The 57,671-nt window shown below is 41.4% G+C and carries 41 protein-coding genes and 1 riboswitch (1 of these 42 running past the window's edge); of the genes, 22 read left to right on the top strand and 19 right to left on the bottom strand.

The genetic code is table 11. The features are described from left to right. The first annotated feature begins 386 nt into the window (after positions 1–386). The 5 genes from RYH73_RS19560 to RYH73_RS19580 all read left to right on the top strand — a co-directional run bounded on the left by RYH73_RS19560 (position 387) and on the right by RYH73_RS19580 (position 6,627). Positions 387–2,615: an NADP-dependent isocitrate dehydrogenase gene (locus RYH73_RS19560; RefSeq protein WP_335315166.1), complete on the top strand. Its 2,229-nt coding sequence runs from the start codon at positions 387–389 to the stop codon at positions 2,613–2,615. A 178-nt stretch (positions 2,616–2,793) separates the two neighbouring features. After that, positions 2,794–3,636, top strand: coding sequence for a universal stress protein (locus tag RYH73_RS19565; protein WP_335315167.1), 843 nt, complete (start codon positions 2,794–2,796; stop codon positions 3,634–3,636). Between the two features lie 144 nt (positions 3,637–3,780). Continuing rightward, positions 3,781–4,041, top strand: coding sequence for a hypothetical protein (locus tag RYH73_RS19570; protein WP_335315168.1), 261 nt, complete (start codon positions 3,781–3,783; stop codon positions 4,039–4,041). A 132-nt stretch (positions 4,042–4,173) separates the two neighbouring features. Further along, on the top strand, positions 4,174–5,475 hold the full coding sequence (gene der / locus RYH73_RS19575; protein WP_335315169.1) for a ribosome biogenesis GTPase Der: 1,302 nt from the start codon (positions 4,174–4,176) through the stop codon (positions 5,473–5,475). Positions 5,476–5,613: 138 nt separating this feature from the next. Then, a complete protein-coding gene (locus tag RYH73_RS19580) occupies positions 5,614–6,627 on the top strand; it encodes a LacI family DNA-binding transcriptional regulator (RefSeq protein WP_335315170.1) in 1,014 nt (337 codons plus the stop codon). Positions 6,628–6,655: 28 nt separating this feature from the next. Here RYH73_RS19580 and RYH73_RS19585 read toward each other — a convergent pair whose 3' ends face one another. The 6 genes from RYH73_RS19585 to RYH73_RS19610 all read right to left on the bottom strand — a co-directional run bounded on the left by RYH73_RS19585 (position 6,656) and on the right by RYH73_RS19610 (position 17,321). Then, positions 6,656–7,393 (bottom strand): glucosamine-6-phosphate deaminase, encoded by a 738-nt coding sequence (locus RYH73_RS19585; protein WP_335315171.1) that lies wholly within the window; start codon positions 7,391–7,393, stop codon positions 6,656–6,658. Between the two features lie 42 nt (positions 7,394–7,435). After that, complete coding sequence (locus tag RYH73_RS19590) at positions 7,436–8,884, bottom strand: Gfo/Idh/MocA family protein (RefSeq protein WP_335315172.1); 1,449 nt, start codon at positions 8,882–8,884, stop codon at positions 7,436–7,438. A 17-nt stretch (positions 8,885–8,901) separates the two neighbouring features. Beyond that, positions 8,902–10,878 carry a dienelactone hydrolase family protein gene (locus RYH73_RS19595; protein WP_335315173.1) on the bottom strand — a complete coding sequence of 659 codons (1,977 nt, stop codon included), beginning with the start codon at positions 10,876–10,878 and terminating at the stop codon, positions 8,902–8,904. A 23-nt stretch (positions 10,879–10,901) separates the two neighbouring features. After that, complete coding sequence (locus tag RYH73_RS19600) at positions 10,902–12,449, bottom strand: SusD/RagB family nutrient-binding outer membrane lipoprotein (protein WP_335315175.1); 1,548 nt, start codon at positions 12,447–12,449, stop codon at positions 10,902–10,904. A gap of 51 nt (positions 12,450–12,500) precedes the next feature. Beyond that, positions 12,501–15,578 (bottom strand): SusC/RagA family TonB-linked outer membrane protein, encoded by a 3,078-nt coding sequence (locus tag RYH73_RS19605; RefSeq protein ID WP_335315176.1) that lies wholly within the window; start codon positions 15,576–15,578, stop codon positions 12,501–12,503. Positions 15,579–15,701: 123 nt separating this feature from the next. Further along, positions 15,702–17,321, bottom strand: a complete 1,620-nt coding sequence (locus RYH73_RS19610; protein ID WP_335315177.1) for a S41 family peptidase — start codon at positions 17,319–17,321, stop codon at positions 15,702–15,704. A 299-nt stretch (positions 17,322–17,620) separates the two neighbouring features. On the opposite strand from RYH73_RS19610, the gene RYH73_RS19615 reads away from it, so the two are divergent. Further along, positions 17,621–18,187, top strand: coding sequence for a hypothetical protein (locus tag RYH73_RS19615; protein WP_335315178.1), 567 nt, complete (start codon positions 17,621–17,623; stop codon positions 18,185–18,187). Between the two features lie 236 nt (positions 18,188–18,423). Continuing rightward, on the top strand, positions 18,424–18,984 hold the full coding sequence (locus RYH73_RS19620) for a DUF4833 domain-containing protein (protein ID WP_335315179.1): 561 nt from the start codon (positions 18,424–18,426) through the stop codon (positions 18,982–18,984). Positions 18,985–19,020: 36 nt separating this feature from the next. Here the strand turns inward: RYH73_RS19620 and RYH73_RS19625 are convergent, their stop codons facing one another. The 8 genes from RYH73_RS19625 to RYH73_RS19660 form a co-directional block, all read right to left on the bottom strand. Then, positions 19,021–20,106 carry a formylglycine-generating enzyme family protein gene (locus tag RYH73_RS19625; RefSeq protein ID WP_335315180.1) on the bottom strand — a complete coding sequence of 362 codons (1,086 nt, stop codon included), beginning with the start codon at positions 20,104–20,106 and terminating at the stop codon, positions 19,021–19,023. An 80-nt stretch (positions 20,107–20,186) separates the two neighbouring features. After that, positions 20,187–21,503 carry a YeiH family protein gene (locus RYH73_RS19630; RefSeq protein ID WP_335315181.1) on the bottom strand — a complete coding sequence of 439 codons (1,317 nt, stop codon included), beginning with the start codon at positions 21,501–21,503 and terminating at the stop codon, positions 20,187–20,189. Positions 21,504–21,596: 93 nt separating this feature from the next. Beyond that, on the bottom strand, positions 21,597–22,553 hold the full coding sequence (locus RYH73_RS19635) for a sterol desaturase family protein (protein ID WP_335315182.1): 957 nt from the start codon (positions 22,551–22,553) through the stop codon (positions 21,597–21,599). 360 nt (positions 22,554–22,913) lie between these two features. Further along, a complete protein-coding gene (locus tag RYH73_RS19640; protein WP_335315183.1) occupies positions 22,914–23,612 on the bottom strand; it encodes a thioredoxin domain-containing protein in 699 nt (232 codons plus the stop codon). Between the two features lie 60 nt (positions 23,613–23,672). Next, positions 23,673–25,505, bottom strand: a complete 1,833-nt coding sequence (locus tag RYH73_RS19645; protein WP_335315184.1) for an arylsulfatase — start codon at positions 25,503–25,505, stop codon at positions 23,673–23,675. Between the two features lie 144 nt (positions 25,506–25,649). Further along, a complete protein-coding gene (locus RYH73_RS19650; protein ID WP_335315185.1) occupies positions 25,650–27,215 on the bottom strand; it encodes a RagB/SusD family nutrient uptake outer membrane protein in 1,566 nt (521 codons plus the stop codon). Positions 27,216–27,230: 15 nt separating this feature from the next. Then, positions 27,231–30,347 (bottom strand): SusC/RagA family TonB-linked outer membrane protein, encoded by a 3,117-nt coding sequence (locus tag RYH73_RS19655; RefSeq protein ID WP_335315186.1) that lies wholly within the window; start codon positions 30,345–30,347, stop codon positions 27,231–27,233. A gap of 460 nt (positions 30,348–30,807) precedes the next feature. After that, a complete protein-coding gene (locus RYH73_RS19660; protein ID WP_335315187.1) occupies positions 30,808–32,247 on the bottom strand; it encodes a phytoene desaturase family protein in 1,440 nt (479 codons plus the stop codon). Positions 32,248–32,479: 232 nt separating this feature from the next. Further along, a riboswitch (SAM riboswitch) is annotated at positions 32,480–32,581 on the top strand. A gap of 98 nt (positions 32,582–32,679) precedes the next feature. Here RYH73_RS19660 and metH point away from each other — a divergent pair. The 3 genes from metH (at position 32,680) to metF (ending at position 37,833) form a co-directional block, all read left to right on the top strand. Then, positions 32,680–36,372 (top strand): methionine synthase, encoded by a 3,693-nt coding sequence (gene metH, locus RYH73_RS19665; RefSeq protein ID WP_335315188.1) that lies wholly within the window; start codon positions 32,680–32,682, stop codon positions 36,370–36,372. 74 nt (positions 36,373–36,446) lie between these two features. After that, entirely contained in the window at positions 36,447–36,830 is a 384-nt protein-coding gene (locus RYH73_RS19670; protein WP_335315189.1) for a four helix bundle protein, read from the top strand. 46 nt (positions 36,831–36,876) lie between these two features. Continuing rightward, positions 36,877–37,833, top strand: a complete 957-nt coding sequence (gene metF / locus RYH73_RS19675) for a methylenetetrahydrofolate reductase [NAD(P)H] (RefSeq protein WP_335315191.1) — start codon at positions 36,877–36,879, stop codon at positions 37,831–37,833. 4 nt (positions 37,834–37,837) lie between these two features. Here metF and RYH73_RS19680 read toward each other — a convergent pair whose 3' ends face one another. Further along, positions 37,838–38,365: a hypothetical protein gene (locus RYH73_RS19680; protein ID WP_335315192.1), complete on the bottom strand. Its 528-nt coding sequence runs from the start codon at positions 38,363–38,365 to the stop codon at positions 37,838–37,840. Positions 38,366–38,559: 194 nt separating this feature from the next. Between RYH73_RS19680 and RYH73_RS19685 the strand changes: the two genes are divergently transcribed. The 3 genes from RYH73_RS19685 (at position 38,560) to RYH73_RS19695 (ending at position 44,303) form a co-directional block, all read left to right on the top strand. After that, the gene (locus RYH73_RS19685) at positions 38,560–38,973 is read left to right on the top strand and encodes an OsmC family peroxiredoxin (RefSeq protein ID WP_335315193.1); all 414 of its coding nucleotides are present in this window, start codon (positions 38,560–38,562) and stop codon (positions 38,971–38,973) included. A 600-nt stretch (positions 38,974–39,573) separates the two neighbouring features. Beyond that, complete coding sequence (locus RYH73_RS19690) at positions 39,574–42,642, top strand: SusC/RagA family TonB-linked outer membrane protein (RefSeq protein WP_335315194.1); 3,069 nt, start codon at positions 39,574–39,576, stop codon at positions 42,640–42,642. Then, positions 42,642–44,303: a RagB/SusD family nutrient uptake outer membrane protein gene (locus tag RYH73_RS19695; protein WP_335315195.1), complete on the top strand. Its 1,662-nt coding sequence runs from the start codon at positions 42,642–42,644 to the stop codon at positions 44,301–44,303. The genes RYH73_RS19690 and RYH73_RS19695 overlap by 1 nt, the downstream gene beginning before the upstream one ends. A gap of 53 nt (positions 44,304–44,356) precedes the next feature. Here the strand turns inward: RYH73_RS19695 and RYH73_RS19700 are convergent, their stop codons facing one another. Further along, on the bottom strand, positions 44,357–45,094 hold the full coding sequence (locus RYH73_RS19700) for a thioredoxin domain-containing protein (protein ID WP_335315196.1): 738 nt from the start codon (positions 45,092–45,094) through the stop codon (positions 44,357–44,359). 147 nt (positions 45,095–45,241) lie between these two features. On the opposite strand from RYH73_RS19700, the gene porD reads away from it, so the two are divergent. From porD to RYH73_RS19720, 4 genes are all read left to right on the top strand, one after another. Continuing rightward, complete coding sequence (gene porD, locus RYH73_RS19705; RefSeq protein WP_335315197.1) at positions 45,242–46,144, top strand: type IX secretion system protein PorD; 903 nt, start codon at positions 45,242–45,244, stop codon at positions 46,142–46,144. A 19-nt stretch (positions 46,145–46,163) separates the two neighbouring features. Next, on the top strand, positions 46,164–47,822 hold the full coding sequence (gene recN / locus RYH73_RS19710; RefSeq protein ID WP_335315198.1) for a DNA repair protein RecN: 1,659 nt from the start codon (positions 46,164–46,166) through the stop codon (positions 47,820–47,822). Between the two features lie 45 nt (positions 47,823–47,867). Then, positions 47,868–48,686, top strand: coding sequence for an enoyl-ACP reductase FabI (locus RYH73_RS19715; protein ID WP_013663709.1), 819 nt, complete (start codon positions 47,868–47,870; stop codon positions 48,684–48,686). Positions 48,687–48,919: 233 nt separating this feature from the next. After that, positions 48,920–50,128 carry an ATP-binding protein gene (locus tag RYH73_RS19720; RefSeq protein ID WP_335315199.1) on the top strand — a complete coding sequence of 403 codons (1,209 nt, stop codon included), beginning with the start codon at positions 48,920–48,922 and terminating at the stop codon, positions 50,126–50,128. Between the two features lie 19 nt (positions 50,129–50,147). Here the strand turns inward: RYH73_RS19720 and RYH73_RS19725 are convergent, their stop codons facing one another. Beyond that, positions 50,148–50,540 carry a helix-turn-helix domain-containing protein gene (locus RYH73_RS19725; protein ID WP_335315200.1) on the bottom strand — a complete coding sequence of 131 codons (393 nt, stop codon included), beginning with the start codon at positions 50,538–50,540 and terminating at the stop codon, positions 50,148–50,150. Between the two features lie 400 nt (positions 50,541–50,940). On the opposite strand from RYH73_RS19725, the gene RYH73_RS19730 reads away from it, so the two are divergent. The 5 genes from RYH73_RS19730 (at position 50,941) to RYH73_RS19750 (ending at position 56,454) form a co-directional block, all read left to right on the top strand. Then, positions 50,941–51,594 carry a GIN domain-containing protein gene (locus RYH73_RS19730; protein WP_335315201.1) on the top strand — a complete coding sequence of 218 codons (654 nt, stop codon included), beginning with the start codon at positions 50,941–50,943 and terminating at the stop codon, positions 51,592–51,594. Between the two features lie 8 nt (positions 51,595–51,602). Beyond that, positions 51,603–52,856 (top strand): hypothetical protein, encoded by a 1,254-nt coding sequence (locus RYH73_RS19735; protein ID WP_335315202.1) that lies wholly within the window; start codon positions 51,603–51,605, stop codon positions 52,854–52,856. 370 nt (positions 52,857–53,226) lie between these two features. Then, positions 53,227–54,135 (top strand): hypothetical protein, encoded by a 909-nt coding sequence (locus RYH73_RS19740; protein ID WP_335315203.1) that lies wholly within the window; start codon positions 53,227–53,229, stop codon positions 54,133–54,135. Between the two features lie 233 nt (positions 54,136–54,368). Then, a complete protein-coding gene (locus RYH73_RS19745) occupies positions 54,369–55,763 on the top strand; it encodes a hypothetical protein (protein ID WP_335315204.1) in 1,395 nt (464 codons plus the stop codon). A 4-nt stretch (positions 55,764–55,767) separates the two neighbouring features. Further along, positions 55,768–56,454 carry a hypothetical protein gene (locus RYH73_RS19750; protein WP_335315205.1) on the top strand — a complete coding sequence of 229 codons (687 nt, stop codon included), beginning with the start codon at positions 55,768–55,770 and terminating at the stop codon, positions 56,452–56,454. A gap of 49 nt (positions 56,455–56,503) precedes the next feature. On the opposite strand, the gene RYH73_RS19755 is transcribed toward RYH73_RS19750, so the two are convergent. Together RYH73_RS19755 and RYH73_RS19760 are read right to left on the bottom strand one after the other, a co-directional pair. Further along, positions 56,504–56,926 (bottom strand): hypothetical protein, encoded by a 423-nt coding sequence (locus tag RYH73_RS19755; protein ID WP_335315206.1) that lies wholly within the window; start codon positions 56,924–56,926, stop codon positions 56,504–56,506. A 636-nt stretch (positions 56,927–57,562) separates the two neighbouring features. After that, positions 57,563–57,671: the final stretch of an ATP-dependent Clp protease ATP-binding subunit gene (locus tag RYH73_RS19760; protein WP_335315207.1), read on the bottom strand. Its footprint extends 2,474 nt past the window's final position; the window shows 109 of its 2,583 coding nt (coding positions 2,475–2,583); the start codon falls outside the window, past its right edge; it ends in the stop codon at positions 57,563–57,565.

Here is a 57,671-nt window from a genome sequence, read left to right on the forward strand (position 1 = left end):
ATTTACAAATAGCACCGGGAGGCACGATCCGTTCCTGTAAATTTTGAAGCGGCGATTTTATTCACTACTTCATTATTTTCAAAGGTGTTCATGGATTCCCTACGCTCGGCTCTTTGCTTCTTTATTTCGCAGACCTTCCCCTTAGGGAAAGCTTGAATGCCTTAAAAAACGAAAACTTAATAAAAAGAAAGTAAGAAGTTAAAATATTCGTTCTTTTTTAAGTCAAAACCGACCAACGGAGCTCCCAATTAATCCCACTTATCTTTAGGTATTATTCCCGATCGTCATATTGCATAATAAAAGCAATTTATATAAGTTTGTGCACCGCATACGTGTAAGCATAACACGTGCACGCTATACTTTCAAAACGTAAAATTTAAACACATATGTCAAGTACATCCAAGATCATCTACACAAAGACCGATGAAGCACCTGCTTTGGCGACTTATTCATTGTTACCCATCGTTAAAGCCTTCACCGCATCATCTGGTATTGATGTAGAAACCAGGGACATTTCCTTAGCCGGCCGGATTTTGGCCGTCCTTCCCGAATTTTTAACAGAAGAGCAAAAAGTTTCTGATGCTTTGACAGAGCTGGGGGAATTGGCAACTAAGCCAGAGGCCAATATCATTAAACTTCCTAATATCAGCGCCTCAATTCCTCAATTAAGAACGGCAATAAAAGAACTTCAGGCAAGAGGCTATAAATTACCTGATTATCCTGAAGAACCAAAGAACGACCAGGAAAAGGATATTAAAGCAAAATATGATAAAGTAAAGGGTAGTGCCGTTAATCCCGTGCTGCGTGAAGGTAACTCGGATCGCCGCGCACCGAAGGCGGTAAAGAACTATGCTAAAAAACATCCTCATAGCATGGGGGCTTGGCGCGCTGACTCACAATCACATGTTGCAACCATGCATAGTGGTGATTTCCGTCATAATGAAAAATCATTAACGATCCAAGACGAGACGGACGTGAAAATAGTTTTTACGGACAACCAAGGAAATCAAACCATACTTAAAGAAAAAACACATTTGTTGGCAGGTGAAATCATCGATGCGACCATCATGAGCAAAAAAGCACTTTTGTCTTTCCTAGACACACAAATTGCTGAAGCGAAAGATACAGGGATCTTATTCTCACTGCACATGAAAGCCACGATGATGAAGGTGTCAGACCCAATTATTTTTGGCCACGCTGTGAAAGCTTTCTTTAAAGATGTCTTCGCACAATACGGCGAAGACCTTAAAGCGGTAGGTGCTAATCCAAACAGTGGCTTGGGTGATGTATTAAGTGCGATCGAGAAACTTGCAAGTGACAAGAAAGAGGCCATCAATAAAGCGATACAAAATACATTGGCTGATGGCCCTGCACTCGCCATGGTGAATTCCGACAAAGGAATAACCAATCTTCATGTCCCCAGTGATGTGATTGTAGATGCTTCAATGCCTGCGATGATAAGAAGCTCAGGTCAAATGTGGAACGCTGCCGGAAAGTTGCAAGACACCAAAGCCGTTATCCCGGATAGCAGTTATGCAGGCGTTTACGAAGCAACGATCGAGTTTTGTAAGAAAAATGGCGCGTTCGATCCGGCAACGATGGGAACGGTACCCAATGTGGGTTTAATGGCTCAAAAAGCCGAAGAATACGGTTCGCACGACAAAACCTTCGAAATTGCCGCCGATGGTAAAGTTGAAGTCATTGATGCAAAAGGGGCGGTTTTATTAAGTCACGATGTTGAAGCGGGTGACATTTGGCGAATGTGCCAGGTCAAAGATGCACCAGTTCGCGATTGGGTTAAACTAACCGTTACGCGTGCGCGTGCATCGGAAACTCCGGCTGTATTTTGGCTGGATGAGGAACGTCCTCATGATGCCGAACTGATCAAAAAAGTAAAAGCTTATTTACCTGAGCACGATACAACAGGTCTTGAAATCCATATATTATCACCTGTCAAAGCGACTGAATTTACATTGGCTCGCGTTAAAGCGGGTCAAGATACGATTTCTGTCACAGGAAATGTACTTCGTGATTATCTGACCGATCTATTTCCAATCCTTGAACTTGGAACGAGTGCCAAAATGCTATCGATTGTGCCTCTCATGAACGGTGGCGGGCTCTTTGAAACGGGGGCCGGTGGATCTGCTCCAAAGCACGTTGAACAATTTTTGGAAGAGGGACATCTACGTTGGGATTCGCTGGGAGAGTTTTTAGCACTTGCAGTTTCTTTAGAACATCTTGGAACTAATTACAACAATCCAAAAGCATTAATACTTGCAGACACGTTAGATCAGGCAACCGGTAAGTTGTTAGACAACCAAAAATCACCTTCCAGAAAAGTGGGAGAACTTGATAACCGTGGAAGCCATTTCTATTTAGCTTTGTATTGGGCAGAGGCCTTAGCATCGCAAGATAAAGATGCAACGCTAAAAACGCAGTTTTCCGAACTAGCAAAAAAGCTAACAGCAAATGAGGCCAAGATTAATGAAGAATTAAATGCTGCACAGGGTAAGAAAGTAGATATCGGGGGGTACTATGCTCCAGACGATTCCCTAGCATCAAAAGCAATGCGTCCGAGCGTAACGCTTAACGAGACCATTGACACGTTAGTCTAATATTTATTCTTTATTATCAAATAAAAAAGGAGGTTTTAGACCTCCTTTTTTATTTGATAATGCCTTAGTCACTACCCTAGATCAGTCTTCTAATTTTCAAAAAAACTATTGCCCTAAATTCGATTATCATTTCTCCCTTTTTTTCCGTAACTTTAACATACACCAATGCTATGGTATTATGAAATCAATCATTATAGCAACGGACTTTTCAAATGCTGCGCATACTGCCGCATATTACGCTGCCCATCTGAGCACTGATCTCCACGTTGATACCCTTGTTATTTATCATTCTTACAACAACGAATTGTATATAACAACAGATGTTCCCATTCCAAATCAACAGCAGCTTCAATTACAGCGAACAAAATCATTGGTTGCGCTCGAAGAGCTCCAAACAGCTTTAGGAAATATCATACCAAAATCAACAAATATCAGATTAGAAACAAACGACCAAACATTACTTTCGGGTATTGAAACACTTATTGCAAAGTACCCAACAGAAATGGTGGTGATCGGCACAACCGGCAAAAGTAATCTGGAACATGTCCTAATGGGAAGTAATGCCATGAGTCTCGCCAAAGGCATTAACATTCCGTTGTTGCTCGTACCGGCAAACCATTCATTCAGTTATCCAAAACAGGCCGTTCTCGCTTGTGATTTAAAACAGACAGAAGAAACGCTCCCCATTGAGTACATCCATCACTTCGTTCATGTTCTAAATTTAAAACTCCACATATTAAACATTCAAGCACACAATTCGGAAACAATTGCTGATACCATCCCCGAACAATATAAACTTCATGAGTTACTTGATGATTTAGACCCTATTTATCATTATATCGATAATGAAGATGCGGCGCGCTCTATTATACGTTTTGCAAGCGAACAACATATTGACTTAATTATTTCCATAAAGAAAAATTACAGCTTCTTTAAAGATTTGTTTCATAAAAGCATTACACAAAAACTTGCTTTCAAAACTACTTTACCCTTGCTTCTTTTAGGCAAGACGATTACCTAATGTCCAACAGCCAGGTAATGAAATACAAAGATTAAATCGCATCAGCTATAGCGAGAAAATATGATCTGAAATTGTGTGAAAAAACTACCGGAACTTATATTCTTTTATTGATCAATATTTGTATTTTAGCGACACGGATAGATTATGGAAAGCAATCACACAGAGGATATATTAAACAATAAGGGTCAACTCTTTAGAATCACCTACCAGCACCACGATTATTATTTTCGAGTAATAAAACCGGCGAAAATTACAGCATCCACGAACGAAATTGAAATTCTATTGGATGAAAAAACTTATGTAATTGAGCGCGAAGGCCGCACCTGGGTATTTAAAGGTACGGGCTTAGACAGTGATTTTGCCAATGCAATCGGACGCTTAATCTGCCTTCGTTATCGACTTTAGCAATCTCCCGCATACAATTCATCAATCACAGCCTAACAATGTCAATCCTTATCCTTAACTTTGCCGCTTTATAAAGCCTTTCTCAATAAACAGAAGAGGTAAGAAACAAACTTAAGGGATAAAAGGAGCAAAATGTCTAATATCATTGCCATAGTCGGCCGACCAAACGTTGGCAAGTCAACATTGTATAATCGTTTAACAGAAAGTAGAAAAGCAATCGTGGATGACTTCAGCGGGGTAACTCGCGACAGGCATTATGGTCAAGCTGAATGGACGGGAAAAACATTTACCGTAATTGATACGGGAGGCTATGTGCATGGGTCCGAAGACGTATTTGAAGCAGCTATTCGAGAGCAGGTGTTGATCGCTATTGAAGAAGCTTCGGTTATCTTATTTATGGTAGATGTTACCGTTGGAATTACCGATTTAGACGACGATATTGCCCATCTGCTGCGCCGGTCAAATAAACCCGTCTTTGTTGTTGTTAACAAAGTTGATCATCATCAGTTGCACACAGATGCGGCCATATTCTACAGTTTAGGACTAGGAGAGCTATATAATATTTCATCTATGACCGGCTCAGGTACAGGTGAGCTGCTGGATGAAGTGATCAAACATTTTGATGAAATCCCCGAAGAAGAAAACAGCTTACCTAAATTTGCAATCGTCGGAAGACCGAATGTCGGCAAATCGTCACTTATCAATGCTTTAATTGGTAGAGAACGTAATATTGTAACGCCCATTGCGGGTACAACACGTGATTCGATACAAATTCATTATAATCAATTCGGACATGAGTTCATGTTAATAGACACTGCTGGCTTACGTCGAAAGACAAAAGTAAAGGAAAACATTGAATTCTATTCGGTCATGCGTACCATTAAGGCATTGGAAGAGGCAGATGTCGTTATTCTGATGATTGATGCGATCGAAGGCATAGAATCGCAAGATGTGAATATTTTCCATTTAGCAGAAAAAAACAAAAAAGGGGTCGTCCTACTTGTAAATAAGTGGGATTTGGTCGAAAAAGATCATAAAACCGTTAAAAAATTCGAAGAGGAAGTAAGAAGTAGAACAGCGCCATTTACAGATTTTCCTATTATCTTTACATCAGTTATTGAAAAACAGCGGATCTTTAAAGCAATAGAGGCGGCGGTAAAAGTTTACGAGAATAAATACAAGAAAATTGCTACTTCAAAGTTGAATGATGTCATGCTCCCCATCATTGAAAATTATCCACCACCTGCCACCAAAGGAAAGTACATTAAGATCAAATATATTACTCAAATCACCGGAAGATCGCCTATGTTTGCCTTTTTCTGTAACCTCCCGCAGTATATTAAAGATCCTTATAAACGCTTTATCGAAAATAAACTCCGAGAACATTTCGACTTTAACGGTGTGCCCATTCAAATTTTTTTCCGACAAAAATAAGCCTATCCGTTCATTTTATTGGCACATCAACATATTATCGCTATCTTTATCGAGCAGACCAATAGAGATTAACACTGAGGCTATGTGTCGGTAGCGTTGGTATTTTCCTCGAAAACCGAAAGCTTATTTTTTATTAACATGTCTAATCTCGTAACGATAAAGGATATAGCTCGTGCGTTAAACATATCTGTTTCAACGGTCTCAAGAGCACTACGTGACACACACGATGTGAGTCAGGAAACAAAAAACAAGGTAGAAGCGATGGCGAGCGCGCTCCATTATAAACCGAATTTCAATGCAATGGGTTTAGCAAATGGAAAGTCTCACAATATCGGCATTGTTTTACCTTTTATTACAAATTATTATTTTTCGACCGTCATAACCGGTATACAAGAAGCAGCCTATAACAACGGATATAATATCGTACTCTACGTAACGAATGATTCACCGGAGAGAGAATTTGCAATTATTAACAATCTTTCCATTGCAAATTTAGATGGTTTACTGATTTCCACCTGTTGTAAAACCGGCGATCATCTTCAACCTTTGCTGAACAACCGGATACCCATTGTCTTTTTTGATAGAATAATAGAAAACTTAGAAACCTCAAAAGTTGTGCAAGACGATTATAACGGTGCATTTCAAGCAACAAGCCATTTGATTGAGCAAGGTTATACCAAAATCGCACATATTGCAGGGCCCAGAAACCTTCCTTTAACGGAAAAGCGATTGGCAGGTTATATGGATGCCTTAAAAAAACATTGTCTACCATTTCGGAACGAATGGATCATTTCTTCTGGATTCTCTCAGGAATGTGGTGAATATGACACGGTACAACTATTAGCCTTGTCAAAAAATGTAAGACCAAATGCCATTTTTGCTGTAAACGACAGAAAGGCCGTTGGCGCTGCCATCGCGGTCAAAAAGCGTGGTATACTTATTGGAAAAGAGATTGGAATCATCGGCTTCACAAATGACCCAATCTCTTCATTGGTTACGCCAAGTATCAGCACTATTGCCGAACCTGCTTTTGATATCGGTTTCATCAGCTGCGAACTCCTTCTTAAACACCTAACCAAAAAGCAAACCCCTTTCCAGGAAATCATATTACCGGCATCGTTAATAGTGAGACAATCTACCCAGAGAACATGACATTAATCTGAACGCGGTTAGTGGCTTTCTACGAATTAGCTAATAAACCTGCAGACGCCTCATCTAAATAAAGAGAGCAAGCGCTATGTTTTTGTAAAATACTGGCGGGATAATGATTGCTAACTACCTGTTCTACACTATCTTTGACTGCTTGTGCTTTTCTCGCGTCGGGTACGGAACAAATAATATGTTTTGATTTGCAAATCTGCTTCACAGACATACTGATTGCGCTGGTCGGGACTTCATCCAAGGATTTAAACCAACCTTCGCCCAATTGCTGCATACGACACTGATGATCTAAATTCACGGCCAGATAGGGTTCTTCTGTATCGAAATCCGCAGGGGGATCGTTAAATGCCAAATGACCGTTTTCACCTATTCCTACCAACGCAACATCTATAGGATGCGCACTGATTAAATCACCTAATTTCTTTCGTTCTACGTCCGGATCAGACTCACCATCGATTAAATAAGCGGCCTTCAAGGAGGGGACATGCATTAAAAATCTTTCTTTTAGATATTTTCTGAAACTGGCAGGATGACTAATCGATAGATCAATATACTCATCCAAGTGAAACATCGTTACCTTGGACCAGTCGATATCTTCTTTGATTAGCTGGTTAATCGTTTCGAATTGACTGGTCCCTGTAGCCAGAATAATATTGGCCGATCCTTTTTCGCTGATCGCTTCATTAATCAGTTTAGCAGCCTCTTTGCCTGCCGCCTGTCCCAATTCTTTTGGGTTCTTTGATATAAAAATATTCATAGTCTTTATGTTCTACCTAAATGATTATATACATTACCGATACTAAACCCGTGTACCTGTTGTTGCTCCTTTTTCCAGCGATAGATCTAATGGTTTATTTTCCTTCCATTTTCCCGATGTGAAATCCGGTATACGAATGGGTTTACTTCCATTGGCTACCGACCATTCGCTTAACGGACCGATAGCACTCCAACTTGCCGCATCGTAAACATCCATATCCAGTGGTAAACCATTACGGAGGCAATCGATCAGACGCCAGTCCATCATAAAGTCCATTCCACCATGACCACCAACTTTCTTCGCCAGCTCACCTATTTTTCGCACAATAGCCGGTGTATACTTATCTTCCAACGCTTTCATTTCTTTTTCTTCCAACCAACCTTCGTGGCTCGTAGCAATCTTACCTGGTAAGGGGTATTTTTGCGCGGTGGCTTTCGTACCACTCAACAAATGGATACGCGAATAAGGTCTCGGCGATGACACGTCATGTTGCAACATGATGGTGCGTCCTCTTCCCGTCCGGATAGTGCTTGTATTGATATTTCCTCTGAAAGGACTATCAACAAATTCTTTAAAGCTCGGGTCTTCTTTTGCCTTCTCCTCCGCTAAAGGCTTCAATAGAAAATCATTGGATGACATCGAGACCATATAGTCTAGATGGTCACCGCGATTGATATCCATCGCTTGGCAAACAGGGCCGATCCCATGTGCTGGATACAAATTGCCATTTCGTTTCGCATTCTCCCTGAGGCGCCAGAGATTCCATCTTGCATCTTTGTCAAAAAAACTATCTAAAATATCATGAATGTAGGCACCTTCGCCATGAATAAGCTCTCCAAAGAAACCTTGTCGAACCATATTCAGCGTAAGTAACTCAAAGAAATCATAGCAACAGTTTTCAAGCATCATGCAATGTTTCTTCGTTTTCTCTGATGTCTCTACCAATCGCCAACAATCCTCCACCGTAGTTGCAGCAGGAATCTCAACGGCAACATGCTTTCCATGCTCCATGGCATAAACAGCAATCGGCGTATGAAGTGCCCAGTGTGTGCAAACATAAATCAGGTCAATATCCTCCCGATCGCATACACTTTTCCAAGCTTCTGCCCCATCATGATATAAGCGCGCTTCATGACCTGGAAACTGAATACGGTCTTTCGCTTTTTTTGCCTGTTCTGGCCGTATATCGCATATCGCCTTGATATCCACCCCTTCAAGCCGACTTAGACGTTCAACGGCAGCGCCACCTCTATTACCGACTCCAACAAATCCAACGCGAACTACCTCGATCTTTGGAGCCGCATAACCACACATGTTGAATGTTTGTTGATATTCCTTTTGGCTTGCCGCTAAGATATTCGCCAGTTTAGTATCCTCCTGGTTGTCTTTTGTGTTATCCTGTCCGCTGCAGGCGCTTACTCCGGCACCGCTAACGACACCTAGCCCTGTTATACCGGCATATTTCAGAAAATCTCTACGGTTACTTTTCATACTATTTAGTGTTTGAATTAGTCTATAATAAATTTGATTTTGTTTGATTTATTCCATTTTTGTTTCATTAAGGCGATTTCTTCCTGCAACTCATTTACTCCTTTCTGATCTAACTTTCTTCCCGACATACTCCGTGCATGTACAAATTGTATGGTTGTAGCCTTACTTAGCACAGCTATCATCGTAAGATCTCCCCAGCAGAGGACACCCGGAATATGGATCGACATATTATAATAGTCAAGCCCGGTTCTGTCATCAAAAACATAACTGTAGGGTGCATCGTGAAGCACTAAATCCTTCAACTCATGCCTCGTAGAGAAAATGAGCGTGGCCACACTGGGCTCCCTGTAGCCTATAAAAGTGATGGCTTGCATCCCGCGCTTGATTAACCAATGATATATAAGCTCCATATCTGACAACCACTCAGCAAGTACTGTCCGTCCTAACCATAAGGCAGAACGCGACAAGGTGTGAAATTTGGGCAATCCTTCGTCATTCTTACTAGCTTCTACTGAAGCTTGCTCACCTAAGCCCCATAGATCCACTAATACCAGCACGTGGCCTTCTTCTTGGGCGTCCTTCATCAGCTTCACCGGAGTCGCTCCTTTTCCGTCTCCATGAAAAACAACTTTGCAGCATGTAATTCGTTCTTTAGGTTCATATAGCAGTAAAGGGATTTCTTGGCCGGTTGAGCAAGTCAAAACTATTTTTTGCCATTCGTTATCCTTTTTCCCTGTTACCTGTTTGAGTGTTTTCTGTTCCACCTGTCCGATGAGTTTCGCTAATTCGTTTAACTTCGTAAGGCAGGGCACATTTTCAGCTAAACTTTTGCTACGCAATAGAACACCCCGATGAAGACAAAAATGTCCCGTGGTTTCCACTAAAGCCGGCCTTCCCTTCCTATAGGTCCTTAATAATTCTTGATCCAATAATGCTTCCGTTTCGAGCCCTTTTAGCCTTTCTGACGTAGACGTATTTTCCAAATGAAGGTCAAACCATTTGATGGCGACGCGAAGCATTTCGATAGAATAGGTATGTTCCTGCTCGAATAATTCATAGGCTAACTTATCTGCTGCTCCTGTTTTATTATATAGTTCTTGTGCATATTCATAGGAACGCAGCATCTCCTTAGGATAAAAGGCAGAATTATCTTCCCCTAATGCGCTCAATATTTTAAGCGCTCGAGGTGCCACCAGTCCTAATACAAGTGATTCTTCGGAAAAAGTCAAGCCATTCGGCAAGAGTTCACAAACACAATTGCTATTCATCACGTAGGATTCAAAGGTTCCCACACTTACCACCGGAACAGCTGCTTTGACACGCTCATCTAGGGCTGCTAACCACATTGCCTGATTTCCCCCTCCACTGGCGCCCGTGACTCCTATTCTTTCCGGATCCACTGATGGAAGCGAGCATAAAAAATCCAAAGCCCGTACATTGTCGGTAAGCTGCATTCCCATTAATGTTTCTCCGATATTAAAAAGAGCCGCACCTAAATTCCCTCCATGATATTCTTCCCTATTCACCTCACTGCACCGTTCGCCGGCACCCCATGCGTCCATCGTTAATACAACATAACCCGCCTTTGCAAAATGCTGCGCCGCTTGGCGAAATAGGTAAGCATTTCTTGCCCCCTCCCAATGTCCGTGGCTAAGCAAAATTGCCGGTAGCGGTCCTGCAATTTTCGGCAAATAAAGATTACCTGTTGCATAAACGGATGGCCGGGTTTGAAAAGCTATATTCTTGATTTTAAACCTTGGCTGCTCAATCTCTGCCGTTTCTTTCAAATCAAAATCCAATGCATTAAAAAAGCTTAACTTGGTCTGTTTAATGAGCTTCTGCTTCAACTTCGTGGCCAAGCTCCCCCATTCCTCATTTCTACTAGATTGAATACAATCCTTCGATGCATGGGCTGCTAAATCTCGATAATGCTGCGAGATAAAATCGGGCTTTCTATCGCTCTTCTTGAATACGCTTGGAATTTCAGCTTGCATGTAATGACATTCAGTTTTTCTACTTAATCAACATCCCACCATAAGCTCGTTGCGCCGTTATCGGCTCCACCAAGTAATTGTCTTCCCTTTTCCAAAGCCTCTTTATTGGCAATGCCTTCCGAAACCGGGTAAGGTAAGCGTTTCACAAAGCTCCCACTAGGAATACTGCTGTTATCTGACTGTACCACTGGATACATAATCGGATAACCCGTACGTCTAAATTCAGCCCAAGCTTCCATACCATCCGGAAAAATAGCTAACCATTTTTGAGTACCGATCTGCTCACGTTCGACCGATTCGTCTGCTGACCAATGAACGGGTGTTGAAGAAACCGCCGGTGAATTATTTGCATCACCCGGGGCTACAGGTATTAGCGCTGACATCATATATGCATCAATCGTACTAGCATCAACACCCCATTGTCCCAGACTTTTACGGATCCCCTCTTCGTACAATTCTTGTGCAGTCCCTCCCATGTTCCATCCGTTCAAAGCTCCTTCCGCTCTTAAAAACCAGGCTTCCGCGGCGTTCATAACTGGATGGCGTCTTTCTAAAACAGGGGTCCATGAGGCTGCATTTTCATCCCAAGTAACCCAACCGGTGCCTACATTCGAGTTTTGCGCACTTGTATTGCGACTGTTGCCCAATGCAGTAGCTGACAAGCCATTTCTCAAGCTATTATATTGTTTATTGGTAACATCCGGCTGAAAAAACAAGCCCATTCTTGGATCTTCATAGCCTTTTAAATAGGAGGCAATAGTAGAACTCATCGCAAATTCATTCCACGCTGCTACTTGTGACAAGCCATTGGTATCATTTCCTACCAGTGCTTTCGTCAAACTCGCATTCTGCTCGTTATCGGTTAGTATACCGCTTTGCACAGCCGCCTCCGCCTCTGATTTAGCACGCGTTGGATCGACTTTTGAAATCCGCAATGCTAAACGTAAACGCAATGTATTGGCAAAACGAATCCAATAATCTACATTGCCATCGTACATCAGCTCGTAACCCTGAAATATACGTGTGCCGCTTCCCAGTGCTTTTAGATCCGCTACAGCTTGCGTGAGACGCTTAAAGAAATCATCATAAATCACATCTTGCCCATCGTACGCCACTGATTGAACAGATTCTAAGGCGTTGAAATAGGGAATCGGACCAAAATGATCCGTTAAACGATGAAAAGTATATACCCACCATATATTCGCAAGTGCTTGCTCCCCCGACCCCGGTTCAGCATTGTCGATTATGAATTTTAATTGAGGTGCCGTATTCACATATACCACCGTATAAAAACGTGTCTGCCAATCGGGATTAAACACATAGCGATCTGTTTGAAAAGACGTAGATGTTAATGAAAAATATTGCGCGTAAAGATCGGCCCCAAGATTTTGAACAGTTTGATAAAAACTTCTATCCATCGCACCGGAAGATTGTGCTTTCGCAAACATAAAAGGCATTTCTCTGGCCCCTACTTCGGTCAATACATTGGGATCGCTATTTTGATCATCAAAATCTTTTGTACAAGAGCTAAGCAACAGCAGCCCTATACCATATATTATTAATTTATTCATTTTTCTTCGTTTTATGATTTTACCCTACGCTATTAAATCATGGACCAATGCCTAAAAGGAAGCTTTTAAATTTAAGCCAAAACTCCTAACAGCCGGCAACAATCCAGCCTCTACCCCTTGGTAATTTCCGGCTCCTAATGCCGCTTCCGGATCAATTGGAATCGTTCTGGAAATACCTGGTAGATCTAGCTTCGCTTTCCCTCGATAAAAGAAGAAAAGGTTTCGACCCACTAAAGCCACGCGCACATTTTTTAGATGCGGTAGATTGAGATCAAAATCGTATGATAATGAAATTTCCCGCATTCTAAAATTAGTTGTACTATAGGTAAAAAATTCTCCCCAGGCGGCACGACCGTTTTGCGAAACGGTCGTCCAAAGCTGTTGAGCCGTAATGGCCGTTGTATTTACCGACCCATCTGCTTTTACCCCTGGAAGCACTAAGCCTCCATCTCGCCATTCTTCTGTAAAATCACCCAAACCATAGGCGCCCAAAAACGAATCTGTACCTGACACCAGCTCCCCGCCTACTCGGCCATCGATCAGCATAGACAAGTAAAATTTTTTGTACTTAAAGTTATTGGTCCATCCAAGCATGAAGGTTGGATTAAAATTCCCTAATTTCTGGTTGTTTTCGACGACAGGTAATCCATTTTCATTAACAATATGATTGCCATTTGCATCTTTTGCCCAAGCGAAGCCGTAAAGGTCTCCATAGGATCCACCAACCCGAGCTACAACAGAGGCGAGCCGGGCACTTGCTGAAATATTCGCCTGCTCAACTTCGGGCGTTAGCGCTACGATCTTATTAATATTTCGAGCAAAATTGATATTGGTATTCCAAGAAAATTGTTCGCCTTGTACCGGTGTGCCCGTCAATTGTAACTCTATCCCCTTATTTTCTATATCTCCTGCATTGATGTATTGCCTGCTATAACCGCTCGCAGGAGGCAAATCAACAAAGAGAAGTTGGTTCTTAGAATTCGTTTTATAAATTGTTGCATCAATTCCTACTCGGTTATTCCAAAATTTCCATTCAGTACCAAATTCAAGTGCATGGGTAATTTCAGGTTTTAAATCCGGAATGGCTCGGGTTGAATTTCGACTGATAAAACCAGCGCCGGCACCCAGGCTATAATTGTAAAGTTGTCGCAGCAAATTGGTTTCTGCATCATTACCAACCTGTGTATAGGAAGCCCTTAATTTCCCAAGGGAGATCCAAGACGGAAGGGCAAAGGCATCAGACAATATGCCCGATAAACCCACTGACGGATAAAAATAACTATGGGGCGAAGGTAAAGTAGACGACCAATCGTTCCGTGCCGTTGCGTCTAAATACAAATAATCTTTGTAAGCAAACTGTACATTTCCATATACGGATTGCATTTCACGTTCCACAGCTAACAAGGTATTAAAGGCCGGCGTCGTAGCAAAGGCTAAGCTAAACTGATTCGGCACGCGTAGACCATTCGCCATATCTTGAGAGCTGGTATTTTTGCGATTCAATAAACTGGCACCAACATTATACGAAATATTCAGGTCTTCGGTCAATTTATTACGTCCTGAAACCAATATATCAATATTTCGTTCCCATCTACTTAGATTCGTCTCGTAATACTGGCCCCCGGGTAACACATTCCCGAGGGAAATGGTTCCGTCATAAAACGAACCATCAATTTTATCATCGTAACGATCCAAGCTATAACGCCCCATCACGCTGAGCCAATCTGTAAGCTCATACTTAACCGATCCCAGTAAGGTAATCCGATTACGTTCTTCGTTAACCGAAGTACGATTTATATCCCAATATGGATTATCAAAAATGGAAGAATTTATCCAATATTTACGTACAGGTTCTCCGGTAACGGGATTGGTAGATTCAAAATCCTTCAATTCTTCTTCAGCCATATCTCTTGGCATAATATAGGCCTCCATCGGTGTTCCGGTATCCCCCAGTCGTGGCTTATTTTTAATCGACTGATTAACATAAGTAATCTTTGCGTCGGTGGTCAACTTCGGCAATAGTTTGGTATTCAATCGTAGATTAAGCGTATTCCGATCCAGGTCGTTTCCCTTCATAATACCGCCATTTGCATTATTTGTATAGGATAAGAAACCCTGCATATTCTCTGTACCACCAGAGAAACTAACGGCATTGTTGTAGGAATTTGCCGTTCGGAAGAAACTCCGAACATTATCCGGATAAGTTTGGGTTGGCGCGCCCCAGCTTTCTCCGACATTCGAGGAGGCTTCACCACCACTCCCCCTGCCATAGGTATTTTGAAAGCGCATTAATAAATTCGGCTGATCGACGGAAAAACCACCGTTATAATCGATGGCCATTTTACCACTTTTACCTGATTTTGTCGTAATAATTAAAGCACCGTTTGCCGCTCTACTCCCATATAATGCAGCAGCAGATGGCCCTTTCAACACATTGATAGATTCAATATCATCTGGATTGATATTAGCAGCACCATCACTGGATCCATAGGTATTAAAATCACCGGTCGGCTGAGGTGCCGAAGAGTTGTCAATAGGCACTCCATCAACTACGATCAGGGCGTTATTGTTACCACTGATCGAACGATTTCCTCGTAATACAACCCGCGCAGCACTACCTGGCCCCGTTGCTGCTGGTGTGATAACGGCCCCAGCCACCTTTCCACTCAGGCTATTCATCACATTCCCGCTATTGTCCCGAACTTCATTCAGCTGGTCACCTCCAATTTGTTGAGTCGCATAAGTCAAGGTTCGTGTTTGTCGCTCTATCCCCAATGCGGTCACCACTACCTCATTCAGCTCAGCGGCATCATCTGCTAGAGACACTTGCAGAACGTCCGCATTTGCTATCGTAATTTCCTTCAGTTTATAGCCTACAGAAGTAAAGACCAGTACATCCCCTACCTTGGCCCTTACAACAAAACGCCCATCTGTATCGGTAGATGTGCCTTGCTGTGACCCTTTTACTTTTACACTCACACCTGGAATAGGCATTTTTTCAGACTGACTGTTCACAATCCCTTTTATATCCTGCTGGTCTTGGGCACGAATAAAAAAGGGTAAATAGAGTAATGTCACCATCAGCCAATAACGACTGATGTACATACAAAAAGGCACGTTTCTTTTCATAACTTCTCACTTAGGGTTGGTAATACAAGGGATCAATCCCTTTGTTATACTCAAAAAAATGAGAAAATGGCCTTAATGGCAAAAATTCAGAATGAAATTAGCGAGAACGTTATCGAAAAAAAATCACCGCTTCAGTGTTTCGATGGTACGGGCAAGCATGTGATCCGACTCATTTTTTATCTTAAAATAAGCTTCACTCCCGAAGAAAAATCGGGCTATCAACGCCTTCATATCAAGCTCTATAAGCTGACGAGCAATCTCAGCCTCTTTATTATTGAACTCAATTTCTTTTCGTCTAGCTAGCTCCACAAAATGACCATACGTATGCTTTGGTAAACTATAGTGTGTCAAAAAATGGTCAATAGAAAAGTCAGGCACCGTTGAAACCAGGTTACTATAAACATAGTCATTGATAAGATTGGCTTTTAGCACCTTTTTATAGAAACTATTTGCACCCAGGGTATCGATGGGCACATAGATGTCGGGCATAATACCGCCCCCACCGTAAATAGGACGACCTGCACTCGTATGATAGAGCATTCCTTTCAACAATGTACTGTCAAGCGAACTCTTGTTTTCTTCCTGCGTCAATTCACCGGAAACATACCTACGATTGATTTCATTGAAATATTTCTCGAGCCCATCCTTATAAGACTTTTGAATACTTCTGCCCGAAGGGGTATAGTATCTTGCAATTGTTAAATTAACCGCCGATCCATCATCAAAATCATATTGATCTTGCACAAGCCCTTTTCCGAAGGAGCGTCTTCCAACAACGGTGCCCCGATCCAAATCTTGTACCGCTCCTGCTACAATTTCGCTAGCGGATGCCGAACGCTCATCGATTAAAATGGCGAGTTTACCTTCTTCAAAAACACCATCCCCTTTTGAATAATATTCGGTTCGAGATTCATGCGCTCCCTGGGTATATACTAACAGTTTCTTTTCCTTAAAAAACTCACTTGCCAGGGCTGTCGCAGCCCGTAAGTAGCCTCCACCATTTTCTCTTAAATCAACGATCAGCTTATCCACACCATATTGCTTCATCCGATTTAAATTCTTCCGAAAATCACTTGCAGTTTGTGCGCCGAAGCGCTTGATTTTTATATAGGCAATGGCTGTATCAATTATATAAGCTGCATCAACACTGCTTACAACTATCTTATCACGGGTTACTTTAATCGGTTCTGTTAAATCAATACCATTACGATTGACCCAGAGATTAACGGTACTTCCTCTTTTTCCTCTCACTCTGGCCGCTACCTCCTGTTCTTTCATATTAACCCCTGAAATTGGCTTATCATCGACTCCAATTAATTTATCCCCAATTTTTACACCGGCCTTCTCGGCAGGTCCATTCGAAGTGAGCGAAGTGATCATCAGGGTGTCGCGTAAACGATAATACTCTAAACCAATACCGTCAAAACTACCATTTAGTTCCTCTCCCATCGCCTTCGCCAAATTTGGCGGCATATAGGTCGAGTGTGGATCCAAATGAGATAGAACTTGTTTAATCGCAAAATCCTGAAGCGTATCAACACCTACTACATCCACATATCGATCATTTACAACCTGAATCAATCGCTGTAGTTTCCCACTTTTATCAACCAAAACGGAAGGTAGGATTCCAGAAGAATTCTTTGACTCTTCGTCAACAAAACTCTGCCCCAACAACAATCCGACAAAAAGTACCCCGGCATAGGTAGCAGCAATCAGTACGTTTTTTCTAGTTTCGGGACTCATATTGTTTTAGTGCTGCTAAGTTAACGATAATAAAGAAATTATAACAGAAAGGAGGGACTTTACAGGGCTAAACACCCTTAGTTATTCTCGGTTATGGAGAAGTTTTTTTGCAGCAATTATCATGTACTTTTAGGCTGAAGTCTTATTGTATATGAAACCAATTTTATCTAAGTTTGCATTGAAAATACTATTGTTTGGCCGTGTTTTAACAACCCTGTTGAATCGCTCCGTTATACAAACCAGTCAACAATGTTTATTGCAGAGAACAAGTTCTTTAATGGTAAAATCCCCAACAAACAATGCACGAGATTGAACCTTTTTACCGGTGGCGAGACGATTACATTGCGTCAGAAGATGAACTTTCGCCCTTTTATGGAACAGAGTATAGCGAATTTGAATTCGACAAGCAAATTTACAACTTCTTATTGCACCCTCAATGGGATTACTTTGGCTCCAACACCTTATACTTGAAAATACTTTTCGCTGATTACGATCACCAATATGCTATTATTGAAATGATTGGCGAGTGGAATGATGCGATTAACAATGATATTATGCTACTTAAACGAGAGGTTATCGAATTGATGATCGCTCAGGGAATCAATAAATTTATCCTTATTGGTGAGAACATTTTAAACTACCATGCATCCGATGATTGCTATTATGAAGAGTGGTTTCAGGAAATCGAAGACGGCTGGATAGCAGGTCTTAATTTCAGGCAACATGTGATTGAAGAATTTAAAAATTCCAACATCGACTACTTCATCAATTTTGGCGGTCACCTCGATGACATGAATTGGCGTAATCATAAACCCATTCAGGTTTTCCGCGCCGTAGAAGAGCAGTTAACAAAACGGCTCTACTAACCATCAACACCTACCTTGATTTTTCTTAAAAAGCATCTGCAATGCTGTCCGGCTTATAAACCTGAGTTCGAAGTGTTGTGAGGAAGAAGATGACCGGAAATTCGTCGTGATACGGGTTGTGCTGTTTTTGTGATTTGCGAATACAGGACAATTTAGGTAAGTTTGGTATAAAGCTTGCTTCTATATTATTCAAATAAATAAATAATAAATTAAAGTATCATATAAACCAATGACCTATGAAAACTTTTGTTTTATTATTAGTTGCATCCTCTTTTTGTGGCAACCACACCTATGCACAAGACAATACTTCAAGTAATCAAGTGGATAAAACAAAACTGCCGATTCCGAAGGAAAAAGAGCAGTTGTTTTATCTACAACGAGATCCAAATAAAAATACAATCGTTTACACCTTGAATAAGAAAGATGGCAAAATCGACGAAAGCAATCCAGTTAACGCTTACTGGATTTTATACGAAGAAGATGGGGAGCGAAAAGATTTATCTTATATACAACGAAAATTTGCATACGGAATTGATCATAAAAAATTAAACGATAATGAATACGAAATCCGTTTAACTTCCTGTAAAAGCATTCCTTTTCGCCTTGCTTATTGTCCGTTAAGCAAGCAATATGAAGCCTTCACGTCGATAAATAACAAGCCGGCCATCGTCGAAAGCATATTTGTACGCATTAATGGCGGTTCCCTTTTTAAGCCGAATGTCGATTATATTGAATTGATCTGTAAGGATAGCCAATCTGGTCAGAAGCTAAAGCAAGTCATTCCGATGGACGAGTAACGTCCCCAACCCGCAACCGGCAACTCCCAACTATTATTAAGGTGCTTTATCTTGTACACATCGGAAACCTAAATTATTACTAGCGCTACTAACCTCGCCTTTTCCTCTACTACCCGCTTTATAACGCTCACAATACTGATCATTACACAAAAACGAGCCTCCACGTTGAACACGCTTCACCAGTCCGGGTTCGTCAGGATCATAGCTATCACTCGGACCTTTGGGGTTATTCCGTTCCGCATGCACATAAGCATCCGGGCGATATAAATCGGCACACCATTCCCATACATTTCCTTCCATATCGTACAAACCGAATGCATTTGCAGGAAAGGATTTAACAGGTGCTAATTCCACAAAACCATCTTCAGCCGCGTTGCTTACGGGGAAATTTCCTTGATAGGTATTGGCCACCCATTTACCTTGAGGCTTTAATTCATCTCCCCAATAATATTTTTTCCCAACCTGTCCTGCGCGCGCAGCGTATTCCCATTCGGCTTCTGTTGGTAAGCGTTTTCCAGCCCATTTAGCAAAAGCCTCAGCATCTTCATAACTTATCTGAACAACCGGCTCATCCTCCTTTCCCTTAATGTCACTTCCCGGCCCCTTGGGTTGCCGCCATGACGCGCCCGGCACATACTTCCACCACTGTAAATGGTTATTTAAATTCACCGGTTCTTTAGGGGGTGTAAAAACTGCTGAACCGGGAACGAGCAAGTCCCGTGAGACCCCTGGGAAATCCGCCGGATTTAACGCTCTTTCAGCAACGGTAACATAGCCTGTAGCCTCTACAAATTTGGCAAATTGTGCATTGGTTACTTCATGCTCATCCATCCAAAAATCATTTACGCTTACCTCGTGTATTGGTTGTGTATCAGCAAATTCACCCGAGCCCATTTGAAAAGCTCCTCCCTTAATAAAAACCATCTTTCCATCATCGGCTCCTTGCAATAAATTTTCTTGCGTTTTTTTGACCGCAGCAGCCCGTGATGGTATCCCTTCGGATACGCACATTGCCACCGAATCCTTTTTATCCGCTTCTTTGTCTGTGGTTGATTGACAACCCGATAATAGCCCCGCTACACCAACAAAAATTTGAATCCACCGATTTCCACACTTATTCATAATTGCTTTTTAATACCGCTTATGCTAATTAATCTTCTATTTACTTTCGCACTATAAAATATAGGCATTTTGCTATGGTCTTATCCAAAAAGAAGCATCGCCAATATCAATGTGATGATGATATTAAATAGTTGGGCAATTAGAAAAACCCAAAAGGGTCTTTTGCTATTTTCTCGGATTAAATCCTTGAAATTAGTTTCCAAGCCAATACTGGTAAACGCCAGCGCAAACCATAAGCCTTGTATGCTTTTTATATCTCCCTTTACGGCGGCTACTGTGTCTGCTTGTAAAAAAAACGAAAACAAGAGGGATGCACCTATAAAACCAAGCACAAATTTAGGGAAGCGCTCCCAGATCACGCCTAAACTGGGTTTACTTGCAGCACCCTGTCCTGCCGGGTGATTGGTATATGTCCAATAAACAGAAATGGCAAGCGCAGCTACGCCCAACAATACATTTTGGGAAAACTTCACAATCGTACTTATTTTTAATGCGGTTTCACCCACTAAAGAACCTGAAGCGACAACCGCTCCAGAAGTATCGATACTTCCCCCCAGCCAAGCACCGGTCACTTCTTCCGAAAAACCGAAATAGTTCGCTATATAAGGCATAAAAATCATCATCGGAATTGCCGTAATAAGTACCATAGACACTACGTAGGACAATTTTTTTGAATCACCCTGTATGGCCCCTGAAGTGGCAATAGCAGCCGAAACGCCACAAATAGAGACGGCGCTGGATAACATTAAGCCTAGTTCTTCATCTATCTTAAATTTCTTGCACAACCAAAAAGAGAAATACCACACCGATAAAACAACAACCAACGATTGGATAAGACCGAGTGATCCTGCTTTCAGAATATCGGAAAAAATCACGTTCGTTCCGAGCAAAACCAAACCGATTTTCACCAAAAGTTCAGCAGATAAGGCTTCCTTAAGCCAAACCGGTAGCTTAATGGTATTGCCTACCAACAACCCTACAAACAAACTAAAAATGACAGCTTCTAAACCCAGGTCTTCCATGGTTCGATTGCCCGCTAATAACAAGGCGAAGGCTGTTAAGAAAAAGACCACGGGAAAACCCAATAAATACGGTTTTACCTTTCTACCGGTTAGCAATCCTCCTAAAATGAGGAGCACAAACGTAAAAATAAGTTGCCCCAACAATTTAAACAGGTTTTCTCCGGCAAACACGGAAGTTAAACCAGCGGTGTCGGACCATTTGTATTTGGGTGCTTCAACATGAAAGCCTAAAATAGCTAGGCCGATAATAATAAAACCCAATATGACCACTGTCCAATCTTCTGTAAGAAAATTCCGCTTGGGCAGGTTTTGCAATTCGGGCGATAAATCTTGTTCTTGGAGAACCGTTTCGCCTGATGTTAATCCTTCATTCATTTTTTTAGTATCTGATTAGTATTGAAACCAAAACTATCATAATATGTTAAAAGGAGAAAGGATTTTTTAAAAAATCCTTTCTCCGATCACCATTTAGGTGATCAATCGCTGTTCAATCGGATTCGTTTCCAGAGGTAAGTCTGGTTCCTCTTTTTCACTGTCAAACCGTTCGTCACTTGCTTTGACATCTGCTCTTACCATCGGTCCGCTCGCAGCCAGCTCACTTCCAGGTACGCTCGACTTTAATAGGGGCCAAAGGAACTGCGCATACCATTCATCCCCTTCATAATGGGATATCCCGTATGATTTCGGATACTGCCGGGTGATTAGCGCTGTACCAAAGAGCATATCCCAGAAGAAAAACATATTACCAAAATTCCCCTTATAATAGCCAACGCCGTCATCCGTCGTATCAGCATGATGCGCATGGTGGGTTGCGGGGGTCGAAATGACCCTTTCCATTACCCAAGCAATGGGCTGAAGCCACTTCTTTTCATAAAAGGGTTTATCCCATTTAATGCTTGAGTGTGCCATCTTAGTAATAAGCGACTTGATGCCTTTAGCGAATAAAGCGGGATATCCTAAACCCAGATAGACTAAAATGGTTGTCAAGTAGGTCTGCGAGAAAAAAATGGTATAGATAACATTCTGTCTGGAAGCCATAGACATTCCCATGTAAGGAGCAGAATGATGTGTTCTGTGAAATCGCCACAACCAAGGGATCTCATGGTGAAGCCGATGATACCAATATTGTGTTAAGTCATCATAAATGCAAATGATCACAAAGCCCCAGAAAAAGGGTACCCAAGTTAATGCATCTTTACCGTGTGGTAATAAATAAGGTAAAAATTTCAACCCAAAATAAGCCACTAATGGCCTAGTTACCAGTCTAGGTAACGCATAACAGACTAAATCGAGTAGTTTTTCGTTTCGGTTCCAATTCTTCCCATAAAGGCCCAGGGAAAACTCGATGACACCGATGATCAGGGTAAGCGCCGCAAAACCCCAGGTATTTAAATTTTCAAATATGGCTTCAATAAATTGTATCATGATCTAATTGATTAGAATTTTAACCTTGTTACTTTATCCATGGTTTTTGCCCTGTGAGATAGAAATAAAGAAACATTAATAAAATAGGTAATGCATAAATAAATAGACTTAGCAAAATGTTCCTTATCATCCTATCTTTCACTTCTTTTTCTAGTTTCATCTGTAAATAATTAGTTCAATTTCAAACACGGACACGATTTATATTTTCTATACAAATCGTACATTGATTTCCTGTATTAGCTGAGCAGGAGCTGAAGTACACCAATCAGGAGCAATATAATAACAGCAGGTACAAGGGTAATGACCACTCCCACTGATACCTTCTTGATTAATAAAATAAAATCCTGAAACGTCATGTCGCTATATTTTATGTTTACGCAGCTCTTCGTTAATTTCATCTTTTGAGCTCAGGCCTTGCTTTCTCCATATTACTTTATTCCCTTTGTACAAAATCAGCGTGGGAAGCGCGTCCACGGCCAGCTCCTGAATCAGTTTTTTATTTTCATAGGCTTCTATATCGACTAACTTTACCAAAGATTGGTTTTGCGCAACAAGCGATGCGACAATCGGTTTCAATTTTTTACATCCGCCGCAATAACGGGATCCCACCTCTACCAGAACCAATTTGTCTGCGCTTATTTGCTCATTAAAAGCAGCGAGTGAAAGACCTTCACCCCCCGTGGAGAGGACCGGTTTTCCTCGCGCGATCCATTTACTCAGTCCTCCCGGAAATTCATACACTTCCGCAAAACCGATCCCGCGTAAATGACGTGCAACCTTTGCACTTCGTCCGTTTCCAATCGAGTAAATAAATACGGGTTTTCTTTTGTCCAGGTGGGCACCGACCTTATCGACCATGGCTTCAGTAGGAATATTTACTGCCCCTGGAACGCGATTTTGCGCGTATTCTTCTTCCGAACGTGCGTCAAGAATTTGTGCTTGTGGTCCTGCATCCATGAGCTTTTGTTCAAAAGCCAAGTAGTGAGAATCCGTTTTTTCCTGCCCGAGAACAGCATGGCCTACAATTAGCAGGAGCATCGATAAAATAAGCTGTTTCATAGTTAAATAGTTTAAAAAATAAATGTTTTTCTGAGACATGATAATCTTTGTCACTTCATTTTATTGCTTACTTAACGTATTGCGTCGATCGGCAACGTCATCCCAAGTTATGTAAGGATAGATATTGTTTCGCTTAGCTTCTGTTTCAAACAATGCTTTCAACTCTTCAAGCTTTGCCGGATTTTTCTTAGCTAAATCATGTTGTTCATTAAAATCCTCATCCAGATTGAACAACTGCCAATCAATGTGATTGGCATTATCAAAACTGACATTACGGCTTTTTCCGCCTTTATTATCAGCAATTTTAAATGCTAAGCTGGCTTTCCAACCATCTTTGTAGATCGCTCGCGAACCAAAAATGTAATAATACTGAACAGAATGACGAGATGGTGCCTGCTTATCCGCAAAAGAGTAAAGCAAAGAAGTTCCTTGGATAGAATCCTGCTTAACGCCTCGAATTGACTCCGGCGCTTTTATATTTAGGAATTCCAAGGTCGTCGGCAGTAAATCGTTCACATGACCATATTGAGTCCGTATTCCTCCTTTTTCTTCAATCGATTTCGGATAAAAAACGATCAAAGGGTTCCGCGTTCCTCCTTCAGCATGTGCATCCTGTTTCCAATATTTAAATGGTGTATTTGCAGCCTGCGCCCATCCCAAGGGATAGTTACCATTTGTCGCCTGTGGTGTACCAATCAGATCAAAATTCGCTAAATGGGTCTGGAGAGCCTCTTCTTCACTCAGATCTTGCTGCAAAGCAGCGGCAGGTGATCGTTTAATCGTACCATATAAGGTCCCTTCTTTACTGGCACCATTATCACCTAATACCACCAATATGAGGGTATTATCCAGTTGATTAATTTCCTTTAGATGATTGACCAAACGACTTACTTCATAGTCGGTATAGGTCAGATAACCCGCATAGACCTCAAAGAACCGAGCATAGACTTTCTTTTCGTCAGCTGATAATTTATCCCAGGCTTTGATATAGGGGTTTCTGGCAGGCAAGGTCGCATTTTTCGGGATGATCCCCAATTCTTTTTGTCTTTTAAACACCTGTGTACGATAATCGTCCCATCCTTTATCAAATTTCCCTTTATATAAATCCCGCCATTTAGCTTCCACCTGATGTGGTGAGTGAGTCGCACCTGGTGCGTAGTACAAAAAGAAAGGTTTATCCGGTGCAGCACTTTTTTGCCGATCGATAAAACGAATCGCTTTATCCGTTATTTGCGCACTCAAATGCCTGCCATCTGGTGCAACGTGGGCATTATCCTCTACCAGATCGGGGGTATATTGATCTGTTGCCGAACCCAGAAAGCCAAAGAAATGCTCAAAACCTTTACCCGAAGGCCATCGATCGAAAGGGCCTGCATCTGTGGCATCTTGATCCGGTGTCAGTCCATACTTTCCGACAGCAAAGGTACTATAACCTTGTTCTCTTAATATTTCTGCTATGGTTCCTTTATCAGCGGGTATTCGACCATCCCAACCGGGAAACCCAAAAGCAGACCATCGGTGGGAGAATCCACCCTCATGCACGCGATGATGATTACGGCCGGTTAAAAGCGCGGCGCGTGTCGGTGCACAGATGGCTGCCGTGTGAAAATTGGTATACCGTAAGCCATTATTCGCAAGACTGTCAAAAGTCGGCGTACTGATTAATCCACCAAAAGTACTGCTTGCACCAAAGCCAACATCGTCTAATAAAATCCAAATTACATTCGGTGTGTTCGCAGGTGCCTTGACGGGATCAACCCAAGCTTCCTTTGAGTTTGCGTAATTTGTACCAACCAGCCCTTTAAAAGGTTCCTGTTGTTGGGAAATGTTTTGCCCCTGAACCACGGAAAATGCGGTGAGCAAAAAAACAGTGGTATTCATTATTCGTTTCATCTGTAAATAATTTTTTATCCATCAGTTAGATGGAGCTTACCATATTCAAAATTTACATTTCTCTGTGTGATGAAATTTTAAATATGGACGGTTCATAACATTTGATAATTGGAGGTCTTTCTTGTACTTGATAAAAATTCATTATTAAAATCCGGGATTCTGTGTGAGAAGATGGTTATTGTCGATCTCGGATTGTGGGATCGGATACAACCGATGTTTTTCTGCAGCATTGGTTTTACCGACCTTATGAAGGCTCTTTACAAAAATGCTGTTACCCGCGGCATCTTTCTCCCTGATCAGGTCAAACCAACGCTGATATTCATATACCAGCTCCAGCCTTCGATCAAGATAGACCGAATCACGAAATTGATCTTTATTGAGCCCGGGCGTTAGGTTAGGCAAACCGGCCCGTTCACGAACACGGTTAATGGATTGATAAGCCTTTGCTGTAGGGCCATTTTGCTCATTCTCTGCCTCCGCATGAATCAGCAATAATTCCGCGTATCGAATAATGGGCACATTGGCCGCCGATTCACTTGGCACCGCCGTGGAATTGGGATCCCACCACTTATGAAAAAATGGAGTCGAATCACCAGGTACCGCCGGATTATTTAATGGAAGTGCATATTGCCGCCCGTTTGTCGGACTGGTAAAACTGGTAACAAAGGTAGCCGATCGACGTTTATCGGAAGGTTGATATAATTTATAGATGCTAAAGTAATTATCGTTACCTTCTTTATAATAGCGAACCATATGGGCATAATTTCCTCTCAAGCCTGGTACACCGCTCAATATCGCACGTGGATTCTCATTGTTCCCCTGATTGAGGGAGTTGGACTTAAATTGGGCCGAGAAGATGTGTTCCTTTCCATTTTTGAAATCGGGGAGAAATACCTCCGCATAGTCTTCAAAAAGATCATATCCATAATTCCCCGTACCACCATCCTGAGCAGAAAGCACCTCTTCTGCTGTCAAAACAGCGTTTGCATAATTCTCTTCCAATTTCAGCGGTAGTGAAGCCTTTATGAGATAAACCTTCGCTAGCAGGGCCTTTGCCGCTCCCGCTGTAGCGCGCCCAACATCCGGGGATGCATAACCGTCAGGTAATACGTCAGCAGCTTCCTTTAAGTCTTTTTCGATCTGCGCATAAACTTCCGCGCTAGGCGTACGTGCAATGGCATAATCATTCGCATCAATATAAGTTTCATAATTGAGAACTAACGGAACGTCACCATATAAGCGCACCAAATTAAAATAATATAGGGCTCGTAAGAATTTAGTTTCTGCGAGCAGTCTGTTTTTTAAATGGGCATCGAAATCTATTTCCGGTATTTTTGCTAATGCCACATTTGCTCGCTTGATGGCCGCATAATGCTGTTGCCAGATCTCATAAATCCTTAAATTGGTGGACGAGTGCGCTAGAACGGAAAGCGATCGTACATCTGGATTGGTGGCCCCCGGTCCCGGATCCTCGTCATCTCCGGCCATGTTCATTCCTGTATTAAATAACGTATTATAGGGCGATTGAACAGATGATCCACCCGAGTTTAGAAAAAAATAAACCGCGTTGACTGCATTTAGCGCATCGTCTTGCGTCTTGTAAAATTGATCTTCTGATATAACGGAAGCTGGTTCTTCTTCCAGAAATTTCTGGCAGGAAGAAAAACCGAGTCCGATAAAAAGTAATGCGATATAGTTAACTATTTTCATGGTTAATGCTATTATTTATAGAGCTAATGAAAGTCCAAGTTGAAAAGAGCGGCTGTTGGGATAAACTCCCTGGTCAATTCCCTTGTTGATCAAGGATTGTTCGTTTAAACTAACTTCAGGGTCAAAACCGGTATAATCGGTCCACGTCCACAGATTTTGTGCGGATAGGTAAATTCGTAATGAATCGAAACCTGATCTTCCAAAAAACCGCTTCGGAAGCGTATACCCAAAAGAGAGATTCTTCAAACGGAGATAGGTCGCGCTTTCAATGAAACGGTCTGAAATAGTGATTGCAGGATCCTGAAAGGCCGCTTTTACATCGGTATCGATATTAGTCGGCGTCCAACGGTTCAATAATTCCTTTGAAGCATTCACATAACCCGTACCCAGCTCTAAATTAGCACGGTTAGCATTGTAAATCTTCCCCCCTACCGAACTCTGGAAGAAAACGGATAAGTCAAAGCCCTTATATGAAAAATTGTTGGTAAGCCCGGCTGTAAATCCAGGTTGGTTTGCGATCACCACCCGATCGCCGGCCTGTGTAATCTGCCCATCACCATCTATATCCTTATATTTTTGCCCACCAGGACTTTTGTTCTGCTGTGGCGTCAACGCAACATCACCTTCTTGAATGATTCCATCGGTCTGATAAACGATAAACGAGCCCAACGGATATCCCACTTTGGCAATAGATGGCTGCGAGATTACCGGAATAATTTGGTCTACTCCTTCACCCAGATCAAGAATTTTGTTTTTATTCTTAGCGAAAACCAAGATCGATTTCCAGCTAAAATCGCCAATTAAATTGTTCGAGTTCACATATACCTCGATCCCTTGGTTAGACACCGCCCCTATATTCTGATAGATTGTAGACGCCTGCCCTCCTCCAAATTCAGCTAAACCTGATGTACCCGGAACGGTACGGCTAAGTAAGAGATCCGTTGTCTTTTTATAATAATAATCAGCAACAACGCTTATCCGATTATTGAATAATCCAACATCAATTCCTCCATCCACTTGGAACGTTTTTTCCCATCCCAGATCTGGATTAGGTACCGTAATGGGCGCAAAACCATGTACCGTTGTATTGGAAAAATTATACCTGAAATAACTGAGTCGTGAGAGCGACTGGTAAGATGGTATATTTTGATTTCCTGTTGTACCCGCACTCAAGCGCAACTTGAGCTGACTTATTTGTTTGATATCCTTGAAAAATTCCTCGTTACTTATATTCCAGCCAAAGGCTGCAGAAGGAAAATATCCCCATTTATTTCCTGCACCAAATTTAGACGACCCGTCAGCCCTGAAAGTTAGCGTGAACAAATACCGATTGTCATAAGCATAATTTACTCTTGCCAGGTAGGAGGCTAGCGACCATTCGTTGGCAATGGAACTCGGAGTTCTATTGGTTACACCCGTCCCTAAATTGTTGAAGCTAAAGGCATCTGTTGCAAATCCCGCAGCTTCCGCTACGGAGCCTTCGCTATTTGATTGTTGTGCTGTAAACCCAACAACTGCGTTGATTCTATTTTTTTCACCGATCTCCTTGTCGTAACTCAAGGTGTTTTCATTTAACCAGTTCGAAGTGAACACGGAACCAACTTGCGCTAAGCCTCCCAAATCGAGCCCTTCAGCAGTTGTTTTGGGTAGATAACGGTTCTGCTTGTTATCGACCACGTCAACACCTACCAAAATTTTAGCCTTTAACCCTGTAACAATCTCATACTCACCGGCTAGGTTTCCCAACAAGCGATTGGTTTTTGTTTCGTTCAATTGATTGTATAGCGAATTGATGGGATTCTGCAAACTTGACTCGAAAGGGCTGTAAATCACAAATGAACCATCATCCTGATAGATGGGAAGAGAAGGCGGTGTAAGCAATAAATTGGCAACTACTGCCGTCGGGGCAACATCGGCCTTCGACTGACTCGCTGAAATATTAGCTGTAAATTTTAGTTTTTCACTATAATCATGTGCAACATTGATTCGTCCTGATATTCTTTTGAACCCGGTATTTTGGAGAATCCCATCTTGATCAAAATAGTTGCCTGAAATGGCTAACCTGGTTTTTTCGCCTCCTACTAAAATGGATAAATTATGATTTTGAATAGGCGCCTCTCTAAAGGCTGCAGCCTGCCAATCAGTCCCTATCCCACTGGTATCCAGCGAATAGCCGGATATCGATGGCAATGAGACTGATTTGCCTGAATTAGCAGCGGCATCCTTTCGCAGCTGCCACCATTCTCCGGCGTTCAATAAAGGAATTGTTTTAATTACTTCCTGAAAGCCATAATAACCATCGTAGTTAATGGACGATTTATTACGACCTCCGCTTTTAGTCGTAATGATTACAACACCATTAGCACCTCTCGAACCATAAATGGCGGTAGCAGAAGCATCCTTCAATACATCAATTGATTCAATATCAGAAGTGTTAATGGTGGATAAGGGGTTTATCTTGGACCCGGTGGTTACCCCCGCATCGTTTAATGAGTAATCGTTATTCAATGGAAAACCATCGATCACATATAACGGATCACTTCCCGCAGTGATGGAGTTATTCCCTCGTATCTGCACGCTAACTCCACCACCCGGCTGACCTGAAGTCTGTGTCACAACTACGCCGGGAACAGCGCCTTGCAACAAACGTTCTGGAGAGGCAACCGGTTGGCTCTTTAATTCGGTAGGGACAGAAGCAACCGACCCCGTTAAATCACCCCGTTTTTGTGTACCATAACCGACTACGACCACGTCTTCCAACTGATTAAAATCTGGTTCTAAGCCGATATCTATCGGGCTTCCGGTAGCTATTACTTTTTTAACTTTATAACCAACATAGTTGATGATGAGGGTATAAGGGAATTTTTGTCCCGTAATGAACTTAAATTTCCCGTCACCATCTGTACTCGCTCGATGTGTCGTCCCCTCGATCGACACCGTGGCTCCCGGAAGCGGTTCTTTCGAGTTATTATCAAAGACCTTTCCATCCAGCGTGGAATTGATCAAAGGTTTGGTAACCTGCGCACGCAGCGTTCCAATGGACATAAAAAAGAAAGCTGCTAAAAGCAGTGGGGGTAACTGCTTAGGTAATGGAAAAATAAATCGATGTAGTTTAGCAAAGTAATTAATCATTGTACATTATCGTTAGGTGCATATAGTTTCATAATCGATGTAAAGCGATTATGAAAAAGCAAAAAATGAAGTCTCTGGGAGATGGAAATAGTAGAAAGATTCGTTGTTAACAACAACAGGAATAGCGCATGGCTATAAGTGTAGGATAAATAGGAAGGTAATGTCCGATGAGATGTCTAGGGTCTTCTTCAACTAAGAGAACTGCTTGCTGATTTGTTTTCATCCGAAAATAATTTGTTTAAGGCGCTATGAATCTACATTTATCGACACGCGTAACCAAGGTAGATATAGCCGATTTCATCCGTTTATTTTTACTGAATCCTGTCTTATAGACTACTATTTTAGTAGACATTTAAATCAACACAAATATACAGGCATGTGTCATGCATAGTTAGGAACAAAAACTTCCTATTTGGGATATAAATTTTACCTATTCGGCAGAAAATGTACTTATTGTTAGTCAAAAATTGATTTTAATTCCGAAACGTTGCCGTAAAGCTTGTTTAGCGGCATGGTATCCACACATCCCGTGCACACCTCCCCCTGGAGGGGTTGAAGAGGAACAAATATAAATATCCTTTGCGGAAGTACTATAGGGCGACCACCTTAAGGTGGGTCTGGCATACAGCTGTCTGATATCCATCAAACCGCCATTGATATCACCTCCCACATAATTCGGATTATAGGTTTCATACGAGATCGTATTCATGGTCTGTTTCGCTACAATACAGTCTCTAAAACCAGGAGCATAACGTTCAACCTGCTGTTCGATAGCTGCTGTCATATCAACGGCGGACCCATTGGGTACATGACAATAAGCCCATGCGAGTTGGTGGCCTCCTTTTACGCGACTTGGATCAAACAAGCTCTGTTGTGCCAGCAAGACAAAGGGTTTGATCGGGTGGTTTCCCTTCCAAACTTGTCGTTCTGCTTCAGCAATCTCTTGAAAGCGATTGCCAATATGAACGGTTCCGGCCGCTCGACAGGGTGCTGCCAAAAAGGGAATCGGATTATTCAGTAGCCAGTCAATTTTGAAAACACCCATGCCATAGCGGTATTTTTCTAGCTTCTTTCGGTAGGCAGAATGAAATTGATCACCCGCTATTTGCAGCAGCTGCTTAGGCCCTACATCAAAGAGATAGACGGTCGCTCGGGGAAGCTTTCGATAAGTTTCTACCGGAAAACTCGTTTCAATTTCCCCACCTATCGATTGAAAATACAATGCGAGTGCATGGGCAATTTCTTGTGAGCCACCCTGTGGAATGGGCCAGCCCCCTGTATGGCCGGCTATAGCTAATACCAAGGCAACGGCCGAAGTCATCATATAATTCAAAGGAAGCATGGCATGGGCTGCCATACCTGCCCATAGCGCTTTCAATTCTTCCGTGTGAAAGTTTTTTGCTATTTGCGCTGCTGACTGAATTGCCTTCATACCGAAACGCATAAGGGGAAAAGGATTCGACGGCACATGGAAAGGGGCTAATAAATCATCGATCAGCTTGGGCCATCGTTCTATTAAAGGCCCAAATAAGCGCATGTAATTAGCTTCATCCTCATTAAATTGACCGGCCGTTTCTTTTAGCGAAGAAAATAACCCTACCGCCTTTCCTCCGTCTAAGGGATGAGCAGCCATAATGGGTGGATTTATGTAAACCAAACCATGCTGCTCGAGCGGTAGCTTCTTGAAAAAGGGAGATTGCAGTGCCATTGGATGGATGGCAGAACATATATCATATATGTTTCCTGAATCCATAAATCGTGCAGACCGCAGACCTCCTCCTATCGTCTCTTTAGCTTCTAACAGCAAAACGCCCAACCCCGCTTTCTGCATTGCAATAGCCGCAGCCAGACCGTTGGGCCCGGCGCCGATTACAACTGCATCGTATTGATCCCTTTTCATATCCTATAAAGATAGGTGCTTGTAAAGCAAGTTTCCAAATAAGAGCAATGGAATACGCTTTAAGCTCACACAGATCACATCATCACATCAGCTAATTATCACATTGGCTAATTAACGACTTCCCTACTCCACAACTTAACGTCTCCACCACTTAACGTCTCAACTACATCAACCACCCAGCCACAAAGTAAATTCTATTTGATAATCACCAAATTATTACCGACATTTGCAATGCTTATTGAGAAAGACGGAGGGATTAGACCCTGCGAAGTCTTGGCAACCTGTGCTTACAAGGTGCTACATTCTACCTGATTTGAATCAGGAAAGATAAGCAAAAGTCATTTTCTAGACTTTTTCTCAATGCAAGCATCATTTTAACAATAAAACATCTATTTGGGAGATAGATAGAACCTGTATGGTTTACTGTGCCGTATGAGTATTAGAGAAGAACTGAACAAACGCATTTTAATTATCGATGGTGCAATGGGCACCATGATTCAACCCTATGGGCTTAGTGAGGCTGACTTCCGTGGGGAGCGTTTTATCAATCACCCCTGCGAAGTAAAGGGGAACAATGATTTGTTAAACATTACCAAACCGCTTATCATCAAAGAAATACACGAAGCCTATCTGGATGCAGGTGCGGATATTATTGAGACGAACACTTTCAGTTCACAGGTAATATCAATGGCCGACTATCAGATGGAATCCTTAGTATACGAATTGAATTATGAAGGTGCAAGGATCGCCAAAGAGGCCGCAACTGAATTTACACATAAAAACCCTGAAAAACCGCGTTTTGTAGCAGGTGCTATCGGCCCTACCAATAGAACAGCCTCGCTTTCGCCTGACGTTAACGACCCAGGTTATCGGGCGGTAACCTTCGACGACCTGGTCAATGCTTATTATGAACAAGTTCGGGGGTTGATTGATGGCGGAGCGGATGTATTATTGATTGAGACGATATTCGATACCTTGAACGCCAAGGCGGCGATTTTTGCCATCATTCAATATGAAAATGAATTAAAAGCAGCAGGTAAACGAAAGGATGCCATCGATATCATGATTTCAGGTACCATTACCGATGCAAGCGGTAGAACGCTTTCCGGCCAAACGGTCGAGGCTTTCCTAAATTCCATCAACCATGGTAATATCCTGAGTATTGGCCTTAATTGTGCACTGGGCGCCAAAGAAATGCGTCCCCATATTGAAGAGCTTTCGGAAAAAGCAGCTTGTTTTGTGTCGGCTTATCCGAATGCGGGGCTCCCGAATGAATTTGGTGGCTATGATGAAAAGCCACATGAAACGGCGCATTTAATAGAAGACTTTATTGAAAGTGGTTTTGTCAATATTGTTGGCGGATGCTGTGGTACAACACCTAATCATATTCAATGCATTGCAGAAAAAGCGGCTAAAGCAAAACCGAGAAAAGTTCCAAAACCTGAGCCCTTCCTACGCTTAAGTGGTTTGGAGCCTATCACCTATACGCCAGAAAGCGTTTTCATGAACATTGGAGAACGAACCAACGTAACGGGGTCACCGAAGTTTGCAAAACTGATTCTTAGCGGCGATTTTGAAGCAGCACTCTCCGTGGCCCGTCAGCAGGTGGAGGGTGGAGCACAGGTTATTGATATCAACATGGATGAAGGTATGCTCGATTCGGAAGCAGCGATGACACGTTTTTTGAATCTGGTTGCTTCCGAACCGGACATTGCCAAACTTCCCATCATGGTTGATTCATCAAAATGGTCGGTTATTGAAATGGGATTAAAATGCTTGCAAGGTAAAGGAATCGTTAATTCCATCTCTTTGAAAGAAGGAGAAGAATTATTCAAAGAACGTGCTACTACCATCATGCATTATGGAGCTGCCGTGGTAGTCATGGCTTTTGATGAGGTTGGTCAAGCCGACTCTTACGAACGTCGCATCGAAATATGTAAGCGTTCGTACGACATACTGGTCAATGAAGTGGGATTTCTGCCACAGGATATCATCTTCGATCCGAATATTCTAACCGTTGCAACCGGTTTAGAGGAACATAATAACTATGCGGTCGACTTCATCAATGCGACACGATGGATTAAACAAAACCTTCCATTGGCTAAAGTAAGTGGCGGTGTAAGTAACATTTCTTTCTCTTTTAGAGGTAATAATGTAGTTCGCGAAGCCATGCATGCCGCGTTTTTATATCATGCCATTAAAGCTGGGTTAGATATGGGAATTGTAAATGCCGGCATGCTGGAAGTGTACGAAGAGATAGAGCCGACCCTGCTAACCTATGTGGAAGATGTCTTACTGAATCGCAGGGAAGATGCTACGGAGCGTTTGGTTGAATTCGCCGAAACGGTCAAAAGCAAAGACAAGGCCGAAGTAAAAAGTGCGGAATGGCGTAATGCGAGTGTCGAAGAGCGCTTATCGCATGCTTTGGTTAAAGGCATCATCGAATTCCTGGATGACGATGTGGAGGAAGCGCGACTAAAATACCCGCGTCCGTTAGAAGTCATTGAGGGCCCCTTAATGGATGGGATGAATATTGTTGGCGATCTTTTCGGTGCGGGAAAAATGTTTTTACCGCAGGTCGTAAAGTCAGCTCGTGTGATGAAAAAAGCGGTTGCTTATCTTCTACCTTTCATCGAAGCCGAAAAAGCGAAGAATCCCTCGGCAGGAGATCGAAAAAATGCCGGAAAAATTCTGATGGCTACGGTTAAAGGAGATGTCCATGATATTGGGAAGAATATTGTTGGTGTTGTATTGGCTTGCAATAACTTTGAAATTATCGACCTGGGTGTGATGGTACCCAGCCAGAAGATATTAGACGAAGCACGAAAACACCAAGTAGACATCATTGGCCTGAGCGGACTCATCACACCGTCGCTCGATGAAATGGTTCATGTCGCTAAAGAAGCAGAACGAGAGGGCTTTAAAATACCGATCATGATCGGTGGAGCAACCACGTCCCGTATTCATGCGGCTGTAAAAATCGCTCCCGGCTATTCGGGTACCATTGTGCATGTATTAGACGCTTCCCGCAGCGTAACCGTTGCCAGTAGCTTATTGAATCCCGAGAGCAAAGAAAACTATGCCGCCACGATCCGTGCTGAATATGATCAAGCAAGGGAAAACCACTTAAGAAAAAGAGCAGATAAAAAGCTGGTGTCAATTGATGAAGCGAGAGCAAAAGCATTTCAACTCGATTGGACAAATTACCAAGCACCTAAACCCGGTTTTTTGGGAACCAAGGTGTTTGCCGATTTTCCCTTGGAGGACTTACTGCCCTATATCGATTGGACTCCTTTTTTCCATACGTGGGAACTACGTGGCAGCTACCCCCGTATTTTGACGGACAAAGTTGTAGGAACTGAAGCCACCAAACTATTTGATGATGCTAAAAAGCTATTGCATGAAATCGTTTCCAAAAAATTATTGAAAGCGAAAGGTGTCATTGGTTTTTGGCCCGCAAATGCCATTGGTGATGATATCATATTATATAAAGACGAGGAAAGAAAAGAGATCTTAACGCGGATCCATACCTTAAGGCAACAGGCAGAAAAAGCCAAAGAACAGCCTTATTATGCCCTATCAGATTTCATCGCACCGGTGAATAGCGGCGTGCAGGACTATTGGGGAGGTTTTGCTGTCACCACCGGCATTGGATGCGATGAGCTTGTTGCCGAATATGAGAAGAATTACGATGATTATAACAGCATTATGGTGAAAGCATTAGCCGATCGACTTGCCGAGGCTTTCGCAGAAAAGATGCACGAGCTGGTTCGCCGAGAATATTGGGCATATGCACCCGAAGAACAGCTCAGCAATGAAGAATTGATTAAAGAGCAATATGCGGGTATACGACCAGCACCGGGATATCCCGCCTGTCCGGAACATACTGAAAAAATTACGCTTTTTGCTATCTTAGAAGCAGAAAAGAACACCAGTATTTATCTAACGGAAAGCTTGGCGATGCATCCAACAGCCGCTGTTAGTGGCTTCTATTTTTCCCATCCTGAATCAAAGTATTTCGGCGTCGGAAAATTAGGAAAAGATCAAATTGAAGATTATGCTAAACGGAAAAACGAATCCGTGGAGGTCATTGAAAAGTGGTTGGGACCGAATTTGGGATATTAGTTGTTGGTTGTGAGTTGTGAGTTGCGCGTTTATTTCTACCTTAATCGTCCTATATTAAAACGACGTTGTATAAAATGAATGAACAAATTAAATCTTATACTGAGTTAGAGGTCTGGAGGCGAACCAAAGATTTGGTAAAAGAAATATATTTATCAACTAATCATTTTCCTAAAGAAGAAATGTTTGGTTTAGTGAACCAAATGAGACGATGCGCCGTATCAATACCGTCTAATATTGCCGAAGGATGTGGTAGAAACTATACTAAAGACAGCATTCAGTTCTTTTTTATAGCACGAGGGTCCTTGTATGAACTGGAAACTCAAATACACCTATCTTTTGACTTAAACTTTATTAACCAACAGAAACTTGAAATGTTATTGGACCAGCTGCTACATGCAAGAAAATTGTTAAATGGTTTTATCCGTTACTATCAGCAACTTAACAACAAAAAGCAGTAACTTTTCTCACAACCCACAACGGGCAACTCGCAACTAAAAACATAAAATGAAAATCACCGATCACATCGCTAACGCTAAAAATAAAACACTTATCTCTTTCGAACTGCTTCCGCCTATTAAAGGACAAAGCATCCAGGGTATCTTTAATACCATTGATCCGCTGATGGAATTTAATCCTCCTTTTATTGATGTTACTTATTTAAGAGAAGATTATATCTATAAGCAGCATCCTAATGGCTTGCTGGAAAAGGTAGCTTATCGTAAGCGGCCAAGCACGGTTGCGACCTGCGCAGCTATTATGAACAAATATAAGGTCGATGCAGTACCGCATCTCATCTGTGGCGGCTTTACCAAAGAAGAGACGGAAAATGCCTTAATTGACCTTCAGTTTTTAGGCATCGATAATGTCCTCGTGTTACGTGGCGACGCACGAAAAAGTGAGAGCGCATTTGTACCAACACCGGGTGGGCATGCTTATGCGTCGGATCTATTACAACACGTTGTCAACATGAATCATGGTCGATATCTGCATGATTATATGGACAATACTGAAAAGACAGATTTTTGTATTGGTGTTGCAGCTTATCCCGAGAAGCATTTTGAAGCACCTAATTTGGAAACCGACTTTCATTACCTGAAGCAAAAGGTAGACTTGGGTGCCAACTTTATTGTAACTCAAATGTTCTTTGATGTCCATAAGTACAAGGCTTTTGTAGATAAATGCCGTTCGCACGGCATCAACATCCCTATTATTCCGGGATTAAAACCACTTACCACCAGAAAACAGCTTACCAGCTTGCCGAAGGTTTTTCATTTAGATATCCCCTTGGAGTTAAGCAAAGCGGTACAAGCGTGCAAAAATGAGAAAGAGGTAAAAGATGTGGGAATTGAATGGATGATCCAACAATGTAAGGACCTTATAAAAATGGGCGCTCCCGTCTTGCACTTTTATACAATGGGGAATCCCGAACCAACAAAAAGGATCGTGCAGGGGGTGTTTTAACCCCCTACTCTTTAATTCGAGTATCCGTGTAATAGGAAAGGACTCGATATTCACCATTCACCTTGCCAAATACGAAAGCAAAGTAATGATCACCTACGGTATCATACTCTCCATATTGGCAATATAATTCCAGCAAGGTACTTCCCGCATCAATTGATCCGGCAAGCCTTTTATAATAATCACCGCTCGATTCAACGTCTATCTGTTGTACCTGTTCCACCGACCGTTGTGGAATGATTCTTCGCACATCTTCATTAAAGATAAGAGACTGATATTGATCAAAATCACCCGTATCTAATAAACCATCCAGTTTTTCCTCTTCACTTAGACTATTCATCTCATCTACCCAATAAATGGTTTGCAGCGGAAACTGCAATACATTTCTGATTGCGTCAATTTGACCGGCTTCTATGTTTCGTTGAAAACCTTTATAAAAGCTCTTAAATTCTTTATCTATTTTCTGACTATGTGCTTTAAAGCTCCATATGCTTAGCAGAAAAAGAATAACATAAGGCATAAAATTCGATTTCATTCGTAAATAATGAGCAAATCTTTAAAAGAAACAAAACTGCATTATATTTGTTGATAAATCAAACTTAGATAAATTCATTTTTATATAAAACGTAAATTTTGCAGACACCAAAATGAACTTGTTCTAATGCTATTCGACCATCCAGACTATCTTATAAAGGAATTTTTTAGAAACAATAAATATAATTTTTAACAATGAAAAGAAGCGCAACAGCCGTTTGGCAAGGATCCGGAAAAGAAGGAAACGGCACCTTATCTACACAAAGTGAAGTACTCCAAGAAACACCCTACTCTTACAAGACCCGATTCGAAGATGCAAAAGGGACGAATCCCGAAGAATTGGTTGCGGCAGCACATGCCGGATGTTTTACGATGAAGTTAGCATTCAATATTGATGCTGCGGGCTTTAACATCGAAAAGTTAGAAACGACCTGCGACATCGAATTAAAGGACGGAAGCATCACCAGTTCCTTTCTCACCGTATGGGCTAAGATTCCGGGTATTCCCAAAACAAAGCTGGATGAATTGGTAACCGACGCGGAAAAGAACTGCCCAATCTCTAAATTACTGAATACCAACATATCAGTAGACGCTCATTTAGAAGAGTAAATTGAAAAATAAATCCTTTACAATAATCAGGTTAAGAACGATGAATTGTAAAGGATTTATTTTTGTAACATTTCTCAATATTTTCCCAAAAAGCGAGGACGGTATTCGTACTTATTAAATTAAATCCTACCTTTGACCAATACGCTTGCTAAAAGCTTTTAACGAGCATACTAAAACAAACACATTTTACTTTTCATAGGTTTCTTTCTGCGCGAACGAATATTGTTGAGCGAAAAGATTATGTATGGCGTTTTATTATCACACATGGCTAACTATTTTTCAAAACTGAGATTTACCCAATTTTATCTCTACCTGCTGCCGGCAACCAACCGACAACAAACCATTTTACATTTTTCAATTTCTTACCACCCATCATTTATTCCTCAAAAGAATCCCCCTCCCCTTGAGGCAATAAATCTTCAGACCTAAGATTGTGATATATTTTATCCTTGTTCTGTTACGGAAGAGGAAACTAAGCGGTGAAACGTGCTTTTACCGAATAGAACTTTTATATCATAAACTAACAACGATGTACCAACCCGTCAAGAATATTTCCTTGATCGGTTGAAGTTCATCACCATTTTAAAATAACATATTCTGATGAAACTCAAAAATCAACGATTGTGTTCGTCAAAGTCGTTATTCTGTGCGATTTTGATGGTAATGATGCACCACTTAAGTGCATTTGCACAAACAAAACAACTTACCGGGACTGTTACGGATGCACAGGATCAGTCACCCATTATTGCGGCTACTATTAAAGTCGTAGGTACCAATATAGCAACATCAACCGATGTGAACGGTAGATTTCAGCTCAGCGTACCCGAAAATGCAACGTCTATAAGCATTAGTTCGATCGGCTATGACAGTAGAACCATGCCAATCAATGCACAGGCAGCAAGCTTAAACATAAGCTTAACCGCATCAGCGCAAGAACTTGAAGGCGTTGTTGTTACTGCCTTGGGTATCAACAGGGAGCAGAAATCACTCACCTACTCCACACAGCAGGTAGGTGCAGACGAATTGAATAAAGCAAAGAGCCCGAACCTGATCAATACATTGAACGGTAAAGTAGCCGGTGTCAATATAGCCCCCAGCTCTTCCGGTCCGGGCGGATCTGCCAAAGTGGTACTTCGCGGTAATAAATCAGCTTCCGGGAATAACCAGGTTTTATATGTAATCGACGGTGTTCCCATTAATAACAGCACCACCGGCACGCAACCGGGGAATGTCTTCGGAGGGGAACGCGATCCTGGCGACCCCATTTCTACGATCAATCCCGAGGATATAGAGAACATATCTGTCTTAAAAGGTGCCTCAGCGGCTGCGCTGTATGGTAGCCAAGCAGCAAATGGGGTCATTTTAATCACCACCAAATCCGGCAAATCCGGCCGAACGGTCATTAACTTTTCTTCCAGTGCCTTAATAGATCGGGCGGCTTACACCCCTGAATTCCAGAATAGCTTCGGTCAGGGAATGGACGGCGTTTCCAACACTTCTTCTCTCAATAGCTGGGGAGCGGCAACAGATGGCAAGAAATATGATAATGTCTCCGAATTCTTACGGACAGGAACGAATTTAACAAATTCCCTCAGTCTATCCGGTGGCAACGAAAAAATGCAGACTTACTTTTCGTATGCAAACACACAAGCCAAGGGTATACAGCCCAATAATGATCTGAGCAGACACAATCTGAATTTCAAAGAAACGGCCAATTTCCTGGACGACAAATTGCAGGTTTCGGCCGGCGCCAATTATATCGCTCAGAAATTGGATAATGCACCGCAAACAGGTTTCTATTTTAATCCAATGGTAGGGCTGTATTTATTTCCACGGGGCATGGATATCGCACCTTATCGTACTTTCGAGCAATTCAATTCACAGCAAAACCTGAATGATCAGAATTGGCCATTCCTTTCGGACAGTGAAACGACCCAGCAGAATCCATGGTGGATCGTTAATCGTAACCAGAACTATTCGAATAGAAATCGCTTATTGTTGAATGCCAGTGCCAAATACAAGGTTGCACCTTGGCTTTCCATCCAGGCACGTGGAAGTCTCGACCGAACAAGCGAAGTCTATGAGACCAAAATATATGCCGGTACGCATAACATACTTGCCCGTCCCGGAGGTGCTTACAACTATACCAATACAACCATTACGCAACAATATGCCGATTTGATCGCCAATATGAATTTTCAAGTGGGCGATAAGCTGGGTATCACCGGTGTAGTGGGGACCAGCATTACGGATTGGAAAACAGAAGGTTCCAATTATAATAGCGGAACAGCCGGCTTATCAACCGCTAATGTGTTTACGATGCAAAATTCTGAAACACCTAACATCAGCACCTTGGCGAGAAATAGAAGACAATTGCAGTCAATCTTTGCCAGTGCCAATCTTTCGTATGATAACTGGGTATTTTTGGATCTTACTGCAAGAAACGACTGGTCAAGCACCTTAAGTTTTACTGATAACAGCTCGTTCTTCTATCCATCCGTTGGGTTGGGGCTTGCCTTGAATGAAAAACTTAACTTCCCGGATTTTATTAACCTGGCAAAAATCCGTGGTTCATATGCACAGGTAGGAAATGACCTTCCTCCCTATACCACCTACCTATTAAATACCTTGAATCCTTATGGTGTCATTGGTATGAACACCACTACGTTTCTGAAAGAGCTGAAACCGGAAATCACCAACTCGTTGGAAATCGGTACCGAATGGAAATTCTTTGACAGTCGTTTGGGTGTCGATTTAACCTATTACAAAACGAATACAAAAAATCAGTTCTTTAAGATCGCCGCCAGTCAGGCTTCATTCTACGACACCTATGCTATCAACGCAGGAAATATCCAGAACCAGGGCGTTGAAGCACTCATCAGCTTCGATGCGATCCGTTCCGAGAATTTCAACTGGACAACGAGCCTGAACTATTCTTATAATAAGAACAAGATCATCGAACTTTCTGATAACATTCAGGAATTTGCACTGACAGGTGAAGGGCGAAATAACTTTGCTTCTAAATTTGAAGTAGGTGGTTCCTTTGGCGATATTTATGGCCAGGATTTCCAACGGGATGATCAGGGCAGAATCATGATCAGTGCGGATGGTGTACCACTGAAAAACTCAGCCTATACGAAGCTTGGCAATGCCAATCCAATCTGGCAAATGGGCTGGAACAACAATTTAAACTACAAAAAATTCTCGCTATCCTTCTTAATTGATGGAAAGTTCAATTATGATGTGCTATCGATAACCCAATCGGTCATGGACGGCTATGGTGTATCAAAAGCGAGCGGTGACGCACGTTTAGCCGGTGGTGTGCCCATCAATGGTGTCGATCCACAGGGAAATGCAGTGAATACCATCGACCCACAGGTATGGTACACTTCAACAGGCGGTATCGGACCGGTAACCAGCAACTATATTTACGATGGTACGGTGGTTCGTTTACGGGAACTTACACTTGGCTACGATATTCCGTTGAAAGAAGGCTTTATCAAGAACCTGAAAGTTTCAGCCGTAGGAAGAAACCTCATCTATTTTTACAAAAAGGCGCCTTTTGATCCTGAAGTAACGATGTCGACAGGTAACACGCTGAGCGGATTGGATATCTTTATGATGCCGGCAACACGCAGTTATGGTTTAACAGTAAACGCAACCTTCTAATGAAAACAACAAAAATTCAACATAAATATATCATCTTTCTTGCAGCCCTGACAATCGGTTTTAGCAGCTGTACAAAAGATTTTGAGGATCTAAACACCAATAATACCGGTGTTTCAGACGAAGACTTGAAACCCAATGGCCAAGACCTGGAAATTTTCTTTCGTCAGGCTCAGCTATCCATCTATAATTTTTCAGCCGGTGGTGATCCGAACTCCTACCAAGTTCAGCAAAATTTAAATGCAGATGTGTACAGCGGCTATTTTATGTCGCCCACACCGTTTAACAGCGGACAGAATAACCTTAACTACGCGATGGTGAACAGCTGGAACGGTGAACCTTTCAAGGTGCTGTACGTAAACGTGCTGAACTCATTGAACAAACTTAAAAACAATGGCCTGGCAGAAACCTATCCTGTCGTATGGGCGGCCGCTCTTGTTGTAAAAGCAGAAGCAACCAGCCGGGTTACTGATATTTATGGTCCCATTCCTTACAGCCTTGTTGGTACAACCGGAAGCATTCCTTACGATAGCCAGGAAGATATCTATAAACGCTTATTCCTGGAACTCGATACGGCACGTAATTTATTGGTAGCTTTTAATAGCGGTACAGATACCACGCAAGTACCCGCAAATATCGAAGAGGCAGATCTGGTTTACAAAGGAGTTGATAACAGAACGCGTTTTCAAAAATGGCTGCGTCTGGCCAACTCGCTCCGATTACGTCTTGCGATGCGTATCGTAAAAGCCGACCCGCAGCTTGCGCAAAGTGAGGCTGAAAAAGCGCTGGATCCTGCCAATGGTGGTATCATCGATAACAATGCAGACAATTTCCGGATCGCTGTTCCATCGGGTGCGAACTTTTCCAATCCGCTTTATTTTATTGCTAAAAACTGGGGAGACACCCGCATCAACGCTTCACTGGAATCGTACATGCTCGGTTACAAAGACCCCCGTATCGCTAAATACATGGATAAAGCAACCGGTGAAGGCCTTGCCGGGCAATATAAAGGTATTCGGGTGGGAGCAGCCGGATTGACAAAAGATGCCTACCTGGGCTATTCTTCCCTTAATATCAATGATGGCACGCCATCATTTACAGCGAGCACCGCACCGGTGTTAATGACCGCCGCTGAAGTATACTTCTTAAGAGCGGAAGCCGCATTGCGTGGATGGGCAAATGCAGGAGGTTCTGCACAATCTCTTTATGAGCAGGGCATACAAAGTTCCTTTGCACAATGGGGTGTACAGGGAACAAACGCCTATATACAGAACAACACGAATACGCCTGTTGCTTATGTCGATCCGCAGAATAGCCGGAACAATGCCGCGGCACCAAGCAACATAGCAGTACAATGGAATGAAGGTGCAACGTCCGAAGAAAAACTGGAACGTATCATTACACAGAAATGGTTGGCAATCTTCCCCGAAGGTCAGGAAGCCTGGAGTGAATTTAGAAGGACCGGCTATCCGAAAATTTTCCCGGTTGTTGTTAATAACAGCGGTGGCCTGATCGATACCGACATACAGATCAGAAGATTACCTTTCCCTCAGAACGAATACAATACGAACGCTGCAGAGGTTCAAAAAGCCATCCAGCTTTTAGGTGGACCCGACAATGGTGGAACGCGCCTTTGGTGGGACAAAGCGGGGGCTAATTTTTAGTACCTGATTGCAATAAAAAAGGGAAGCGTAACGCTTCCCTTTTTTATTGCAATCTACAACGTTTCTACTAAATTTCTCAACTGTTCTTCGCTTTGAAATCCCTGGGCTTCCTTCACCAATTTCCCTTCTTTGTAAAGATGAAAAACAGGTATGCCTTCAATTTTCATAGCACTCGTTAAGGCCTTTGCTTGATCGATATTCAACCGATAAATCAATACCCGATCCTTATACTGTGTAGCCAACTTTTTTAACGAGGGTTCCATTTCCTTACATGGAATACACCAATCGGCATAAAAATCCACTAACACAACCTTATTTTCACGCAGGATTTTATCAAAATCTGTTTTGGTGAACAAATCTTTTTTTACCGGTTTCTCAGCAGGGGTTACAGGCAGGCCTGCATTCTTCCAAGCCATAATCCCCCCTTTTAAATCATATACCTGCGTAAATCCGCGCTCCTTCAATGTCGCAGCTGCTTTTGCACTTCTACCACCTCCCAGACAATATACAAAAACAGGTTTTTCCTTGTCAAGATGATCGAGCTCGCTTTTAAAATTTTCCCCTTTTATGTCGATATTATGTGCATGTTCCAGATGTCCATCCACAAATTCCTCCGGGGTCCGCACATCAATTAACTGAATAGCGTCATTTGATCCCTCATCTATTTTCTGCTGATATTGTTTGGCTGTCAAGGGGCCTTCTTGCTGTGTAGCCATCGCACACCCTTGCAATGAAAAAACAGACAAACATCCTATAAAACCGTACCAAAAACTTATTCGTAAACTCATCATACCTTTCAGATTATTCTACAAAAGTAATAACCTGAATTTAAATACTAAAGTTCTGAGTTACCCGTTACGTGTTGCGATAGCAGGATTTTTAATTTTTAATTTTTAATTTTACCTTATTACGTACCTTTGATGCTAATCACGTATCTTATGACAAGAACTTTTGTTTCTTTTCTTCTCTTCAGCTTATTGTCTTTCGCACCAATTTGGGCGCAGGACTTAAATGCACGGGTTCAGATCCTATCACCGCAAGTCCAAGCGACCAATAAGCGTGCTTTTGATGTTTTACAGCAGGCAATGACCGATTTTCTTAACAATAAGAAATGGAGTAATCAACAAATCTTACCTGAAGAACGTATCGACTGTAGCTTGGTCATTACGGTAAAAGAATGGGATGGGAGCAGCAACTACAAAGCCGAAGCGCAAATCATTTCAACAAGACCCGTCTATAATACGACGTATAACAGTCCTGTTCTTACCCTATCTGATAAAAACTTCGATTTCACCTATACAGAAGGAGAACCATTGGATTTTTCTTCGCAGCAGTATCTAAGCAATATTACCTCTTTGTTAGCCTATTACGCCTATCTTATCGTGGGGCTAGATGCAGACTCGTTCAGCGAAAAGGGAGGAACTTCCTATTATACGCTCGCGCAAAATGTGGTAAACAATGCACAAACAGCTAATTTTACCGGTTGGAAGTCGATCGAAAGTATGAACAATCGTTTCTGGTTGGTAAATAATATGCTCGACAATAATTATGAACCGTTGCGTAGCTTTTCCTATCGCTATCATTTAGAAGTGCTCGATAAAATGGCTGATAACCAAAATGCATCGAAACGTACCCTGATTGATCTATTACCCTTGCTAGCTAAAGTAGATCGCATGGTGCAAGGGGCGATGTACAATCAAGCTTTTTTTACCGCTAAATCGGATGAATTGGCGAATTTGATCGGCGGTTTAACCGGACCCGAAAAAGCAAAGGCGATCAACATCTTAGCGGAGGCAGACCCCGGGAATAGCAACAAATACGAAACAATTAAAAGTCTCTAAATCTCACGATCCGATACAAATGCTTAAGCGCTTATTAATAAAAAACTATGCCCTAATAGACGAACTTGATATCAGTCCTTCCTCCGGACTTAATATATTGACAGGGGAAACCGGGGCGGGAAAGTCCATCATATTGGGTGCGCTATCGCTTATCTTAGGACAGCGCGCTGAAAGCAAATATTTCTACAATCAGGCACAGAAATGTATCATCGAAGGATTTTTCCAAATCGAGGAATACAACCTAACAGATTTTTTCGAAGAAGAGGATCTGGATTATGAACCTGAAACCATTCTTCGCAGGGAAATAAGTGCCGATGGAAAATCTCGAGCATTTATAAATGATACGCCGGTTACCCTTACAACCCTTAAAGCACTGGGTGAGCACCTGATCGATATCCACTCGCAACATGCTACGCTAGAGATCAACACTGAAGATTTCCAACTCATGACCCTTGATAGTGTGGGAGAAAACACCTCACTTTTGAAGAACTATCAAGAGACTTATCGAAAGTATAAACAACTCACATTAACACTTCAACAATTAATAGAGGCGAATAAACAGGCACAAAGCGAGGCGGATTATCACCAGTTCTTGTACGATGAATTAGCTGCAGCGAAGCTAGCTGCGGATGAACAGGAAACCTTAGAAAAGGAACAAAATCAGTTAAGTCACGCCGAGGAAATCAAGCGTTCGCTATTGGCAGCCAATTTTCTACTAAATGAACAGGAGCAACCCGTTATTCATTCACTCAAGGAAGCGGGGCAGCATATACAACAAGCCGAACGTTATGTGAACGACCTGCATGAATTAAGCGAGCGTTTGCAGAGCGCCCTCATTGAAATAAGAGACATCGCGGATGAGCTCGAACGTACCGAACAACATATACTTTTTGATGAAGGACGGCTGACGGAGGTGAATGATCGACTGAGCCTGCTCTATCAATTACAACAAAAACATCATGTAAGCAGCCTTGCCGAGCTATTGACCATACAAAAAGAGCTCGCAGATAAGCTCGCGCAACTCTCATCAAATGATGATGAAATTGAGAAGCTCAAGAAGGAAAGTGATCAGCTTCGCAAAACAAGCGAAGAATTAGCGGAGGCATTGCGTATGAATCGGCAAAAAGCGGTCCCACGAATACAAAAAGCGGTAATTGATGTGCTAACAGAAGTCGGGATGCCAAATAGTATACTGCAAATTGAACTGGAAAAATCGGCTTCCTTAAGATCATCAGGAGGTGATAGCGTGCGCTTTCTTTTTACCGCGAATAAAGGACAAATACCACAACCACTTAATAAAGTAGCTTCGGGCGGCGAATTGTCAAGACTCATGTTGGCCATTAAATCACTCATTGCCAAAAGCTCGGCATTACCAACGATCATTTTTGACGAGATTGATACCGGTATTTCAGGTGAGGTCGCTTTAAAGGTTGGTACCGTTATGGAAGAAATGGCCGAACACATGCAAGTCATCGCCATTACGCATCTCCCTCAAATCGCGTCGAAAGGAAATGCACATTATAAGGTCTATAAGGCAGACGAAGGAAATGTGACACGTACCAATATGCGTAAATTAAGCGAGGAAGAGCGTGTGGTAGAAGTTGCCCAAATGCTAAGTGGTAGTAAACCCGGAGAAACGGCATTACAACATGCTAGCGAGTTGTTAAAAAAAATGTAATTTTACCCCCTTATATAAATACAGTTTACAATAAATCAAACCGATATGGCATACAACCTACTGAAAGGTAAAAGAGGTATTATATCCGGCGCATTAAATTCCAGTTCCATTGCATGGAAAGTAGCCGAAAAAGCACATGAAGAAGGTGCTACATTTGTATTGACCAACGCTCCAATTGCTATGCGCATGGGAGAACTCAATGAATTGGCTTCGAAAACAGGTGCGGAGATCATTCCTGCAGACGCAACCAGTGTAGACGACTTAACCAACCTATTCACCAAATCACAAGAGATTTTAGGTGGCAAGATCGATTTTGTATTGCACTCAATCGGTATGAGTGTAAACGTACGGAAAAGTATCCCTTATACAGAAGCTAATTACGACTTTTTCCAAAAAGGGATGGACGTATCCGCGCTATCCTTACATAAAATGCTGCAAGTAGCGATGAAATTGGACGCTATAAACGAATGGGGCAGTGTGGTAGCCTTAACTTATGCTGCCGCGCAACGTACCTATTCTTTCTATAATGACATGGCCGATATTAAAGCAGCCTTAGAATCCATTGCAAGAAGTTTCGGTTATCATTACGGCGTCGCTAAAAAAGTACGTGTTAATACCGTTTCACAGTCACCTACCAAAACCACTGCCGGACAAGGTATTAAAGGCTTTGGCGACTTCTTTGATTTTGCCGATGCCATGTCGCCTTTAGGGAATGCCAGCGCAGAACAATGTGCAGACTACTGTATCACTTTGTTCTCTGATTTGACACGGATGGTGACTATGCAGAATTTATACCACGATGGTGGATATTCTTCTACCGGTGTTACCAGCACTATTTTGGAGAAATTCGGTATTGAAGGATAAGTGTTCAATGATCATATTTTTCAACCAAAGCAACGGAATGTTCCGTTGCTTTTTTTTATGGGTTAATTGTAACAGCAGTGGTTGCACGAGCCGCGGCTTAAAAACGTCAATCCTCCTCTCTTCAAAATTAATTCCGTTCATCCAAAAGTGTTCGTTAGTAGTGAACAATGATTTACATTAGTAACGAACACTTTTTTGCATTACTAATGTAAACTATCTATATTTGTATTATTATGCTAGCACAAAGCACAATAGAGGACGTTATAAATGCTCAAAGAGAAAGTTTGGTCCAAATGGATCCAGGTTTGTATCGAGAAGCACTAAAAATACTCCCTGATTTATCTACCCATGCATTAATTGTATCTGGAATTCGTCGAAGTGGAAAAAGCACTTTGCTGTTCCAATTATTAAAGAAAAAATATAATGATGCACTATATCTTAATTTCGAGGACCCTCGCCTTTACGAGTTCGAACTTGGGGATTTTGTACGCTTAGATGCTATTATCAAAGCGAGTAGCTCGCAAGTACTATTATTTGACGAATTGCAGGTTATCCCTGATTGGGAGCGTTATATCCGTCAAAAATTAGATGAGCAATATAAAGTAGTCATTACTGGTTCAAACGCCTCTTTATTAAGTAAAGAGTTAGGGACTAAATTAACAGGAAGACATATCAGCAAGGAGCTTTTTCCTTTTTCTTATACCGAATTTGCTTCTTTTAATAATTTACAAGCCAATACAGATAGTGTACACCAATACTTAACCATTGGTGGTTTTCCTGCTTATGTAAAAACGCGACAAGCCGAAAATTTGCAACAGCTTTTCGATGACATCTTAATACGAGATATAGCTGTTCGTTACGGTGTCCGTGACGTTAAGTCCTTGCAACGACTAGCGCAATACCTAATATCAAATGTCTCTAAACCTATTTCTGCCAACAGGCTAAAATCATTATTTGAACTTGGTTCCACCAACACAATCAGCGAATATCTTGCACACATGGAGTATGCATACTTAATGTATTTTGTTCCAAAGTTTAGTTATTCTCAACGAAAACAATTGGTTAATCCTCGCAAAGTTTATGCGATTGACACAGGCATGATTAACCTAGTTTCAACCGCTTTCACAGAAGATCAGGGACGCAAATTCGAAAATTTAATATACATGCACCTTCGTAGAAAACACAAAGAAATCTATTATTTTTCGGAGCGAGGTGAATGTGATTTTATCGTTTTTAATCGAGGAACCTTTCAACAAGCCGTGCAAGTTTGCTGGCAGCTTAATCAAGACAACTTAAACCGAGAACTAAATGGCTTATTTGAAGCACTCACCTTTTTTGACGAAAAAGAAGGTGCGCTAGTAACCTTAGAACAAAACGACCGCTTTGAAAAAGAAGGAAAAGTCATACAGGTAATGCCTGCCCATGAGTTCTTGCAAAAGTAAGTAGTACTAGCATTTAGAGTTAATCCTTTCGTTCTTCTAGTAGTTTTCCCAAGTAGGCATTTTTTTCTTTTTCGGCATCAAGAAGTCGTTCGTATAATTCAACAATTTTATCAAGAGGATTGATTGTACATAAGTAATTGTTATTATTTGAACTGCTGTCTTGAAATGTATTGTTTATAATATTGAACACAGCTTCTTCGCTGAAATTCTCAATTGCTTCTGTAGTAACACCCAAAATGCTCGCTACCTGAGCTAGTAGATCAGCCTCAATTGCAGCACTTTTTTCCATATTGGAAACCGTCTGCTGACTTACCCCTAATTCTATAGCTAAGGCTTCTTGCTTCATACCGCGAAGTTCGCGGATACGGCTGATTTTTCTACCAATATGGTTTGTTGCGTTAGTTGTACTCATAATCTCAAAGTTAACAAATATTCAGCTTTCAAGACACAAAAATTGACAAGATGGTATTATACAAGCGCTTATTTGTGTAATACTAATAAATCTTGTTTTATACAAGCTGTTTTGGTTCGGTACGTGGATGATACTGCGTTCATTTGCTTAAACCAAAATAAATGATAATATGAAAAAGAAGAAAGACAAAATTGTCACGGTAGACAGGTACAGTAAATACGCTGACATCGATGAAATGTATTCTACAAAATATAGCAATATCAAGTTAACAATTCCAAGTAACCTTAGGATGCTCTGTGCCATATTTGAGGTCAACGTGGAAGATCTGCTGTATGATTTCATGTGGAGTACACGGCAGGACGATATATCAGTACTTGAAAAATACTAACAGATAAAAATCATGAACAATTTACCTCCTTTTCACACTATCCGCGTCCTTACGCGATGCCAGATTTCTTTACATCAGGATAATTCGTATACTCTCCATGTGGAAGAAACCGAAGATACGGCTGAATGGATTGATTACCCTGTTGAGAATGGCGAATTAATCATCCAAACCAAGCCGATGCATGATGGCTTTCTGTTACTAAGTGACCACTATCCCAAAGTACAGGTTACGTGTACTAATCTCAATGGTATCCATGTTCTTGACAAAGCCTACATTGCGAACAAAGGAGAATTTCAGGTGGAAAAACTTGGTATTATTATCCAGCAGGGAGAAATAGACTTGAATATAAATGCAATCGTGTTCGATTGTACGGTAATTAAACGGGGAAAGGCCACAATACAAGGCAACACGCTTATATCTCGAGTATTGGTTCATCAGCATGGCCTATATAATGGCAATGAACTCGAAACATCTGACACTCACGTTCACTTGCACGATGATGGTCAGGCTTCGGTATCGGCTGAAGTGTTGGATGCCAGCTTATTCAGCAGAAGTAGATTACTTTATAAAGGAAATCCGAGAATGCAGGTACTGTGTATTGATGAAGGTTGCTCAATTCAGCCGTTAATCAATCAAGATTTACATAAAACCAATATTAACCAATAAAAATTTGAATGATGGACAACGTATATTTAACAAATCCCGAGGATGTATATGAAACACCTTGGTTTTTACTGAAAGGCGGAATTTTTGAATCCTTTCGCTATGATACTTTCGAGTCCTTTAACGAAAAACTGTGGGAATTGCTTACGGCCATGACTTCATGTAGCAAGAAAGATGATAAAGAAAAGACAAGACTAACCGAAACACTAGATAAGCTCATTCTAATGGTGAAAGGATGTCATTATTTCCTACATCATAAAGAGCGTTTAAAATTTAAGGAAGATTGGATAGATATCAAATGGTATAAAAACCCTTATCGTTGCTCCAAAAAATATCGATCGAGAGATGATCAAAAACTCAATCATCACCTCGCTCATTTTAAGGAACCCCTCTCCAATCTCACTCGAGAGGAAGCCCAGAATTTTACATTAGCCTTTAAGAATTTTTTTGCGGAAATGGGCCTGTCTTCATGGCTTAACTTACTGGACGATTGGAAATCTTGCTTGACGGGGGATGAAAGTTTTTTTGATTGGCGAGTAGACTGTGCTCCGTTAAAGACCTATGAAAAATTGCTGGCATTGCATGAGGCTTGCACCATAGGTTATCAATGGGCGGAAATGGATTATCCTCCGCCAAATAGACACTTGATTGAGGATTATCTATCATCAGAATATGTAAATGGCTATCGCAGCGCAAGTCCTTTTGAAATGATTGGAGATGTCTTTTATGAAAAAAATTACAGCGATATACGACAGCATATTTTAGCGTTATATGTTAGTTGTTCATGTAAACGCGAGGGAATAAATACGATAGCTAAAGATCTGCGTTCTACTTTACGATGGCTACTGGAAACAGGCTGGTTATTGTTACAAACAGACTATTTTCCCGAAGATTGGCTAGATCCTGACAGTATCGATTTTCTGCGGTGCCCTGTCCCGGAGGAACAAGCGGACTACTGGAAGCCTAAAAACCTGACTGCGAAGGAACAAAGAAAATTAAGAAAGACATTATCCAAGTTGTATCATAATATAGACGTACGTCAAGAGATCTATACGGTTGAAAGCAGAATCATTCGCCATTTACATCCTGATGTTCCGGATAACTTAAGCGAGGACGATTTAGCAACAAAAAATCGACTGCTTAAGATCTTGGATGTATTGACTTTGATTGTATTGAATCTGCGTGAACGACGCACTAAGTCGGGAGGTGTTTGCTATCCGCCAATAGTGGAAGAAGCAAACGTACATTCTAACGAGAGTGTTTAGGCTACTGCTATACAGGCTTATTACCTTAAAATTTTCAATTTAACCCAAAAATTATTATCTTGTCTTCGCGTTTAGTACATAACGCTCCTTTCAATACCTATTAAAAACAGCAAATTTCTTTGAATTATAGCCAAGTAGCCATTTGTTAGGGACCTTCTTCGGGGTGAGTCCAGGGTAAGTCCACATTGAGTCCAGGGTGAGTCCAGGTTTTAACGGTAAAATCTGGACTCACCCTGGATACAGTATAGATGCTATCTGTAACAAAGGAGAAGAAGGCGTGAGGCAAGTATAGACTTGGTATGAGGAAAAGAAGAAGTCTGGAGTAATAATTAAAACGGCCAAGCATTGGCTAAAAGTGAATATATAAATTATGGCGAAAATTAACAAAAACGGACGGCTGACCGGAAAAATGGGAAATACAATTTATCGGGAGTTAAACAACGAACCCATTATCCAAAGCATGCCGACACAGGTAAAACAAACAACCAATACCCGCATTGCGGCACAAGAATTTGGTATCAGCAGCAATGCTACCAAGATTATCCGTCAAATAGGGAGTTTGCTTTTTGAGTACATGGATCCGTATGTTTCGGGCAGGTTAAATGCAATCATGCAAAAATGCATCGCTCAATTACCCGAAGCCGCTGGCTACAAAAACCTAAATCAAATAGACCCTAGCCCCTTTATCGGTTTCCAATTCAATCCGGATGCTCCTTTTGAGAAAACCTTGCATGCTTTTCCCCGCTGTTCGGTTCAGCCGGACGGTACCGTAGAGATCACTATCAATGCGCTCACACCAAAGCAAGATATTCCCTTCTTGCAGCGTAATATCAATCCCCGTCCCGGAGCTTTTCTCCGGGTAGCATTGGTAAGTATTGACTATGCGCAGGAGGCATATCAAATATTGGCACAGGAAGAAATTATGCTCGTTAAATCAAAAATGGAACAGCCCCCACTGCCTGCTACCTTTGATGTACAATGGAAATGCCTTAAAAAATTACCGAAAGAAGCCTTGGTATTTGTCTATTTTTCTTTGCATTATTATCAACTCGACTGGCTAGAACAACGAAAAATGATTGGCGAAAAAACAATGAATCCCGCCGGTTTCTTACACGCTTTTTGCGTTAATGAGGAAATGTATATAAAAAATCAGGCAACGGCCATCGGCCCTGACCATCAACCACTAAGAGAAGCTGAATGGTTTTACACCATACTTTCAGAAAAGAAGACCGAAATTAATCGTATTAAAGCAAAGGCAGAAAAAGAGAGGAAGAAATGATTAGATGATAAAGAGTAAGTAAGTAAATAGACAAGTAAATGGTAGAGTTGATTAAAAGTTAACAAAAGAAGTCAGCAAAATAATATTTCACATTTTTCTGTGTAAGCTAAAGACCTTTTCGTGTAAAAATATTTCTAGATAAACTTCTAAATTATACATTTGTCACCATCTAGACCATTAGAATAACATGAGAAAAATCTACTATGCATTGCTATTTTTTCCATTAGAATAACATGAGAAAAATCTACTATGCATTGCTATTTTTTCTTTTCTTAGCCGTTATCGTATCTTGTTCAAAAACCTTGCAAGAGCTTGAACAAAGCCATTCAAAGATCGAAATGATCAAGCAAGATTTTTATTTTAAGCGCTTAGATACTGCTCTAATGCAGTTAAAAACCAAAACCGATAAATTCAAACAAGATTTAGCATGGGACAAAGCAGCTAATCTTTCTACTGAGGGAAGTACGCTCTATTATATTCCGATAATTTGGCGAAATAATGTGTCAAAGGGAGTAGAACCAATAGAAATGAATTACAAGTCTTTTTTAATAGCAAAAGAAAAAGATAATTCTTTCGAATTTTTGACAGCTAAATATTTCGACAAAGACAGTACAAACTCTTTCAGTAAACCAACCTCAGAATTTACTGGAAAAGTAATCGTGCAAGATTACTACGGAAGCGCAAACATCGCAAGTTTTGAGAGCGGCGTTCAAAGAATGAGCTCGGATAGAAAAATAATGTCTACAGGAATTCCAGGCAGTATTCAAATATGTTATGATCGATATGTTTGTACCTATTCCGGTTCTTGTGTTAATAGTGGTGCAAGTGGTGGAGCCTATATTACCTCTACAGAAAGCAATGGCGGTTGCATGCCTCCAGCCCCAATCAGCTGTCCTTTTTTTCAATGGGCATTGATGAACACCGCTTCCTTTCCAGTATGTGAAGATATTCCCATACCTCCCATGCCGCCTGGTGGCTGGACAGGAACGATACCTTCACCTGTACAAAACGCCATACAATCTATTGTAAAACAAGGAGTCACTTTGGGAGCGACAACAAAACGATTATTACAGGAGGTATTAGACGATTGTTTAGGAAAAGTTGTTATTTCACGACTGTCAACTAATAAAAAGAAACTAAATTTCATTGAAGATTCGGGTCAGTCGACTCCAGCCGCTTATGACCCTCGTACTGAAACAGTTAAGGCTGACAATTCAGGAGTGGCCCTTCCAAATATGATGGAAGAACTTATTCATGCCTATCAGGATGTCCAATATGGCGGAACTACGAAGTATCTTGATAGTGGTATTCCTGGCGCCCAAAATATCGAATATGAGGTTAAAGTTTTATTTGATATTCGGCAGAGCATTTTCCCTGCTAATTCAAATAAAATTTTTAGAACAGGAAAATTTGCGTTAGGAAACAATGAAGAATATTTATTGTGGCTTGAAGATATAACTGAGAGTGGTTCACAATATCCGAGAGACTTTAGTCAGATCAGGGAAAAGTATTTTTACTTTCTTCATGGTTTTGGCGAAGCCTCGCCAGAGTATAAGACTTTAAAAATGGATCCAAATTTAGAACCAAAAATATTATTTGATTTATTAAAAGATGCTGATTGTTTTTAAAGTTATGAAAAAAGAATATTTTTATTTTTTAACGTCATTAATGTTTTTTTGCTTGCACGTTAAAGCACAATCCGTTTTTGAAAACAAGACTCAGGTTTCGGCTTCCGATGGCACAGTGTATAAATTAAGAAAAATAGGAAGCGGAAGTGGTATATATATACAAAATACAAGTAATATACTACATACCGAAGTCAAAAAACATCCAGATACGCGAAACGAGTTCGCAAGAACCAGTGAATTTTACCCGAATCACTTTACTACTCCTTTAAACAAGTTATTTTCAAAAACGCAGCTACAGGTATTTAAAAGTACTCGGCTCAGAATTTTTGCCATTGCAGATCGTACCGGAACGATTAGGGAAGTGAATTTCTTTATCTCCAAAGGAACAGCAATTACAGTTGATGATTTAAGACGAATAGAATTAATGATTAAGAAAGAAAAAATAGGTTTCGCTAAATATCAAAAATCGGGACCGGATGCCAGAGGCAATAGTCGTTATGTCCAGATTAGAAATGCGACAATTAACGATATTCCCGAATTTAATGGTATTCCATATTTCGCTATCAACACCTTTATTGATTTTGATTATGCATACCGAGCTGTGATGAGAATTAGAGATCCAGGTTCCCGTCCTAGCAGAGGAGAACCTACAGGCCCTGACACAATTTGGGTTGTGCCGGTGACTCGTTAGTTATTGATTAACGCTCAGGAGAGTAAGGATTCTCCTGAGCGTTAATCAATTATTCTACATAGTCAGCATCTGACAATGTTACTTTGAATACAACATTGTAGTTAGGAATAGGGACTTCGAAATCTCCATTGTTAATTGGATCCTCGCCATATATATTTATTTGACCCACGCTATAACGAACAGAATATGCGATTCCGTTAAAAGTAGAAGGCAATATATCATAGGAACTTTCACCGTCTTCACTGATGGCTACACTTACATTTCCCTGCTCTATGTAATATCGATCTAATTCTGCTATTGGCAAAGTCGCTTGTATATTAAGTCCATTCTCTGAAACTCCCCAATCATCAGGCGTTATCGTATAAATAAATGTTCGATTTGGCATAATAGTCTCAACGACTTCCGTCTTCTTACACCCACTCATACCTACCAAACCTACCAAGGCAATCATAAAAAATAAATACTTCTTCATTCGCTATTTGTTTTTAGTTGTTCGTTACTGGTTATTCGTTGCCAGCCATTCGTTATTCGTTCTTGGTTGTTCGTTATTGGTGACGGCGTTCGTAAGGGCAATACTACTTAACTAGACTAGTTAATTGTTAACGGTTATTCATTATTCGTACCAACATTATCACATTAACTAATTAGCTAATTCCCTATTCAACGTCTCAACCACTCAACGAGTATCTACTTCTTAGAGTGACAAAACATGAAAAGGTTTAAGCAAGAATCGCTCCATAATTTTAATTTAGTGAATAGGGAGTAGTTAATCAGGGAGTAGCATTATGCTCTTTTTCAACGCATAGTGAGTAGCGTAATTTCACCTCATTTTGTTATCTTTGTATTCATCGCGGCTTCCTGTATTGCTAACAACTTACCTATAAAAACACTTAATAAAAAGCATTTCGAGCGGATAGTGTACAATGAGATCACTTCACGCCATAGCGTATCCATCCCTTAGTTCGCAAGGGATCACCCATAAACCGTTTCGCGTGCAGCTGCTACTGCCACTACTTAACGATTCGACTACTCAACGATTTAACAAATCCCCAACAAAAAAAGCGTTACGCAGTGCGTAACGCTTTTTCTATTTTAAAACAAGAGCGCATTAATTCTTGCTATTGCTTTCATCTTTTTCATCTTCATGCTGCTCCTTCTCGATATCCGTAGGCTTTGCAGATTTTTTGCTATCACTTTTATGCGATCCGTTTACCACA

It is taken from the genome of Olivibacter sp. CPCC 100613, assembly GCF_036959255.1.
Lineage (GTDB): Bacteria > Bacteroidota > Bacteroidia > Sphingobacteriales > Sphingobacteriaceae > Olivibacter.

Coding starts and splice junctions, on each gene's coding strand:
- RYH73_RS19560 (WP_335315166.1), top strand. CDS start 387: ATGTCAAGTACATCCAAGATCATCTACACAAAGACCGATGAAGCACCT.
- RYH73_RS19565 (WP_335315167.1), top strand. CDS start 2,794: ATGAAATCAATCATTATAGCAACGGACTTTTCAAATGCTGCGCATACT.
- RYH73_RS19570 (WP_335315168.1), top strand. CDS start 3,781: ATGGAAAGCAATCACACAGAGGATATATTAAACAATAAGGGTCAACTC.
- der (WP_335315169.1), top strand. CDS start 4,174: ATGTCTAATATCATTGCCATAGTCGGCCGACCAAACGTTGGCAAGTCA.
- RYH73_RS19580 (WP_335315170.1), top strand. CDS start 5,614: ATGTCTAATCTCGTAACGATAAAGGATATAGCTCGTGCGTTAAACATA.
- RYH73_RS19585 (WP_335315171.1), bottom strand. CDS start 7,393: ATGAATATTTTTATATCAAAGAACCCAAAAGAATTGGGACAGGCGGCA.
- RYH73_RS19590 (WP_335315172.1), bottom strand. CDS start 8,884: ATGAAAAGTAACCGTAGAGATTTTCTGAAATATGCCGGTATAACAGGG.
- RYH73_RS19595 (WP_335315173.1), bottom strand. CDS start 10,878: ATGCAAGCTGAAATTCCAAGCGTATTCAAGAAGAGCGATAGAAAGCCC.
- RYH73_RS19600 (WP_335315175.1), bottom strand. CDS start 12,449: ATGAATAAATTAATAATATATGGTATAGGGCTGCTGTTGCTTAGCTCT.
- RYH73_RS19605 (WP_335315176.1), bottom strand. CDS start 15,578: ATGAAAAGAAACGTGCCTTTTTGTATGTACATCAGTCGTTATTGGCTG.
- RYH73_RS19610 (WP_335315177.1), bottom strand. CDS start 17,321: ATGAGTCCCGAAACTAGAAAAAACGTACTGATTGCTGCTACCTATGCC.
- RYH73_RS19615 (WP_335315178.1), top strand. CDS start 17,621: ATGCACGAGATTGAACCTTTTTACCGGTGGCGAGACGATTACATTGCG.
- RYH73_RS19620 (WP_335315179.1), top strand. CDS start 18,424: ATGAAAACTTTTGTTTTATTATTAGTTGCATCCTCTTTTTGTGGCAAC.
- RYH73_RS19625 (WP_335315180.1), bottom strand. CDS start 20,106: ATGAATAAGTGTGGAAATCGGTGGATTCAAATTTTTGTTGGTGTAGCG.
- RYH73_RS19630 (WP_335315181.1), bottom strand. CDS start 21,503: ATGAATGAAGGATTAACATCAGGCGAAACGGTTCTCCAAGAACAAGAT.
- RYH73_RS19635 (WP_335315182.1), bottom strand. CDS start 22,553: ATGATACAATTTATTGAAGCCATATTTGAAAATTTAAATACCTGGGGT.
- RYH73_RS19640 (WP_335315183.1), bottom strand. CDS start 23,612: ATGAAACAGCTTATTTTATCGATGCTCCTGCTAATTGTAGGCCATGCT.
- RYH73_RS19645 (WP_335315184.1), bottom strand. CDS start 25,505: ATGAAACGAATAATGAATACCACTGTTTTTTTGCTCACCGCATTTTCC.
- RYH73_RS19650 (WP_335315185.1), bottom strand. CDS start 27,215: ATGAAAATAGTTAACTATATCGCATTACTTTTTATCGGACTCGGTTTT.
- RYH73_RS19655 (WP_335315186.1), bottom strand. CDS start 30,347: ATGATTAATTACTTTGCTAAACTACATCGATTTATTTTTCCATTACCT.
- RYH73_RS19660 (WP_335315187.1), bottom strand. CDS start 32,247: ATGAAAAGGGATCAATACGATGCAGTTGTAATCGGCGCCGGGCCCAAC.
- metH (WP_335315188.1), top strand. CDS start 32,680: ATGAGTATTAGAGAAGAACTGAACAAACGCATTTTAATTATCGATGGT.
- RYH73_RS19670 (WP_335315189.1), top strand. CDS start 36,447: ATGAATGAACAAATTAAATCTTATACTGAGTTAGAGGTCTGGAGGCGA.
- metF (WP_335315191.1), top strand. CDS start 36,877: ATGAAAATCACCGATCACATCGCTAACGCTAAAAATAAAACACTTATC.
- RYH73_RS19680 (WP_335315192.1), bottom strand. CDS start 38,365: ATGAAATCGAATTTTATGCCTTATGTTATTCTTTTTCTGCTAAGCATA.
- RYH73_RS19685 (WP_335315193.1), top strand. CDS start 38,560: ATGAAAAGAAGCGCAACAGCCGTTTGGCAAGGATCCGGAAAAGAAGGA.
- RYH73_RS19690 (WP_335315194.1), top strand. CDS start 39,574: ATGAAACTCAAAAATCAACGATTGTGTTCGTCAAAGTCGTTATTCTGT.
- RYH73_RS19695 (WP_335315195.1), top strand. CDS start 42,642: ATGAAAACAACAAAAATTCAACATAAATATATCATCTTTCTTGCAGCC.
- RYH73_RS19700 (WP_335315196.1), bottom strand. CDS start 45,094: ATGATGAGTTTACGAATAAGTTTTTGGTACGGTTTTATAGGATGTTTG.
- porD (WP_335315197.1), top strand. CDS start 45,242: ATGACAAGAACTTTTGTTTCTTTTCTTCTCTTCAGCTTATTGTCTTTC.
- recN (WP_335315198.1), top strand. CDS start 46,164: ATGCTTAAGCGCTTATTAATAAAAAACTATGCCCTAATAGACGAACTT.
- RYH73_RS19715 (WP_013663709.1), top strand. CDS start 47,868: ATGGCATACAACCTACTGAAAGGTAAAAGAGGTATTATATCCGGCGCA.
- RYH73_RS19720 (WP_335315199.1), top strand. CDS start 48,920: ATGCTAGCACAAAGCACAATAGAGGACGTTATAAATGCTCAAAGAGAA.
- RYH73_RS19725 (WP_335315200.1), bottom strand. CDS start 50,540: ATGAGTACAACTAACGCAACAAACCATATTGGTAGAAAAATCAGCCGT.
- RYH73_RS19730 (WP_335315201.1), top strand. CDS start 50,941: ATGAACAATTTACCTCCTTTTCACACTATCCGCGTCCTTACGCGATGC.
- RYH73_RS19735 (WP_335315202.1), top strand. CDS start 51,603: ATGATGGACAACGTATATTTAACAAATCCCGAGGATGTATATGAAACA.
- RYH73_RS19740 (WP_335315203.1), top strand. CDS start 53,227: ATGGCGAAAATTAACAAAAACGGACGGCTGACCGGAAAAATGGGAAAT.
- RYH73_RS19745 (WP_335315204.1), top strand. CDS start 54,369: ATGAGAAAAATCTACTATGCATTGCTATTTTTTCTTTTCTTAGCCGTT.
- RYH73_RS19750 (WP_335315205.1), top strand. CDS start 55,768: ATGAAAAAAGAATATTTTTATTTTTTAACGTCATTAATGTTTTTTTGC.
- RYH73_RS19755 (WP_335315206.1), bottom strand. CDS start 56,926: ATGAAGAAGTATTTATTTTTTATGATTGCCTTGGTAGGTTTGGTAGGT.